Consider the following 57671-nt stretch of genomic DNA (forward strand, 5'->3'; position numbering starts at 1 on the left):
CTGGCGCAGGGCCATCAGCAACTCGCGATGAATAAGGTGGATTACGGCGCGCAACATCAAACTACTCCTGCAGCAAGGGCGTGAGGGAGAGGGTCTTCAACCGCCCTTCCATCAGAGTCATGTCCTGATGGGTGGTGAGGATCACCATGCCACCCCGCTCGGCATGGGCCAGGAACAACCGCTCCAGCACCTTGACGCCCTGCTTGTCGATGGCGGTAAAGGGCTCATCCAGGATCCAGAGTGCCGGCTTGTCGCTGAGCCAGAGCCGGGCCAGTGCGACCCTGCGCTGTTGGCCGGCGGAGAGCTGCCCGGTGGGATAGTCCTCAAACCCGGCCAGGCCGACCTGGGCGAGCACCTGCCACAAATCTACCGTCGCTTGAGCCGGATGATGCAACTTTTGATAGAAGGTGAGATTTTCGAGCGGCGTCAGCGCCGCCTTGACGCCAGGCTGATGGCCCAGATAGAGCAGGTTGGCATGATATTCATCACGACAGCTGCGGATATTCTCGCCATTCCAGCACACCTCACCGGCAAATGGCTGCGACAGGCCGGTCAACAGCCGGAGCAGGCTGGTCTTCCCCACCCCGTTGGGGCCTTCAATTTGCACCAGATCGCCGGGAGCCACCGCAAAGGAGAGATGTTCAAACAGAGTGCGATCTTCACGCACGCAGCTCAGATTGTTAATTTGAAGCAGCATGAGGATGTAATCAGTGAAAAGAAGCGGCCTGCATATTAACACAGTATTGGAGAGCGTCTTTTCAAAGATGCCAACTATCAGCAGGATTTGTGGGGGAGATCCCGCCTTTTTGGCGCGCCGGACGGGTGAAAAAAATCAGGAAGGCGGGCGCCTTCCTGAGGATCTATGAGCGGCCTTTTCGCAATGAAATCAACAGTTCTGCCTCGGCCTTCGGCAATTCACATTCATTCATGACCTCGTCGAGGTCGGCGCCCAGCTCCACCATCTTGGCGGCACGGCTGTAAAGGCGGCGTTCCGGATCCTGCAGGGTCAGCTCCTGCTGGCGATCATTGACCTGCTGCATGGCCCCTTCAACGGACTGCAAACGCTGACCCATGCCGATGGCTCCCGTGTGCAGCTCCATCATCTGCTTGCGCAGACTCTCAAGCTGGCCTTGCAGTGTCTCCACCCTGGCCTCGGACTCTCGCTGGCCACGTCGGCTGCTGATCACCCCGTACAGGGCCAGCACCAACGCCAGCAAGGACACCCCCAAGGCGGCTATTTCAATCATCAACACATCATTTTCCTATCAGAGGGAACCAATATCTTCCCACTCTTCATCGGAGAGCAGCTTGTTCAGATCGACCAGGATCAGCAGCTGACCATCGCGGTTGCTGACGCCCTGAATGAACTTGGCGCTCTCTTCGGTACCCACGGCAGGGGCGGCATCGATCTCGGAGGAGCGCAGATAGACCACCTCGGCCACGCTGTCGACCATGATGCCAATCACCTGCTTCTCCGCCTCGATGATGACGATGCGCGAGTTCTCGCTCACATCGCCGGAAGGCAGGCCGAAACGGGAGCGGGTATCGATGACAGTCACCACGTTGCCACGCAGGTTGATGATGCCCAGCACATACTCGGGCGCACCTGGCACAGGGGCGATTTCGGTGTAGCGCAACACCTCCTGCACCTGCATCACGTTGATGCCATAGGTTTCATTTTCCAGCTGGAAGGTGACCCATTGCAGCACTTCATCTTCGGCCAGATTCTGTGCAATATTGCGCTTTTCTGTCATGTTTTTATTCCTTTTATGAAAACGTCTACTGGTAAAACTAGCAATAAAACAGCACAAGTGCAGAAGTTATCAGCGACCTTCTATGTTGACCCCACGCTCCAGCAACAGGAGCAATTCCTTGACGTGCAGCAGGGCACACATCTTCTCCTTGACCATGCCCGCCAGCCAGGGGCGCTTGCCCTCCTGGTGACGCCATTTGACCTGATCACGATGCAATAACTCTGTGCCCTTCAGATGATGGCAGGCGAGTCCCCAGGGAGATTCGCCCAGCATGATCAGATACTTGTAATCCGCTATGTCCAGATGCTGGCCCGGCATCACCCACTGTGCCGTGTCCACCACGTTCATCTTCTGCTCGCGGGAGGTCATGATGCCACGGTACCAATCCGGCTGACCGAACAGTGACGAGACCTCTCCCAGCTGATGAATACCGCCAAGCTCAGTCAGGGGCACCGCGAAGGTGACGCCGGCGACTTCGAAGAAGAGCGCCTGAAACTCCTTGCCGGTGTCGATATTCTCCCAGGTCGATGGTGCGACTTCCGCCTGAGGGGCCAGTTCCACCGCCGTCTCTGTCATCACCAGCGCCGATGGCTCTGCCACCGCAGGGGCAGGCATCTCCTCCGGCCATACGGGTTCAACCGGCAGCAAGGCATCTTCGGCCTCGATCTGCAGCGGCTCGCTGATCACCTCTTCGTGGCTCAGGGCGTCCATCTCAAACTGCACCTGACCCACCTGGGCGAGCAGCTCGCTCAGTTGTTCGAGCCGCTCATCTGCCTCCAGATAAGGCTGCACCACCACCTCGGGCTGCACCTGAGGCTGACGTAGCAGCCGGACAACGGGCGCAGGTTCCTCTGGCAGATCAGGCAACAGCGCCTCATCCAGCAACAGGGAGTGGAAGTAATCATCCATGGCCCTGACTTGGGTCGTGTCGCTCATGATGCCACCTCATGAGCACGTTGACGCTCCTGGGCATCAAGATAGTTGAGCAAGGTCTCATAGGCATAAGTGCCGCGACTACTCGGCGAATAAATGGAAGGGGGAATGTGGAGCAAGCTGGCATCCCGAAACTTGGTGTCTATGGGGATGACGGCATTCCATACCGCATCGCCATGTTGATCCTTGATGGACTTCAGTGTCATCAGAGAGGCACGGGTACGCTTGTCAAACATGGTGGGGATCACTGTGAAGCGAAACTTCTCCCGCTTGGATCGCTGCATGATCTCGAAGGTCTTCATCATCCGCTCCAGCCCCTTGAGGGCCAGGAACTCGGTCTGAACCGGCACCAGGATCCGATCGCAGGCCGCCAGGGCGTTGACCATCATGACCCCCAGTACTGGCGGACAGTCGATGAGCACGTAGTCATACTGATCCTGAATGCGCAGCAGGGCACGCTTGATCACCAACCCCATGCCTTCACGGTTGCCCATCACCCGATCCAGAGTGGCCAGGGTAATGGAGGCCGGCAGCAGGTGGATGTTCTCAAACTTGGTTCGCAGCGTCAGTTTATTGACCAGCTCGGCCGTCGGTTTGACGGCCTGAAACAGCTCATAGAGGGTACCGTCCAGCCGATCCGAGTCAAAATCGAGATAAGAGGTCAGGGAAGCATGGGGATCGGTGTCAATCAATAGCACCCGCTGGCCGCGCTGAGCCAGGATACCGGCTAACGAGACCACTGTGGTGGTTTTACCGACCCCACCTTTTTGGTTGGCAACCGTCCAAACAATCACTGTATCAATCCTGCCTTGTTGTTATACGTATGCCACCACCTGGCAGAGTGATCACCTTGACCTCGCCTGCCTCTACCGCCTGTTGCACTGCTGGAACCGGCTCCACCATCACAGGCTTGACGGGAGCGGGTGGCACCCAGGCGAACTTGGAAATAGCGACCACCACCTTGCGATTCTGTAAGCGTCCCTGTTCGCTGTCATTCCCGGCAAAGGGAGAAAACTCCCCGTATGCCTCGTAGGCAAGCCGCTGTGGTGCTATGCCCTTGGCGATGAGAGCTGTGAGCACGGCCTCGGCTCTTGCTGCTGACAGCGTCCAGTTGGAGCGAAAAATTTCATTATTTATCTGCTGGTTATCTGTATAGCCCCGCACTCTCACATAGTTATCGACCGGTTTCAGAATACCTGAAAGCGTATTGAGCACAGGGTCGGCATTGGTGCTCATAAAGGCACTACCGCTGCCAAACAAGAGACCTGAGCTCAACTCCACAGTCAACCAGTTATCATCCAGTGTGAGCTTGACCACACCGGCCTCGACCAGAGTGCCCATGTTCTCTTTCAGCTGCGTATCTATCTTCGCAAGCGTCATGCCATCTTGTTTAATGGGCACACCGGAGATGGGAGCGAGGGAGGGAGAAGGCGGCAAAGCACTCTCCAGCACTGAGGGGGCAGCCGATACCTCGTTGTTCAACAGCGACTTCCCCTGCCCTTCCAGCAGGCCATCACTGCGTGGCTGCATGACGTTGAATGCCTGGGTCATGCCGTCGATGACGGCGCGATATTTGTCTTTGTTGACCAACGCCACCGAATAGAGCACCACAAACAGCGCAAAGATCAGCGTCATGTAGTCGGCGTAGGAAACCAGCCAGCGATCGAGATGTTCTCGACCTTGCAGATGCAAACGATAGCGCTTGCGCATGGCTACTCTCCTTTCAGATAAGCCTTCAACCGCCGCTCAACCTGCGGGCCATTCTCACCGTGGGCAATCGCCATCAAGCCTTCCAGCGTCATCTCCTGGAACAGGGCGTAATGATAATGAAAGGCGCGCAGACGGTTGGCTATCGGCAGATAAAAGAGGTTGGCAAAGCCGACCCCGTAAATGGTGGCAACAAACGCAACGGCAATGCCGGCGCCGAGGGCTGCCGGATCCTCCAGATGGAACATGGCCTGGATCAGACCCATTACGGCACCTATGATGCCGATGGTCGGACTGTATCCCCCCATGGCCTCGAAGACCCGGGCCGAGTGCTCGTTACGCTCCTGCTCGATGTCGATGTCCGCTTCCAACAACATGCGAATATCATCTATCGACACCCCATCCACTATCATGGTGAGCCCCTGACGGGTGAACTCGTCACTCTCCTGATCGGCCTGATTTTCCAGCGCCAGCAGACCCTGCTGGCGGGCAAATACCGCCCATGCCTGCAAGCGTTCGGCCTGATTGACCAGATCCCAACCAGGGGGGAGCAACATCCAGCGCAACTGCCTGATCGCCTCTAGCAGATATTTGCGCGGCGTCTGCAAAATGACGGCCCCCCAGGTACCACCAACGACGATGACAAATGCAGGTCCGTCGAGCAGGGTAAGCAGGGTGCCGCCATGCCATAGCTGGGCAATGGCAATGGCTCCCAGAGCCAGGATCAGGCCAAACATGCCCATCTTTAGCGACCCAGCTCAACCAGAATACGTTGTGCTACCCGATCCAGCGGCAGTGACTCAGTGGCGATGCCCGCCTTGGCGACAGCTTGCGGCATACCGTATACGACGCAAGAGGCTTCATCCTGGGCCCAAATGGTGGAGCCCTGCTCCTTGAGCAGACGCGCACCATCCCGACCATCCGCCCCCATGCCGGTCAATACGATGGCAAGCACCTTGTCGGCATAGGTTTTGGCTGCCGATGCGAAGGTGATGTCCACGCACGGCTTGTAATTGACCTTGTCATTGCCATCGACGATCCGGATGCGAGCACCGACTCCGCGTCCTTCCAGCAACATCTGTTTGCCACCTGGCGCCAGATAGGCGTGACCGGGTTTGAGTACATCACCATCCTCCGCTTCCTTGACTCCGATCTGGCACAGACCGTTGAGGCGAGCGGCAAACGCGGCGGTAAAGGTTGCCGGCATGTGCTGGATCAGCAGAATGGGATGAGGGAAATCGCCCGGCAGTTTGGTCAGCACATTTTGCAGGGCCACAGGGCCACCGGTAGAGGTGCCGATAGCCACCAGCTGGTAGGTTTTCCCACTGCGTTTAAACGCGGCAACCGGTACGACCCGTTGTGGCTCGACCTGACGATCGCCTGGGCGTGACAACGAGCCGCCCAGTGGGCTGCGAGCGGCCGGTTCAGGGGCTTTTGGCCTGGCGGGCGCGGCCATCAGGAAACGCTTGCGCGATATCTCCTTGACCCGCTGTTGCAACAAGCGAACGGCTTCGTCCTTGTCACGGGCTATGTCTTCGAACTTCTTGGGCAGGAAGTCGAGAGCGCCCGCATCCAGGGCATCGAGGGTGGCCTTGGCCCCTTCATGGGTCAGGGAGGAGAACATCAGGATCGGAGTGGGACACTTGGCCATGATCTCGCGCACGGCGCTGATGCCATCCATCACGGGCATCTCTATGTCCATGGTGATCACATCCGGCCGCAGAGCCAGCGCTTTGTCTACCGCTTCCCGTCCATTCTGGGCCGTATCGATCACCGTCAGCATAGGATCCTGATTGATGATCTCACTGACCCGGCGGCGGAAGAAGCTCGAGTCGTCGACAACTAATACCTTGACTGCCATTGTTATTTTTCTAACTCCTTGGGCCTGAGCTATCAATGTCTACGCGCATATGCTTTGAGCAGACTCGGCACATCCAGAATGAGTGCAATACCACCATCGCTGGTGATGGTGGCCCCGGCCATGCCAGGGGTTCCTTGCAGCAGGTTGTCCAGCGGCTTGATCACCACCTCTTCCTGGCCAATCAGATTATCCACGACAAACCCTATCTGCTGAGTGCCAATCTGCACTATGACCACATGGCCCGTATCCTGCCGTGACTTCTTGTTTGTCCCTTTCACCAGCCACTTGTGCAGGTAGAAGAGCGGAATGGCCTTGTCGCGCACTATGATGGTGAGCTGACCGTCCACCATGTTGGCCTTCTTGAGGTCCAGATGGAAAATCTCGTTCACACACCCCAGCGGCAAGGCAAATGTCTGCTCGCCCACTTCCACCATCAGCGTTGGCAAGATGGCCAGGGTCAAGGGCACCTTGATCTCGAGGCGAGTGCCTTTACCCCAGGTAGAGTCGATATGCACAGAGCCATTGAGGCTCACTATGCTGGTCTTCACCACATCCATGCCGACACCGCGGCCGGAGATATCGGAAATCTCGGACTTGGTCGAGAAACCGGGAGCAAAAATCAGGTTATAGGCATCGCTGTCGCTCATGCGCGCCGCCGTGTCTGCATCCAGTACGCCACGATTGATGGCGATGGACTTGAGCTTCTCCGGATCCATGCCGGCGCCATCGTCTTCGATACAAAGCAGAATGTGGTCACCCTGCTGGGAAGCGCTCAGGGTAATGGTACCCTGCCGTGGCTTGCCCGCTTTTTCCCGCACATCCGGCATCTCGACCCCATGGTCGCAGGAGTTGCGCACCAGGTGAACCAGCGGATCGGCCAGGGCCTCGACCAGGTTCTTGTCCAGATCTGTCTCTTCCCCGACCATCACCAGCTCAATATCTTTCTTGAGGGTGCGGGCCAGATCGCGCACGACCCGGGGGAAGCGGCCGAATACTTTCTTGATGGGCTGCATGCGCGTCTTCATCACGGCGCCTTGCAGATCTGCGGTCACCACATCCAGATTGGCAACCGCTTTTGACATGTCTTCATCGTTGCTGGCGATCCCGAGGCTCACCAGACGATTCCGTACCAGCACCAATTCCCCCACCATGTTCATGATGACGTCCAGCGTCTTGGTATCCACCCGCACAGTGGTATCGCTTTGCACCGCATTCTCTGCTGGCGCAGCGGCTTGCTTGACGGGGGCCGGTGCCGGTTTGGCGGCAGCAACAGGCGCGGCTACCGGTTTGGGAGCAGGTGCAGGCGTTGGCTTGGCAACGGGGGCAGGCGCCACAGGGGCTGCTGGCACCGGTGCGGCGACTGTTGGTGCAACAGGGGGCGTGATGCTGGTTTTTGGCCCTTGACCACGACCATGCAACTCATCGAGCAGGCGCTCGAACTCATCATCATCGATCAGTTCGTCGACCTCTTTTTGCACCGACTTCAACGGATTGGTCTCAGGCGCGCCGCTATGCTGGCCCTGACCATGCAACTGGTCGAGCAAGGCTTCAAACTCGTCGTCTGTGATATCCCCCGTACCGGTCAGCACTGGGCTCGCAACCGGGGTCGGGGCTCCGCCGACGCCATGCAGTTCATCGAGCAAGCGCTCGAACTCATCGGCAGAGATCTCATCGATGGAGCCGCCACCATTGACGGCGACGGGTGCGGCAACCGCTTCAGGCTCAGGAGCCGCGATCACCTCGTCAGCAGATGCCGCAGTCTCAGCGGGCGCACTATTGCCCGCCGAGGCGGTCAACAACTGCTCCTCGCCTTCTGGTTTGCAGAGCTCATGCAGGTCATGCAGGATTTCAGCTGAGGCAGGGCTAGGCGGTTCGCGATTTTGCACCTGGGCAAACATCACATTGATGGCATCCAGCGCCTGCAAAATGACATCCATCAATTCGGCCGTGACGGTTCGCTTGCCATTGCGCAAGATATCGAACACGTTTTCGGCACCGTGACAAACGTCTACCAACTCACCCAGAGAGAGAAAACCGGCGCCGCCTTTGACGGTATGGAAGCCGCGAAATATGGCATTCAACAGATTCTTGTCATCGGGTCGCTTTTCCAAGTCGACCAGTTGTTCGGACAACTGTTCCAATATTTCGGATGCTTCGACCAAAAAGTCTTGCAGTATGTCTTCATCAACTTCGAAGGCCATGCGTCACTCCATTAAAATCCCAGGCTAGACAGCAGATCGTCCACATCATCCTGACCATTGACCACATCGGAACGAGTCTCAGGGTTCATGATGGGGCCTTCAGCTTCAATCCCGCTTACAGGAAGGCTGCGAGATGAATGCTCAACAGATGCCTCACCAAACATAGTCAGCATTTCTATTAATTTAGTTTCAACTTCCTGAACCAACTTGATGACCTTGCGGATCATCTGGCCGGTCAAATCCTGAAAATCTTGCGCCATCAGGATCTCTGTCAGCAGTTGCCGTAATTTATCGGCATCAGATTCAGAAGCCTTAATAAAATCATCCAGTTGGTGACATAAAGACTTAAATTGCCCGACATTCATCTCCCTGCTCATCAGGGCATTCCAGTTGGGCATAACCAGCTGAATGTTGTCATTGAGCCGGTCGGCAATCGGCAAACTGGCCTCCACCGCATCCATGGTGCGGTTGGCTGCCTTGTCTGTCATGTCGATGACGTAGCTGAGACGTTCCCGGGCATCGGGAATTTCATGGGTTGCCAGGTCGGGGATCCGGGAATCCAGCCGGAAATCTTGTAAGGAGCTGTGCAGTTGTCGGGTCAGCTGACCCACTTTGTCAAACAGAGCAGCCGCATTGGGAGCACATGCATCTGCGATGATAGTATCGGCCTGTTCAAATTCGCCTTGCTCAAGATGGGCAACAAGCATCCTTGCCTGATCGAGCGAAATCATTGCACTCGTTTTGGCCTTCATCCCTGCTGCTCCTTAGCCGATTCGTTCAAAGATTTTGTCGAGTTTCTCTTTGAGCGTTGCAGCGGTGAAAGGCTTGACGATATAGCCATTGACGCCCGCCTGGGCGGCTTCAATGATCTGTTCGCGCTTGGCTTCGGCCGTTACCATCAGTACCGGCAGATGCTTGAGCTTGTCATCGACACGAATAGCCTTGAGCAAGTCAATGCCTTGCATACCGGGCATGTTCCAGTCGGTGACGACAAACTGAAAATCACCATTTTTCAACATTGGCAAGGCCGTGTTGCCATCATCTGCTTCGTGGGTATTGTTAAATCCCAGGTCACGCAGCAAGTTCTTGATAATCCGGCGCATCGTTGAAAAATCGTCAACAATGAGGATTTTCATGTTCTTGTCCAAAATTCCCTCCTAAATAGCCGCCATAGCGGCTCACTTACATGATGCAGATCGCAGGTTTTGTTTTGCGGATTATGCCTTAGAGTTTTGTTTCAGTGTAGCCAGTACAAACACTTATACATGCCAATCTCTTAAACGAGCGCGTAATCTGTGCATGGCCTGACTGTGTATCTGGCTCACGCGAGACTCGCTGACATTCAATACCTCGCCTATTTCACGCAAGTTCAGTTCTTCATCGTAGTAAAGGGAGAGGACCAGCGCTTCCCGTTCCGGCAGACGGCCTATGTGTTCGGCCAGGGCGCCTTGAAAACGCTCGGCCGCCAGCTCGTCAAACCCGCTGTTGCCTGCGGCATCGTCGGGGTGGCCTATCACATCCTCGCTAACCCCCAGATCCTCGATACCGATGATCTTGCCGCAGGAGACATCCTGCAGCATGGCGTGATACTCGCCGAGGCTGACCCCCATCTGGGCGGCTACCTCGGTATCACGGGCATCACGACCGTGCGCTTGTTCAACATTTTCGATGGCTTCGGCGATGGAGCGGCTGTTGCGGTGCACCGAGCGTGGCACCCAGTCCCCCCGCCGTATCTCGTCGAGCATGGAGCCGCGGATGCGGATCCCGGCATAAGTTTCAAAGCTGGCGCCCTTGCTGCCGTCAAAGTTGCGGGAAGCTTCGAGCAGCCCAATCATACCTGCCTGGATCAGGTCATCCAGCAAGACACTGCTTGGCAGGCGAGCCAACAAATGCTGGGCGATCCGTTTCACCAGCGGAGCATGACGCTCGACCAGCACATAGGAATCCTGATGACGCAAGTACGCTTGGGCTTTATTCACGGGAACCTTCCTGTGCTATGACCGGCCTTTGCAGCAAATTTTCCAGGAAAAATTCGAGATGACCGCCGGGTTGGTTAGGAATGGGCCAGCTTGCCGCCTTGTTGGCGAGGGCGCGAAACGCCAGCGCCGCAGGCGACTTGGGGAAGGCTTCGACAATCAGCTTCTGCTTGCGCACGGCGGCGCGCAGGTTGGTGTCGTAAGGTACGCACGCCACCAGCTCCAGCGAGGTATCCAGAAAACGGTCCGTGACCCGGGTCAACTTGGCGTAGAGCTCTTGCCCTTCACGCAGGCTGCGCACCATGTTGGCCACCACCTTGAAGCGAAACACGCCGTGATCCTTGGAGAGGATCTTGATCAGCGCGTAGGCATCCGTGATGGAGGTCGGCTCATCGCACACCACTATCATGATGTCCTGGGCGGCGCGGGTGAAGCTCAGCACCATGTCGGAGATCCCCGCCGCCGTATCCACCAGCAGTATGTCGACCTGGGTCTTCATCTCGCTGAAGGCGCGGATCAGTTCGGCATGCTGCACCGGAGAGAGCTCGACCATGGACTGGGTGCCTGATGTGGCCGGCACTATCATCATGCCATAGGGACCCTCGACTATGATGTCGTCTATGGTGCACTCGCCAGCCAGGACATGGGAGAGGTTGCGGTGTACCCGCAGCCCCAGCATGACGTCAACGTTAGCAAGGCCAAGGTCGGCGTCCAGCACCATCACCCGTTTGCCTTGTGCGGCCATGGCGCCAGCCACGTTCAGGGTCACGTTGGTCTTGCCCACGCCACCCTTGCCACCGGAAACGGCGATCACTTTTACTCGATTGTTTTGACGCATTTTGCGCAGACCACTCGCCTGATCCATATACATGTTACTCATAAAACTCCGAATCTTCGGCCTCGCCAAAGCCTGCACCCCAGAAATAGGGTTCTTCTGTTTCCCGCTCCAGCGAGCCCATGGCAGCTCCGACGAGCTGCGCCGCATTGGCAACTTGAATATCTTCCGGAACCCTTTGTCCATCAGTGATATAGCTGATGGGCAGTGCATTCTGGATACACACGTTAATCACTTCGCCCAGATTCAGACTCTCATCCAATTTGGTAAGTATGCAGCCGCTTAATGGAATACGCCGGAAATGGTCTACCGCCTCCTGCATCACCCGACGCTGGGAAGTGGCGGACATCACCAGGTAGCTGCGGATGCGTACCTTGGCATTCTTGACCAGGGTATCGAGCTGCTCGGTCAGACGGATATCCCGCTGCCCCACCCCGGCGGTATCGATCAGTACCAGCCGACGATGGCGGAACTGATAGAGCGCAGTGGCCAACTCCTCGGCATCCCTCACCTGCCGTACCGGGCAGCCCATGATGCGACCATAGGTCTGCAACTGCTCATGGGCGCCGATCCGGTAGTTGTCCGTGGTGATGAGTGCCACCTGCTCGGCGCCATACTTCATGGCAAACCGCGCCGCCAGCTTGGCGATGGTAGTGGTCTTGCCCACCCCGGTCGGTCCGAGCAGGGCAACCGCCCCACCCTGACGTAAAATATCGTCTTCGCTGATCTTGAGCTGGGCCGTCAGCACCTCGGCCAGCTGAGCCATGGCCTGATGGATGGACATGTCCTCGGGGATGAGGCCCGCCAGCTGATCGGCAAACGCATCGTCAAAGCCTATCTTCTTGAGCTCCTTGATGAGCAGCGCACGCATCGGCTCGCGACGTTCCACCTCCTGCCACATCAACCCGGAGATCTGGTGCTCCAGCAACTTGCGGATGCTGGCCATCTCCTTGCGCATCCCTTCCATCTCGGGATCCCGCTGTGCGGGTTGGGAAGCGCGGCCGGGAGCGGCCGCCCTGGCCTTCGGCTTGGCGGGCTCGGGAGCCGCTCCCCACTGGCCCTGTTCGGCCAGCGTGCGGGGAGCTGAACCGGCGGCGGCAACGGGTGCCGCCCCCTTGAGACCGGCCGGATTGGCCGGGTTCAACTTCTGCTGGCGCGCCAGCAGGGCGGCCAGGGTATCGGCATAGTGTTCGTTCTGTTCCTGGGCCTGGGTGGGCGCAGGACGGGTCATCTGCCGTCCGGCAGACGAGATATTGACGCTCTCATCGTTCAACTGACGGCGAACCGGCGCATCTTTGGGTCCCGGGACCTGGGATTGATAATCGACAGCGGCGACTATCTCCACCCCACCAGTGACCTTCTTGTTGGACATGATGACGGCGTCGGGCCCGAGAGTCTCCTTGACCTCGGCCAGAGCCGTTCGCATGTCCTTGGCAAAAAACCGCTTAATCTTCACCCGTCATCTCCGCTAACTAGTTCTGTCCTACCGCACTGACGATGCGGATTTGCTTGTCATCAGGCACTTCCTGATAAGACAGAACGCGTAATCCAGGAATGGCATTCTTGACAAATTTCGCCAGGGTATTGCGCAGTATCCCTGATGTCAGAAGCACGGCCGGTTGGCCTTCCAGTTCTTGTCGTTGAGTGGCTTCCACCAGCGAGCGTTGCATCCGCTCCGCCAGGCCCGGCTCTATGCCGGCGCCATCACCACCCCCTGCCTGCAGGGATTGATGCAATATACGTTCCAATTCTGGTGCCAAGGTGATCACCGGCAGCTCGGGATCCGGGCCGGCAATCTCCTGCACTATCAGGCGACGCAGGGCGATACGGCAGGCTGCCGTCAGCACTTCCGGATCCGGACTGCGCGGGGCGTATTCCACCAGGGTCTGCAGGATAGTGCGCATATCGCGGATTGGCACGCCTTCATTGAGCAAATTCTGCAATACCTTCACCAGGTTACCCATGCTGATGACTTCAGGAACCAGTCCTTCCACCAGCTTGTTCTGATGCTTCCCTATCATGTCGAGCAGCTGTTGCACCTCGTCATGGCCCAGCAGCAGGGCCGCATGGTTGGAGAGGATCTGGCTCAGATGAGTGGCGACCACTGTGGCGGTATCCACCACCGTATAGCCGAGGGTCTGGGCCTGGGAGACCTGCTCCTTGGCGACCCACACGGCTTCCAGCCCGAAGGCGGGATCCCGGGTGGCGATACCCTGGATCTGGCCGAACACCTGACCCGGATTGATGGCCATTTCCTTATCATGGTAAACATTGGCCTCGCCGGTACTGACTCCCATCAAGGTGATGCGATATTGGTTGGGCGCGAGATCCAGGTTGTCGCGAATGTGCACGGCCGGCACCAGAAAGCCCAGCTCCTGGGAGAGTTTCTTGCGCACCCCCTTGATCCGGTTGAGCAGCTCCCCGCCCTGATTGCGATCCACCAGCGGGATGAGCTGATAGCCCACCTCCAGCCCTATGATGTCCACCGGCATCACGTCGTCCCAGCTCAGCTCTTTCTGCTCATGGGGTTGGTCGGTCGTGGCGGGCATCAGTTCGCCCTTGGCAGCCTTGGCGGCGGCCCGCTTCTCGCGGCGCAGCAGCCACCAGGCACCGGCAGCCGAGAGAATCCCCAGGCTCAGGAAGGCAAAGTGCGGCATGCCGGGTACCAGCCCCATCATCAGCAGTATGCCGGCCGAGATGATCAGCGCCTTGGGGTTGTCAAACAACTGACCCAGCACGGCCGTGCCCATGTCCTGATCCGTGTTCTGCCGGGTCACTATGATGGCCGCGGCAATGGAGAGCAGCAGGGAGGGGATCTGGGCCACCAGACCGTCACCTATGGCCAGCAGGGTATAGATCTGGGCTGACTCACTGAAGGTCAGCTGGTGCTGCATCATGCCGATGATGAAGCCACCTATGATGTTGATGAAGAGGATCATGATGCCGGCGACGGCATCACCCTTCACGAATTTGGAGGCACCGTCCATGGAGCCGTAGAAGTCGGCTTCCTGGGTCACGTCCAGGCGGCGCTTCTTCGCCTCTTCCTGGTTGATAAGCCCGGCGTTCAAATCGGCATCTATGGCCATCTGTTTGCCTGGCATGGCATCCAGGGTAAAGCGGGCGCTCACCTCGGCGATCCGCCCGGCACCCTTGGTGATCACCACGAAGTTGATGATCATCAGGATCGTAAAGACGATGATGCCGACGGCATAGTTGCCGCCGATCACCACGTTGCCGAACGCCTCGATCACATGGCCGGCCGCCGCACTGCCGTTGTGGCCTTCCAGCAAGACCACCCGGGTTGACGCCACGTTGAGCGCCAGACGCAGCAAGGTGGCGAGCAGCAAGACGGTTGGAAAGGCGGCAAATTCCAGCGGCCGTCGGGTATAGACGGCAACCAGCAGCACCACTATGGAGAGCGCGATATTGAAGGAGAAGAGTACATCCAGCATCAGCGGCGGTATGGGCAACACGACCATACCCAGAGACGCCAGCACCAGCAGCGGTGTCCCCACCCCCTTGGTCAGCAATCCCCTGTGCTCTTTCAATCGGCCCAATGATGCCTGGAATTTCATCTTTTTTCTCAATCTCAAACCGCTGGTGCAAGATTAAAGCAAACATCAAGCCAACAATTCAATACATTGATTTTAAATGATTTTATTTTGACTGTGTCAGAAGTTTGTCATTTGCGAAATTCAGGCGGAATGGGCAGATCCTTGGCGAGCGGATTGGGGCGCCGGCCACGGCCACGGCGGAACTTCTTGAGCTGATACACATAGGCCAGCACCTGAGCCACGGCGGCAAACAGCCCTTCCGGTATCTCGTGACCTATCTCGGTGGAGTGAAAGATGGCGCGGGTGAGCCCGGGAGAAGGCATGATGGGGATCTCGTACTCCCTTGCTATCTCCCGGATCTTCATCGCGATCTCATCAGTGCCCTTGGCTACGACCTTGGGCGCGGCCCCCGGCTTGGCGGTATCGTATTTGAGCGCCACCGAGTAGTGGGTCGGGTTGGTGATGACCACGTCCGCCTTGGGCACATCCCCCATCATGCGGCGCATCGCCATCTCCATCTGCAAGCGGCGGATCCGGCCCTTCACCTCGGGCTTGCCCTCGCTGTCCTTGAACTCGTCCTTGACCTCCTGCTTGGTCATCTTGAGCTGACGCATGTGGTTCCACTGCTGGAACGGCACGTCTATGGCCACTATGGGGATGAGGGCGCAACAGAGGATGATCAGCATCCACAGCAGCAGATCCAGCGCATCTATGATGCCGCCAGGGTAGCCCTCCAGGGAGAGGTTGAGCAGGTGGTTGAACTGGCTCGACAGCATCCACCAGGCAAACAGGGTGATGAACACCACCTTGGCGATAGACTTGATCAGCTCGACCAGGGATTGCACCCCGAACATCCTCTTAAGGCCATTCAAGGGGCTCAGCTTGCTCCACTTGGGCAGCATGGCCTCGGAGGAGAAGTTCATGCCCCCCATCAGGGTGTTGCCAACGAAGGCGGCGATAGCCACCAGCATGAACAGCAGGCCGAGCGGATGCAGCAGCTCCCTCAACAGGGCGGGCACCATGGCCCCCATGGCATTGGGATCGAAGGCCTGGTCCCGATCGAGCGTGAAACCCATGGTGAGGATCTTGACCATGGCGCCGGCCAGACTCTCCTTGACCATCAAGAGACCAAAGACGGCCGCCAGCAGGACGCTGGCGGTACCCAGCTCCTTGGAACGTGCAATCTGCCCTTTTGCCCGGGCCTGTTGCAGTCGTTTGCCCGTGGGTTGTTCGGTACGTTCCTGATCGGTATCAGCCATGCTGCCGACCTCCGACACGCGGGAGCTTGCTTAGTTGTGCTCGCCCCCGGAAGGCATCGAGTCGTTCGCTACCCAGTTGCACGCAATCAGCCATTCTGGCCACCGAAGCACTGGACGTTGATGAGCTCGCAACTGGTCTCCTGCACCCGCTCCCACATGGAGTCGAAGTGGCCGAGGAAGCCGCCTATGGTGAGCCAGAGGATGAGCAGACCGGACATCATGCTGACCGCGAAACCTATGCTGAAGATGTTGAGCTGGGGCGCCGCCCGCGTCATGACCCCGAACGCAAAGTTGATGAGCAGCAGCGCGACTATGGCCGACAGCGCCATCACCAGCGAGGCCTGGTACATGACCCCCAGGAATCCGACCAGACTGCGGATGGCGGGCAGGGTGAGCCCGGCATCTGAGACCGGCAAGGTATCAAAGCTCAGCACCACCATGCGCAGCATGATGAGGTGGCCATCCACCGCCAGAAACACCAGGGTCGCCAGCATCAGATAGAACTGGCCCACCACGGGGGCCGACTGGCCGTTCATGGGATCCACCAGGGTGGCAAAGCCCAGACTGGTCTGCATGGCGATGACCTGACCGGCCATCACGAAGCTCTCCATCAGAAACTGGGTCATGAGGCCAAGCGCTATGCCGATGAGCAACTGCTGGGCCAACACCAGAAAACTGCCGACGGAGAACAGCTCTATCTTGGGCATGGGAGGCAACAGGGGGGCGATCATGAAGGTCAGCGCCAGCGCCAACCCGATACGGATACGGGCCGGCGTCAGGCGACTGCCAAACACCGCCATCACCATCAACAGGCCGCTCACCCGCGCCAGCGGCCAGAGGATGGAAGACAACCACTCCATGATGAGAGCGGTCGTGTAGGTCATCTCACCACCCCGGGGGTGGCATGAGATGCCGCCATCAGCGGGCCGTCAGGGGACGTCCCAGAGGCTTGCCGGGCATGGCTCATCCCACCACCTCGGGAATCTGGCTCACCATCAGCAGGAAGAAGTCCATCAGACTCTGCAAGCCCCAGTGCGCGCCCGCCCCCAGCGCAAACAGGGTGACGATGAGACGGGGCAGGAAGCTCAGGGTCTGTTCGTTGATGGAGGTGGCGGCCTGAAAGATGGCCACCAGCAGGCCGACGCACAGGCTCGGCAGGATCACGGCGCACACCATGACGGTCACCAGCCAGAGTGCCTCGCGAAAGACGTCAATAAAGGTTTCCGGACTCATGCCATTCGCTCCTTGCGTTTGTCCGCCTTAACCACCGGCACCCAGCCCGACGCTGTTGGCGAGGGATCCCAAGATCAGGTTCCAGCCGTCCACCATGACGAACAGCATCAATTTAAATGGCAGGGAGACCAGAACGAGATTGAAAGAGAGCATCATCATCCCGTCCCCAGCCCAAAGCTGTTGGCGAGGGATCCCAGGATCAGGTTCCAGCCATCCACCATGACGAACAGCATCAGCTTGAATGGCAGTGATACCAGCATAGGCGACAGCATCATCATCCCCATGGCCATCAGGATACTGGCCACCACCAGGTCTATCACCAGGAAGGGGAGAAACAGCATGAAACCTATCTGGAAGGCAGTCTTCAGCTCGCTGGTGACGAACGCCGGGATCAGTACCCGCAGCGGCACCTCAGAGGGCTTGTCCACCTGTACGTTGGCTATCTCCATGAAGGTGTTGAGATCCTTGATCCGGGTCTGGGCCAGCATGAATTGATGGATGGGCAGCTCGGCCTTCTCCAGCGCCTCCTTGGCCTGGATCGTCTCGGCCAGATAGGGCTGCAGCGCCTCATTGTTGATGCGATCCAGCACGGGCGACATGATGAAGAACGACATGAAGAGCGCAATGCCGATCAACACCTGGTTGGAGGGGCTCTGCTGCAGACCTATGGCCTGGCGCAGTATGCCCAGCACTATGATGATGCGGGTAAACGAGGTCATCATGATGACCATGGCCGGCAAGAAGGAGAGCGCCGTCATCAGCGCCAGCACTTGCAGGGTCAGGCTGTATTCCTGACTGCCGTCCGCCATGGTCTTGATGGTCACAGCCGACATGCCATCCTGGGCCAGTGCCAGCGGTGACAACAGGAGCAGGGATGCCAACAGGCCGACCAGCAGCCCGAGCTGTGACCATAAGCGGTTAGGTTTTTTCATGCTTGCCCATCAATTTGCCAAGCTGCTGGGAAAACGCCTGGGGCTGGCTCTCGTCCAGCGGCTCCTCCAGGCGATAGAGGAAGTTGACCTGCTGTGGCGTCACCCCGATCAACAGTTGCTGCTCGCCCACCTTGACCACCAGCAGCTTCTCCTTGTAGCCCACCGGCAGGCTGGCGATGACCCGCATCTGGCCGCCGCCCATGGCGGTGGCTATCTTGCTCTTCTTGAGCAGAAAGCCCAGCACCAGGATGAGGCCTATGACCATCAGACTGGAGAGCAGCCAGGAGGTGAGGCTGGGGGGATTGGCCCCCGCACCGGGATTGGCCAGTGCAGGGAGGGACAACAGCAGTAACGGGAACGCGCGGATCATGTGATTTTGTTGATCCTTTCGGCCTGATTGATGATGAGACCAGTCAACGCAATGATTCTGGTCATTTGAGTTTCTTGATCCTTTCAATCTGACTGATGACATCGGTCAGACGGATACCGAACTTGTCGTTTACCACCACCACCTCGCCGTGGGCGATCAGGGTGCCGTTGACCAGCACGTCCAGCGGCTCGCCCGCCACCCTATCCAGCTCCACCACCGAACCCTGGTTCAGCTGCAACAGGTTGCGGATGCTGATCTGGCTGCGGCCCACTTCCATGGCGATGGTGACCGGGATGTCGAGTATGGTGTCGAGCTTGCGCCGCTCCTCGGCACTGATGGGGGCGTCATCGGTCAGCTCCTCGAGGGGAGCCGGCTTGGCTTCGGCAATCACCTGCTCTTCCAGGGCGGCTGCCCAGGCGTCCGCCATCAGATCCTCTTCATCAGTTCCGCTCATCTTGCTTCCTTATGCTGCTTCGTGGCCGTCTGTCGTGACAGGCAGTCCATGTTATCGCTGTTGATCTTCGATGCTGCGCTCGAGCTCTTCCAGCTCGGCCTCACCATCGATGCGTATGCCGCCCCGGGTCACCAGATGCATCTCTGTCTTGACCCCTTCCGGGCGTTTGAGTTTGTCGGTAATCTTGAGCGCCACATTCTCCTTGGTCCGCCCCATCTTGGCGTGGAAGGTGGGCAAATCTTCCACATAGACCAGCAGGTTCTCCGGCATCTCCACCGGTATGATGTCACCGGGTCGCAGCTCCATCAGCTCGCGCAGGGTCAGATCCGTCTCCAGCAGCTTGGCTCTGATCTCGACCTTGACGTCCATGATCTCGTCACGCAGCGCCTTGCTCCAGCGCACGTCCGTGTCACCCTTGTCGCTCTGCACACCGGCATCCAGCAGCTCGCGAATGGGCTCCAGCATGGAGTAAGGCATGGCCACGTGGAAATCCCCGCCGCCGCCATCGAGCTCTATGTGGAACGAGCTCACGACGATCACCTCGGTGGGGCTGACGATGTTGGCCATGGCCGGGTTCACCTCGGAGTCGAGGTATTCGAAGCCCACATCCATCACCGGCGCCCAGGCATCCTTGTAATCCTCGAACACCAGCTTGAGCAGCATCTGTATGATGCGCCGCTCGGTGGGGGTGAACTCGCGCCCCTCGATCTTGGCGTGGTAGCGGCCATCGCCGCCGAAGAAGTTCTCCACCAGGATGAACACCAGGCGGGCTTCCATGGTGATGAGAGCCGTGCCCTTGAGCGGGCGGAAGCGCACCATGTTCAGGCTGGTCGGCACGAACAGGGTATGGACGTACTCGCCGAACTTGAGCATCTGCACGCCGTTGATGGAGACCTCGGCGGTGCGGCGCATCATGTTGAACAGGCTGATCCGCATGTGGCGGGCGAAACGCTCGTTCACCAGCTCCAGGGTCGGCATGCGACCACGGACGATGCGGTCCTGGGAGGAGAAGTCAAACTGGGCGACGCCGGGATCTCCCGCCGCGCCTATCTCTTCCTCTTCGACATCATCGACACCGTGCAAGAGGGCATCAATTTCGTCCTGACTTAACAGATCGCTCACGCATCACCCTTATTGCATTACAAAGCCGGTAAACAGCACTTGTTCGATAACGGGGGAAGAGACCAGGTCATTGAGCACCCGACGGCACTCTTCCAGTGAATCCTTGCGCAGCTTCTCCTTGCCTTCGAAGGTCATCAGCTGCTCGCTGGTAGCGGCACTGAAGACCCGCAGCAGGGTACCTTCGATCAGAGGGACATTCTGCTTGGCCAGGGTCTCGTCGGCGGCGCCACGCACCATCAGCTGGATCTTGATCTGCACCAGTCGATCCCGCTGACCACCCGAGACGTTGAACACGAAGGGGCGCGGCATGCCCACGTAGAGCGAGGGCTGGGCCGCCTCCTCCTTGGGCTTGGCATCCTTCCCTTCCGCCGAGGCTTCGGCCGCCGGTTTGTCGCCGCCGGACAGCATCAGCCAGGCACCGGCACCACCGCCACCCAGCACAATCACGGCCAGGGCGACTACCATGATCAGCTTCTTTTTCTTGCCTGCCGCCGGGTCTTTCAGCGTCAGTTCGTTATCATCTGCCATCCCTTGTCCACCCTAGTCTCAAACTTGTTCGATATCATAAACTTACTCAGGCTGGCATCAAGCATAGAAATCAATTCCGCTGTCGTTTGTCGATTCCGTCAGCAAACGACTGCCTGCGGCCGTGACCTCTGCCTCAGTTTGGCCTGTTTCGGCAAAAGTTCCGCTCTCTTTTTGACCTTGCTGGCCCTGTCCGGCAAAGGCCGACTGACCCTGTGACTGTTGCTGCGGCTGCTGTTGCACCAAGGTCTGACCGAGCTGGATGCCCTGCCCGGCCAGCATATCACGCAGCCGTGGCATGGCCTGCTCCAGCATTTCGCGGGTCTGGCCATGTTGTACCACGAAGTGCACGTTGGCCTGGTTGTCGGCGCCAATCTGGATCTGGATCTTCATCTTGCCAAGGCCAAGGGGGTCGAGCTGGATCTCCGCCTGCTGCAACTTGTCCGCCAGCATCAGGTTCACCTTCTGGTGCAGCTGGGCCGGCGCCTCCGGGTTGGCCAGCTTGAGGTGGGGCAGATTCTGGGGATCGCGCCGCGCCGCTATGTCGACCGTGGGTTTGCTGTCGTTGTTGGCCACCTGGGGCTGGCTGTTCTGCTGCACCTGCTGGCTGTGATTACTGTCGTGGGTGCTGGACTCGGTCCCGAGGACGCTGCCTTTGCCAAACTCGGCCACCTTCTGCTTCACGTCCACCTTGACCTCGCTCCTGACCTTGGCAGCCTCGCGGCCTTCGCTGGCCTCCATCTGCTTGATCCCGGCCGACAAGGCGCTCAGCGAGGCCTGTGGCCCCTGGGATTCACTGCTGGCCAGCACCTGTTGCGGGGCCGTCAACACGGGTTCGGCTGGCGGCTGGGCAGCCGGCGCCGTGGCGCTGCTGCCAGCGGTGGCCAGCGGACTCTCTGACTTGGCGGCCGTGGTCGCCCTGGCCTGGGCCTGCTCGCCCCCCTCGGCAGCGACCCTGGTCTGAGCGCTATCCGCCGAGCGGGTCGTATCCGTGTCGGTCCGCTCCTGACCCGCTTCAAACGCCCTGGTGGCGCTCGTCTGGGTGGGCACGGCCTGCTCCATAGCACGCTGGGGATGTGCCTTCTCGGCGCCCTCCTTGTTGCTCATGGAAGGAGTGACGGGTTTGGCGCTGGCATCGATCTCGACGGACTTGTTCCCCTCGCCTTTGGCGGCCTTGTCCACCGCCTCGGTCGGCAACACCTTGCTCAGCAAGGCGGCCCGCTCGGCGCCGGTGAGTTCGGCCTTGCCCGCTTTGTCTGTGCCAGCCGCCCCTTTGTCCTTGCCTGCCTCTTTCGGCTCTTTGCCTGCCTCTTTCAGCTGGGCAGCCATGGCGGCAGCATCGCTCTGCATGGCTTGCGCCTCGCCCTCAGCTGCCGGCACCTCGACCCCTTCCCCCTTGAGCAGGCTGGCGGCCTGTTGTGCCTGCAAGGCTGCGCCGGTTGCGGCTTTTCTGTCATCCAGGCTGAGCGGCTTGTCGCCCGCGCCGACCAGCACATCGGCCGCTTCTGCGTCCTCCCCCGCTTGCGGCAACATATTGCCGTCCGTTTCCACGGCTGGCGCGGTCGCAACCAGGTTGAGCGGAGCGGGGGAGACCAGGCTGGTGTCCTGCTTGAGGGCATCTTGCAGACGCTGCAAGAAATCGATGGGAGAGGCACTGCTCTCGGCCTCCTCCATTTTTTTCTTTTTATCGTCGCTGGCCGCCGAGCCTTCGGTGGCATTCGCCAAAGATTTGGCATCGGCGTGCTTGTCACTGGCACCTTTGTCACCGGCCACCGAGTCAGTGACGACCTGACCACCGGCCTTCGGCTCGCCCGCAGCCGCCTGAGAGGCCTGAGAGGCCTGAGCGGCCTTGGTCATAGGTGCACCCTCAGCCTGGGCCTTGGCCATCGCATCGGAGAAACCGCCTTTCGACTCACCCTGTGGCGTCGGTTCACCGCTGTCGGAGGGGGGAGGGAGCTGAGCACTCTTGTCGGCAGGCGCAGCAGCCTGAACGGGGGGGGTATTGGTTAGCAGTGTCTGCATCATGATAAAAATCCCTGACGACAATCGGGTTCTGGTGCGGCCCTCACGAACGCGATGGCGGTGAGGCGCACACTGGATGGGCAGAATAAAGCAAGTTACAGGCCAGAATGATGGAAGCGGCGCAGCATGGCGTACTCATCCAGCATCTTCTGCTCCTGACGCTGGGCCTTCTGCTGCTCACGCCCGGCCTGCTTGGCCAGCAGCAGCTCCACTGCCTTGCGCCTCTGCTGGGCGGCCAGCCACTCTTCGCGCCGCAACGCCAGTGCCTGGCGCACCTGCAGCACACCTTCGTACTGCTGGGTGGCCGCTTGTTCAAGCTTGTTGATGAAGGCGTGGTACTGGGCATTCTGCTGGGCCGCTATGCCCTGCAGACCGCGATCTGTCCACTGCTGATGGTAGATCTGGCGGTACTGGTTGAGCGCCTCCTGCTGCTCCATGAAGATTTTCAGATCCTGCTGGGCCTTGGCCAACGCCAGCGCCGCCTGCTGTTCGGCCTCCATCAGCCGCTCGGACAACATCACCAAGCCTTTACTCATGACTGCCTTCCCTCTTCATCATATGGTCAACGCATCAGGGGCATGGCCACCAGCTGCAGGGATTGCAGGCCCTCATCGTAGTGAATGACCTCGCGCATTCCCTGCTGCAAGAACTGATCCAGATAGGGTTTTTGTATTATGGCGCGATCGATGCGGGGATCCGAACCCTGGCTGTAGGCACCTATGGTGATGAGATCCCGGTTCTGCTGATAGAGGGAGTAGAACTGCTTGAGAGTCCGCGCCAGCTCCATGTGCTGGGGCGACGTGACCATGGGCATGACCCGGCTGATGGATTTTTCGATGTCGATGGCCGGGTAGTGGCCCGCATCGGCCAGCTCGCGCGACAGCACTATGTGGCCGTCCAGGATGGCCCGCGCCGCATCGGCGATGGGATCCTGCAAGTCATCCCCCTCGGTCAATACGGTGAAGAAGGCGGTGATGGAGCCCTGGCCGTCGCTGCCGTTGCCGGCCCGCTCCACCAGCGCCGGTAATTTGGCAAATACCGAGGGCGGATACCCCTTGGTCGCCGGCGGCTCGCCCACCGCCAGCGCGATTTCACGCTGGGCCTGGGCGTAACGGGTCAGCGAATCCATCAGCAGCAGCACGTTGAGCCCCTGATCGCGGAAATACTCGGCGATGGCGAGCGCCGTCTCGCACCCCTTGAGGCGCATCAGGGGCGAGGCATCGGCCGGAGCCGCCACCACCACGGAGCGGGCACGCCCCTCCTCCCCCAGAATGTCTTCGATAAACTCTTTCACTTCCCGGCCCCGCTCACCGATGAGGCCCACCACCACCACGTCCGCCACCGAGCCGCGGGTCATCATGCCGAGCAGCACGGACTTGCCGACGCCCGAACCTGCGAACAGCCCCATCCGCTGACCCTGCCCCACGGTCAGCACGGCGTTGATGGCGCGCACGCCCACGTCCATCGGTTGATGGATGGGTCGGCGGGAGAGCGGATTGATGCGGTGCTGGGCAAACTGCACCGTCTGGGAGGAGAGAATGGGGCCAAGCCCGTCCAGCGGCTGGCCTATGCCGTCTATGACCCGGCCCAGCAGGTTCATGCCGACCGGAATGCCGTGCTCTTCGGTGATGGGCACCACACGGGCACCCGGGATGACCCCCTTGAGCTGCTCGCTCGGCATCAGGAACAGGCGATCGCCGGAGAAGCCCACTACTTCGGCCTCCAGCATGCCGTCCTGGGTATCGATGCGACAGAGGGCACCGATGGCGGCGCGGCAGCCGATGGCTTCCAGCGTGAGGCCCACCACCCGGGTCAACTTGCCGGCGACGGGCGGCTTGGGGGCGATATCGCGCACCCGATACCCTTGCAACCGAGTGAGTAACGAGCCGCTCATCTGGCCTCCTGAAAGCGATATTGAGATGGGTCATGCCTGCGGCGGGCCGGCTTGCGCCGGCCCGCCGCCGGTTATTCGTGATTGTCTCGCAAGAAGTTGCGCAGCAGCTGGTCGATGCGTCCCGCCAGCGTCAGGTCGATGCTGGAGAGTTCGGTCGCCAGCTGCAAGTCGCCGGGGGAGAGGGTGGGATCGCTTTGCAGCCGCCAGTGACGCTTGGCGCACTCTTCCACCCCGAACGCCTGCTCGACCCGGGTGATGTCATCGGGATGCAGCATCAGGGTGACCCCCTGCTCGGCGGCAGGCAGCAAGGCCAGCCCCTGTTTGAGGGCTTCCAGCAGGATGCGGGGAGACGTCTCTGCCTCGTGCCGTATGAGGGCGCGGGTCAGCTGCAGCACCAGAGCGATGAGTTGCTGCTCCACCGCCTGATCCAGCTCGTTGAGGGGGGTGGCAAGACGATCGACCAGTGACTGCCAGTGGGCCAGTTGCTGATCCACCAGTTCGCGGCCCATGGCCAGTCCCTCCTCCTTGCCCTGCTCCAGCCCGGCGGCATGGCCCTGTTGCAGGCCTTCCAGCTTGCCCTCCTCCAGCCCCTTGGCAAAACCGGCGGCCTGGCCTTCGGCCATGCCCTCGTCCCAGGCGGCCTGACGGATGGCTTCCAGCTCTTCTGCCGTGATGCTGGGGGTCGGCTCCTCTGCCGGCTCCTCGACCGGCGCCTCTTCCTCCTGCCGATACCAGTCCGGCGTCAGTCCGAGGGCATTGGTCTCGACCTCGGATTCGACCTCCATCTCGGGCCAGCCCCAGGCCTCGACCCGGGCATCGTCCCCATCGGGACGCACATAGCCACGCAGCTTGTTGTTCATGCTTTAGAGGCGCTCCTCGCCACCGCCAGCTGCGGCCCGGCGAAACGGTAGAATTGATGGTCCATGGTTTAGAGGAACTCCTCGCCGCCACCGGCACCCAGCATGATCTCGCCGGCATCCGCCAGACGGCGGGCGATGGAGAGGATCTCTTTCTGGGCCGCTTCCACTTCGGAGACCCGGATCGGCCCCATGGCCTCCAGATCGTCCGCCAGCATCTCGGCGGCCCGCTTGGACATGTTCTTGAATACCTTCTCGCGCATCTGATCGTCCGAGCCCTTGAGGGCCCGTTGCAGCAGATCCCCCGGCACTTCCCGCAGCATGGTCTGGATGCCGCGATCGTCCACATCGATGAGGTTTTCGAACACGAACATCAAGTCCTGGATCTGCTGGCTCATCTCTTCGTCCGACTCGCGGATGGAGTCCATCAGCTGGCCTTCTATGTTGGTATCCAGGTAGTTCATGATGTTGGCCGCCGCCTTCAGGCCGCCCATCTTGGCTGCCTGGGCACCCGCCGCACCGGCGAACTGTTTTTCCATGATGTCGTTCAACTCTTGCAACGCCGCCGGTTGCACCTCTTCCAGGTTGGCGATCCGCATCACCAGATCCAGGCGCACCTGCTCCGGGAACTGGCTCAGGATCTCGGCGGACTGCTCCGGCTCCAGATAGGAGAGCACTATGGTCTGGATCTGCGGGTGTTCGTTCTGGATGATGCTGGCCACCTGGCGGGCATCCATCCACTTGAGGGAATCGAGACCACGGGCACCGGAACCCAGGATGATCTGATCCACCAGGTTGCTGGCCTTGTCTTCACCAAGGGCGGCCACCAGCGCCTTGCGCACAAAGTCTTCGCTGCCGATACCGATGTTGGTGTACTTCTGGATATCGTCGATGAATTGACGGTGCACCGCCGCCACCCGGTCGTGACTGAAATCCGACATGGAGGCCATGGACATGCCGAGCCGCTGCACCTGCTTGGGCTCGAGGTGACGGAAGATCTGGGCGGCATCCTCTTCGTTGAGGCTCAGCATCAGCACAGCCGCCATCTCCATCCCGCTCATCTGGTCCAGGATCTGGCGCTGGCTGTCGGTAATGTCATTGCCGGTGACTTGGGTCTTACTTTCTTCAGGCATCTTTGTTCGTTACCCATTCTTTAATGACCTGTGCGGCCAGATCCGGTTCGTTCGCCACCAGCGCACGCACCGCCTTGAGCAAATCCTCGTCACGGTGCAGATCCGGCAGTTTCAGATGGCCGTCACGTACCCCGAACACAGGCTCGGAATCGGCCTGAGCCGCCAGCAGACTGAGCTCGTCATCCCCACCCAGCACTATGCTGTTGTCCATATCCAGATCCCCTTCCGGACGTGCATCCGGGTAGAGCAGGCGTTTGAGCATGGGGCGCACCACTGTCACGATCAACACTATGATGACCAGCACCGAGGCGGCGATGCGCACCGCGCGCCAGAACCAGGGCTGCTCGTAGATGGGCGCTTCGGCCACGTTCTCAAGCTCTGGCCGGTTGAACGGGATGGCGACCACTTCCAGAGTATCACCGCGGGTCACGTCAAAGCCAAGCCCGCCGCTCAGCAAACGGCGCAGGGTATCGAGCTCTGGCTGGGTGCGCGCCTCGCGGGTCACCTTGCCGTCGGCGGCGGTGATTGATTTGTAATCCACCGCGACCGAGACCGTCATGCGGCGAATGCCGCCCATCTGGCGCCGGATATGGCTGACTGTGGTATCCAGTTCGAAGTTGCGGGTCGCCTCCTTGCGGGAGCGGCCGGAGGCAGCGGCGCTGGCCTCGGCATTGGGGCCGGTCGCCTGCTGGGGAATATTGGAGGCTGCTGGCGGCTGGTTGGAGAGGGCGCCGGGTACGCCGCCGCTGCTGCCATTGGCGCTGTTCTCTTCCAGGGTCATCTCGGAGCGCACGGCCGGCAAGTCCGGGTTGTAGGTCTTGCGGGTCTGTTCCTGCTGGGAGAAGTCGAGGGAGAGATCGACCTCCGCCGTATAATTGTCGGCGCCGAGCACGGGGATCAGGATGGCGTCAATTTTTTGTTTGTACTCCACCTCCTGCTTCTGCTGCATCGCAAACTCCTTGCGAGTCTGGGCAGAGACGGGATCCTGGGAACCCGAGTTGAGCAGGCGGCCGTTCTGATCGGTCACAGTGACGCGGGTCGGCTCCAGGCCGTGCACGGCGGAGGCGACCATGTCGACGATGGAGTCCACTTCCCCCTGGCCGAGGGCGTTGCCCTTGAGGTTCAACACCACGGTCGCACTGGGCTTGCGCTCGTTGCGGGCAAACACGTTGTCTTTCGGAATGGCCAGCAGCACCTGGGCCTTGGCCACATTCTGGAACTGCTCGATGGCACTCGCCAGCTGACGCTCGCGGCTCAGCTTGAGGCGCTCCGTCTCCATGCGCTGACTGACGCCGAAGCTGGAATCCTTGAGCAGGATGGACTCGCCATCGTTGCTGGCATCGGTATTGGTGGCGAGACCGGCGCGGGTCAGGCGCAGGCGGATATCGGCATATTTTTCGGCGCTGACCAGCACGCTCTTGCCATCCACCTCATAGGGGATCTTCTGCTGATCCAGATAATCGAGGGTCGACACCAGCTCCTGGGTATTGTAGGTGCCAAGGGGCCGCATGTCCGGCTCCTTGCCCCACAGCAGGATGAAAACAGCGATCGCCAGACAGATGGCCAGCCCCAGGATCAGGGTGATTTGCCGCAACACATCCGTGTTGGACAGGAAGCCGAGTGCGGAGCTCTTCTGCTCATTCTCATCGAGGGCGGCGGAGCCCTCATCGTTCATCAGCAGTTCGCCGTTTTGGTCAGTAGCCACGATTTATGTCCTTATTGCTGACATGTTCATGATGCTCAGTCACCACGATTTACGATCCTTATACCGGCATGTTCATGATGGTCTTGTAGGCATCGACCATCTTGTTACGCACCTGCACAGTCGCCTCGAAGGCGATGGAAGATTTCTGGCCGGCGATCATCACCTCGGACAGGTCGATAGACTTGTCACCCATGTCGAAGCGAGTACGCAGATCGTTGGCGGCCCCTTGCAACTCGTTGACGTTGCCTAGGGCCTGCTGCAGCAACTGACCAAAGTCGGACGTGACCTGACGACCGGGCTGAGCCAGCGGTGTCGCCCCGGATTCCACCTTGAGTGCCTGCATCTCTTGCATCAGGCTGCTTGCACTAATTTCCATATTTCATCCCCAGACAAATCATTGACGCTGACAGCGAATAAGCAATTAGAGTGCCAATGCGCTCGAGGCGGGTGATGAGGGGCATGAAACGAACGCCAGACAGCCGGTGTGAGGGCAAGATTTCAGCAAGGCGGAGCACAACAAACATGGCCCGCATAATGCGGGCCATGTTCGGGGGATGAGCGGCATCCTACTTTTTGGTCAGATCCTCGTCCACCCAGTATTTGGATCCCGAGATGTTGGCATCGAGCAGCAAGCCCTTCTCGCCGATCTGGTAGATGGCCATGCCGCCGTTGTATTTGGCTCTGAGCTCGGCGCTCTCCTTGCCCGCCACGGCTCCCACCTCCGAGGTGGCCTCCCAGCCCTGGGTCACGAAGGCGTCGAACCTGGCCTTGTCTTCAAACAGGATCACCTGCTGGTAGAACTTGCCGCCGAGCCCGGCCGCGAGCCCGGCGCCGAACATCTTCATGTAGGTGTGCTTGCCGCTGGTGCGATTGACCGCCACCCCGGCGCCCTGATTGGTGTGCAGCATCAGGGAAAACTTGCGCGAGTCGAACACCGCATAGCCATAAGCCTTGTCAAACAACAACTTGGCGGAAGGTTGCTGGTTGAACAGTCGCACCAGCGCGGTATCGGCCATGGTATCGAGGGCGAGTCGCGCCTCCTCGGCCGTCTTGGGCTCGAGCATCTCGTCGAGTTTCTTGTCGGCCACCACCAGCCACTCCTTGCCGGTCGCCATGCTCTTGTCGGTCCAGACCCCGGCGGTGTTGAACGCCTCCGAGCCCCACTGTGAGACGGACGCCCAGGTCGCCTTGGAGAAGTCGGTGACGCTCCGCCACGCCTCCTTGCTGGTGTCACTCACAGCAGTCCCCAGGTCGGTCGCGGCCGCCTTCAGCTTCGCCCAATCGGCCAGGCCGGGGGTCGACGCCAGTGCCAGCGTCGTTGCAATCACCAGGAATCGAATCTTCATGCTGTTCTCCACCTTCTGTGATGAGTCGATGGTCACAGTAGCAGATTTGGACGACGCCGGATCGGGCTATGCTCACGGCGCGGTCAAGCAATGACGCAGCCCCTGGCCGCCATCGACACCCGAGCGCCTGTGCACGAGGGCGCCTGGCGCCCTCGTGATCATTGCTCATGTCTGCGCTTATGACTTGAGGCGCTTGCCGCTCGCATCCACCACCTGCTCGCCATCCTCCTTGGCGAAGGCCCCTTTTTGCTGATCGGGCAGAATATCAAGCACCAGCTCAGACGGGCGGCACAGCCTGGTGCCAAGGGGCGTGACGACTATGGGGCGGTTGATAAGGATCGGATGGGCCAGCATGGCATCGATAAGCGCCTCATCGCTGAAGCTATCTTCCGCCAGCCCGAGCGCCTCGTAGGGGGGCACGTTCTTGCGCAGCAGCTCGCGTGCCGGCATCCCCATGGCGGCGATCAGCGCCACCAGCTGGTCGCGGGAAGGCGGCGTCTCCAGATAGTGGATGACGGTGGGCTCGACGCCGCTGTTGCGAATAAGCGCCAGGGTGTTGCGGGAGGTACCACATTCCGGGTTGTGATAGATGGTGATTGCACTCATTTGCGTGTCTCTCATGGCTTAAGTGAATAAAAACATTGGATAAAAAGGGTTAGCGGCGCAGGCCCGCCTCGTACCAGGGTTTGCTGGCGTTGACCACTCGCACCACCAGCAGCATGACAGGCACCTCGATCAGCACACCGACGACAGTAGCCAGCGCCGCGCCGGAGTGAAAGCCGAACAGGCTGATGGCGGCGGCCACCGCCAGCTCGAAGAAATTCGATGCCCCTATCAGCGCAGAGGGGCCTGCCACCGAGTGCTTCTCCCCCACCTTGCGGTTGAGCCAGTAGGCGAGTCCCGAGTTGAACAGCACCTGGATCAGGATCGGCACCGCCAGCAGGGCGATGACCAGCGGCTGCTCCATGATGGCGTTGCCCTGAAAGGCGAACAACAGCACCAGGGTGAGCAACAGGGCCGCCACCGACCAGGGCTGAATGCGGGCCATGACACCATCGAAACTGGCCTGCCCCTTTTTCAGCAGCGCCTTGCGCAGCAACTGGGCGATGACCACAGGGATGACGATATAGAGCACCACAGAGGTGAGCAGGGTATCCCAGGGCACCACTATGCTGGAGACCCCGAGCAGCAGCGCCACCAGCGGGGCGAAGGCAAACACCATGATGAGGTCGTTCACCGCCACCTGCGACAGGGTGAAGTAGGGATCGCCGTTGGTGAGGCGACTCCAGACAAACACCATGGCGGTGCAGGGCGCCGCCGCCAGCAGGATCAGCCCAGCCACGTAGCTGTCGAGTTGATCCGCCGGCAGCCAGTCGGCAAACAGCACGCGGATGAAGAGCCAGCCGAGAAAGGCCATGGAGAAGGGCTTGACCAGCCAGTTGATGAAGAGGGTGACGCCTATCCCCTTCATATGGCCCTTCACCTGATGCAGGGCCCCAAAGTCGATCTTGAGCAGCATGGGGATGATCATCACCCAGATGAGCAGCCCCACCGGCAGGTTGACCTTGGCCACCTCCATGGCGCCGATCGCCTTGAACAGATCCGGCAATCCCTGCCCCAGACCAATGCCCACCAGAATGCAGAGCAGCACCCAGGCGGTGAGATAACGTTCAAAAAAGCCGATGGCAGGGGCTGCCTTGGCATCACAGATTGCAGACATAAAAGCTCCCGATGCGGCACAATCCCGCATCTTTTATTTGTTCAAAAAAGGTTCAAAAAAAGGGTTCATGACAAGTTGACGGCATATTCAAGCCGCCCCGGCAACACACCGGGGCAGCGATTCAATGGTGCTGACAGAGGCGGCGCAGGGCGTCCGGCCCCACCGGCTCTTCGGCCAGCAGCGGTACCACGGCGTAGCGGCTGGCGTGCAGCTGTTCGACCGCCTCGATATGGGGCAACTGGCGCTCGGCCCGCAGTTGCAGCAAAGGCGAGCTGACCGCCTCCTGCTGCAAACTGTGGTTGATGAGCCAGCCCCAGGGCTCGATACCGGCGCGGCGCAAGTCGGCCTGCAGGTTGGCCGCCTCCTGCACCGGCGTGGGCTCGGGCAGGGTGACGATCAGCACCTTGGTCTGTTTGGGGTCCTGCAACTGCATCATGGGGGTGGTGAAGTGCAGCCCCTTGCTGCCCATCTGGCGAGCGATCTCTCTGTGATAGGCGCCGGTGGCATCGAGCAGCAGCAGGGTGTGGCCCGTGGGGGCGGTATCCATCACCACGAAGCGCTTGCCCGCCTCGCGAATGATGCGCGAGAAGGCCTGAAACACGGCGATCTCCTCGGTACAGGGGGAGCGCAGATCCTCCTCCAGCAGCGCCCTCCCCTGCTCGTCCAGCGCAGCCCCCTTGGTGGCCAGTACCTGGGCACGGTAACGTTCGGTCTCGGCGTGGGGGTCGATGCGGCTCACCTCGAGATGGGGCAGGCTGCCTGCCAGCGTCTCGCTCAGGTGAGCGGCAGGATCCGAGGTGGTGAGGTGCACCGGCAGGCCGCGGCTTGCCAGCTCCACCGCTACGGCGGCCGCCAAGGTGGTCTTGCCCACTCCACCCTTGCCCATCAGCATGATGAGGCCGTGGCCATCGGCGGCCAGCTCGTCCACCAGCGTCCCCAGATCGGGTTGGGTCACACTGTCGTGGGGCTGGGCAACGGAGACGTCGCTCCCTTTGGATGCACAGGGTTGCAGCAACTGACGCAGACTCTCAACCCCCACCAGATTGGTGGCAAGCAGCGGGATCGGATCCTGCGCCAGGGCCCTGAGGGCCAGCGGCATGGTAGAAAGGGCCTGCTGCTCACGCTGCCAGAGGGCCTGGGCCAGAGCATCACCGGCGATGGCGCCCTCAGGGAAGAGGCCATTGATGACAAGCTGCTGATTCATGAGCCCGATGGCGGCCAGCTCCTCGTGGGTGCGGGCCACTTCCCGCAGGGTAGAACTTTGGGCGCGAGCCACCAGCACCAGCCGGGTGTGGGCTGCATCAGCCAACGCGGCGACGGCGTCGGCATACTGGCTGCGCTGTTTTTCCAGCCCCGCCAGCGGGCCAAGGCAGGAGGCATCCCCCTTGCCCTGCTCCAGAAATTCGCTCCAGGCCCCCGGCAGTTGCAGCAGGCGTATGGTGTGGCCTGTGGGCGCCGTATCGAACACTATATGGTCATACTCGGCCAGCAGCGCCTGATCGGTCAGCAGGGCGGTGAACTCGTCAAAGGCGGCAATCTCTGTGGTGCAGGCGCCGGAGAGCTGCTCCTCTATGCTGCGCACCACGCTCTCGGGCAACTTGCCGCGCACAGGCCCGACGATCCGCTCCCGATAGGCCCTGGCCGCCGCGGGGGGGTCTATCTCCAGCGCCGACAACCCCGGCACAGCCGCGATGGCGGTGATGTGATTGCCGATGGTGGAGGCAAACACCTGCCCCACGTTGGAGGCGGGATCCGTGCTCACCAGCAGCACCCGCTTGCCGGCATCGCACAGTGCCACGGCACTGGCGCAGGCCAGCGAGGTCTTGCCCACCCCGCCCTTGCCGGTGAAGAAGAGAAAGGGGGGCGGATCGGTCAGAAACTGAAACATGACGAACTCCTGTCGACAGAGTGGCGAGCCCGGCTGGGCAATCTGGGTTGACTCAGGGGATCAGCAGCAACCGCTGCCGGAGCAGCAATCACCCTTGACGATCCCCTTGATGGCCGCTTGCGGCGCGGGCAGACCCGCATAGCGGGCCAGCTCGCTGCGGCTCGGATAGCGGCCGGTCAGCACCACCTGCCCCTCCACCAGCACCAGCGGCAGCCCCTCCTCCCCAGCATGGGTCAGAAAGGCGCTGACGGCCGGTGTCTCGGCAAACTGCATCGGCTGCTGCGCCAGATTGAAGCGCTCGATGGCAACCCCCTGCTCCTTGGCCCAGGCAAGGTCGGCGGCAAAGGTGACCAGCGCCTGCTCGACCTGGGTACCGCAGACACCGCTGGAGCAGCAGAGAGCGGGATCAAAAATCTGAATGGCTGACATGGCATTACTCCTTGTTGCAGCAGGGCTGCGTGGGCAGAACATGGGGAGAGCAGGCGGACTCGGCGCGCATCATGCCGCACGCCTCTGGGTGGCCGGCGCAGCACTCCTCGGTGAGATAACCGATCAGGTCCAGCATCAGGGGAATGTTGGCGCGGTAGCGCAGAAAACGCCCCTCCTGCGCCACCGACAGCAGGCCGGCATTGAGCATGGCCTTGAGGTGAAACGACAGGGTATTGGGGGCGACATCGAGCTCGCTGGCCAGTTCGCCGGCGACCCGCCCATCCAGCCCCGCCTTCACCAGCAGCCGCCACACATCCAGCCGAATGCCGGAGGCGAGCGATTCAAACACCTTGGTGGCCGTCTCTTTATTCATGCTGTTCACCTTTGTTCTCAGACTCATGATTTCAACTATACAAGAACTATTGAAATGATCAAGTCGCAAGCAAGGATCCACGATGAGTCACCCCTTGCCAACCGGCATCGCCAAGCCTCATCACATCAGGGCAATTCGCTGGCGCCGCTCGTGCTACGCGTTCGGATCAGCCGATCATGTACCCGAATCACATCTTCCCTTAACTGGCATATGCCAATTACCATGGAGATATATGGCATATGCCAATCAGGAGCCCCCATGCCCAGACCCAAGATTGCCCGCCAGATCTGTGGCCGCCCCGCCAACAGCTGCTTCAAACCCAATGGCCGCCCCATGCACCAGCTGGAGCAGATCACCCTGGCCGCCGACGAGTTCGAGGCGCTGCGGCTGGTGGATCTGGAAGGCATGCAGCAGCAACAGGCCGCCCTGGTGATGGGCGTCTCCCGTCAGACCCTGGCCAACATACTGAAAAAAGGGCGCTACAAGGTGGTGGACTGCCTGAGCCAGGGCAAGGCCCTGATGATGCAGGCCGGCGACCCCGACCCCCATGGAGAAGAATTTCAATGAATCAAGCAGATAACCAGGCAAGCAACAGCGCCGTCATGCTGAGCCAGGGCCGGCTTGCCGCTCATTTTACCCGCGCCGAACAGCTGCAAATCATGAGCCCGGAGGGCGCCGTGCTCGCCACCCTGCCCAACCCGGCGGCTGGCGAGGGCTGCAGCGGCAAGCAGGCGCTGCTGGCGGCGCTCAAGGCCCATAGGGTTAGCCGGGTGCTGGTGCGCAACCTAGGTGAACGCATGCTGGGACGCCTGCTCGCCAGCGGCCTGCAAGTGATGCAGTGTCGCTCAGCGCGCTTGCCATGGCCGCAACTGCTGGCATCGAGCAACCTGCTGCCACTGACCCAGATCAGTCAGGGCCGCCCATCCCGGCGCCATGCCCGCGCATCCACCATTCACGCCATCAACCCCCTCGGCCACGCCGATGCAGACGAGCCTGGCCACCATGCTTGTCAGGGGGGCTGCTGCCACGGCGAAGGGAAATCCGGGTGTCACCAGGGCAAGGAGGAAGGCGCACGCCACGCCTGCTGCTAGTCCCTGCCCAGACAGGCGAAGAGTGCCGTGACCGGCTTGGCATGCGGATCGGGCGGGAGGCCAGGCGTGAGCAAGGGAGTGCGCGAAGCAGCCCTAGCGGGTGGCGAGATCCCGATACTGCAGATGGATGGCGTGAAACGCCTCCTTGTTGCGAAGCGCGGCCTCCACGCAGACGGGATCAAACTGGCTGCCGGCATGCTCCTCCAGATAGGCAAACGCCCTGTCAAACGGCCAGGCCTGCTTGTAGGGGCGCTCGCTGGTGAGGGCATCGAACACATCCGCCACCGCAACGATGCGAGCCTCCAGCGCTATGGCCTCCCCCGCCAGCCCCTCCGGGTAACCTTGACCGTCGAAGCGTTCATGGTGGTAGGCGATGATGTTCTTCAACATGTCGGTGTGATGGATGCCGTCGAGGCCAAATTCACTGATCATCAGCGCAATCATCTCCCGCCCCTTGCCGGGGTGGATCTTCATGATCTCGAACTCTTCCGGCGTCAGCTTGCCCGGTTTGAGCAAGATGGCGTCCGGCACCGCAATCTTGCCGATGTCGTGCAGCTCGGAGAAGAGGTAGATAAACTCCACCTCCTCGTCGCTCAGCGCATGGCGCGTCGCCACTGAGCTGGCGATCAGCCGGGAGTAAGCCGACATGCGGCGCAGATGGTTGGCTGTCTCCTCATCCCGGTAACGGCTGAACTCCCGCGCCGTGGTGAGGGCGCCACTCAGGGTCTGAATGGAGAAAAATTCCACCGCTATGATGGCCGCCAGCATCTGGGCATAGGCTGCCAATTCGCTGCGAATGGGCTCATTGAAGTAGCCGGGCTCCATCGCATCGCAAAACAGAAAGCCAAACAGCCTGCTGTTGAACAGCAGCGGCTCGGTATAGCTGGAGGCATATCCCGCTTCCAGCAGTTTGCGGCTGTGCTCCGAGCTCGACCCCAGCAGGGAGTCAAGGCTGTCGAGCACGCGGGGCTGTTTATGTTCGGCCAGATAGCGCAGGGAGGGCACCTCGCTCAGCTTGACCTCGTACTGCACCAGGGGGGATTGCCCCTCAGTGCTGTGGGCAAAGGTCTGGAGCCGATCCGTGTGCTGGTCATAGATAGCGATGGCCACCCGGCTCAACTTGTCAAAGCGCTGCCTGAGCGTGGCGTGCACATTCTGCATTTTCTCGCCAAATGAGCTATCCATCCCCTTCTCCCTACTGGTGTGTCTGCAGCTAGTATAGTGACGCCCATTTGCGGGTTTCCGTCTCGTTAACTGAAAGCTCAACAAGATGTGAGCGGGTCGACGGTTCAGCCTGCCCCTGGGAGATACCCCCAAAGGGGCGATGTGACTGGGGTCACACCCGCACAATCTTGCCCCGCCAGAGATATTGTTCGGTTCTGCCATGCTGGCTGTATAGTTTTTGGTTAGCCATTCCGGTAAAATCCGCGCCCTTATAAGAGAGCCACCTAAGAGTGATTGAGCGATGTCCAACACAAAACAGGCCCCCAAAGTAGGATTCGTCTCCTTGGGTTGCCCCAAAAATCTGGTCGATTCTGAGCGCATCCTGACCCAGCTGCGTACCGAAGGGTACGATGTGGTGCCCAGCTATGACGATGCGGAGCTGGTGGTGGTCAACACCTGCGGCTTCATCGACAGCGCGGTACAGGAATCCCTGGAAGCGATCGGCGAAGCCCTGGCCGAGAACGGCAAGGTGATAGTCACCGGCTGCCTTGGCGCCAAAGAGAACCAGATCCGCGAGATCCACCCCAAGGTGCTCGAGATCACAGGCCCCCACGCCTATGAAGAGGTGCTGGGTCACGTCCACAAATACGTGGCCAAGCCGACCCACAACCCCTTCACCAGCCTGGTGCCGGCCCACGGCGTCAAGCTGACCCCGCGCCACTACGCCTATCTCAAGATCTCCGAAGGCTGCAACCACCGCTGCACCTTCTGCATCATCCCCTCCATGCGCGGGGATCTGGTGAGCCGCCCCATAGGTGAAGTGCTGGCCGAAGCCAAGCGCCTGAAAGAGGCCGGCGTCAAAGAGATACTGGTCATCTCCCAGGACACCTCCGCCTACGGCGTGGACGTCAAGCACCGCACCGGTTTCTATGACGGCATGCCGGTCAAGACCAGCATGGTGGCCCTGTGCGAAGAGCTGGCCAAGCTCGACATCTGGGTGCGCCTGCACTACGTCTACCCCTACCCGCACGTGGATGACATCATACCGCTGATGCGCGATGGCAAGGTGCTGCCCTACCTCGACATACCGCTGCAACACGCCAGCCCGCGCATTCTGAAACTGATGAAGCGCCCCGGTACCGTCGAACGCACCCTGGAGCGTATCCTGAAGTGGCGCGAGATCTGCCCCGAGATCACCCTGCGCTCCACCTTCATCGTCGGCTTCCCCGGCGAGACCGAAGAAGAGTTCCAGATGCTGCTGGACTTCATCGACAAGGCGGAGCTGGACCGTGTCGGCTGCTTCAAATACAGCCCGGTCGAGGGTGCCAAGGCCAACGAACTGCCGGATCCTGTGCCGGAAGACATTCAGGAAGAGCGCTTCCAGCGCTTCATGGAGCTGCAACAGCAGGTCTCCATCCGCAAGCTGGCCCGCAAGGTCGGCAAGGAGATGACTGTGCTGATCGATGAGGTGGACGAAGAAGGCGCCACCGGTCGCTCCTTCGCCGATGCCCCCGAGATCGACGGCCTGGTCTATTTGAACGGTGAGACTGGCCTCAAGCCCGGCGATCTGGTCAAGGTACGCATCGATGAAGCGGACGAATACGACCTCTGGGCCAGCCTGATAGGCTAAGTCCGCAGTCCATGACGGCGCCTGCCCGGCAGGCGCCCAAAAAAGCCAGTCAGTGACCCTGACTGGCTTTTTTATTGATCGCACAAGATGGTTATGCGCACTGAAGCGGGGCGCACGCTGCTGCGCCTAGCGTCACCGGGTCAGCGCTTCTGACGAGGGCTAGAGGCCGGTATCCGCCACCATCACCAGGACATGAAGGCCTTTATAATGGACCTCCTCAAGGGCCTTGAAACCATGGCGGCAATAAACGCCACCGGTCAGGTTCTCGGTTTGCAAGTACAGCTTGCTGATCCCCGCACTGCGAGCGCGGCTGAGGATCTCTGTTACCAGCAAGGAGGCGACCCCCTGCCCGCGCGCTTTTTCAACCACATATACCCCACCCAACCAATGTTCGTACTCGGGAAACATCGCCATTTCGCGGATCTTGAGCTCGGCAGCCCCCACCCATTCACCGGCCAGGCGGGCCAGTACCATCAGCGGAGCCCGGTCGACCTGGGTGGCCGCCGTGACCTTGGCCAGTACCTGCTCTTGAGTGCAGCGACCACTGTCGCGGCACCATTCGTCAAAATACCATGAGGCAACCACGCCTGCGGCAGAGGGCGCATCCGCCAGTAACAACAACTCCATAAAGCCTCTTTTGCGTATGACCCCTGACCGGCTGGGGAAAGATGAACACGGCAAGGCGAAACCCAGGGTCGCGCCAGCGGACGGCGGCCTCGGCGGCAGCGAGTCTCCGAGACTCGCCGGCCCCAGACCAGGTTATCGAATGGATATCATAACCAGCCGGGGAGTGGAAGGCGCCTATGCCTGGCAAGGCAGCCGCAGCCCCATCCATTGGCCGAGCCTGTAATGGGCGGCGAGCAGGCTGCGCTAAGGAGTCGGGAGCCAAGGCGCGCTTTCCCGTCGTCACGCACCGGCAAGGAGGCTCACGCCCACCGTTTTCCCATAAAAAAACCTGCTCCGAAGAGCAGGTTTTGCATGTCATTGGGTTGGCGTCAGGTCGCTCAGGCGACCCGGCCCTTGCCCTGGATCACATCACCCCAGGCAGACTGCACCAGGCTGTTGGCCTGGCTGTCGAGGCGATTGAGCAGGCCCATGTCGCCCGCTTCGGGGGCGAAGCTGCTCATGGCCTGGATCAGGCTGTCGACCGCATGGTGAGAGAGCGCCGTGTAGGCGCGCTCGCCTTCTGCCTGCTGCTCGCCAAGGCCTATGACCAGCTGGGCCCGGTTGTCGGCGAAGTAGTTGCTGAAGGTGGCGCTGCCCAGTTGCTCGAACTTGCCCTGCTCGCTCGCCCCGTCGGTGTGACGGTTGACCAGCAGTTGCAAGTCGTAGCCGCTGCGCTTGAACCAGAGATCCCGCCAGCTGACATCGCTGAAGACAATGAAGTCCTCCTTGCCGATGTCCTGCACCAGGTTCTCTATCACGGCGCCACTGAACACGAAGCTGTCGACGCCTGTGCCGCCGCTGAACTGGTTCTGGTAACCGCCCAGCACCAGCAGGTCATCGCCGTCCCCGCCATCGAGCTGGCTGAACTTGGCAACCTGGTCGGCGATCAGCCGATCCCGGCCGTCACCGCCCCGGATGGTGGCGTGATAACCCATCAGCTTGACCTGGTTGTTGCCATGCTCCGCCAGCAGGCGGTTGTGGTTGCCAAACACAATGGCAACGTCATCCCCCTCACCCAGCCGGATCTGGTTGTGATGGCCTATGGTCACCGCAAAGTCCTGATCCGCGCCGGCATCTATCTGGTTGAAGTTGCCGGAGGTGACCAGATAATCCTGGCCTGCGCCCCCTTCCACTATCCCCTCTTCGCCGAAGATGAAGGCCTGATCGTTGCCCTCGCCCATGAAGGCGCGGTTGACACGGCCGGCCAGCACGGCGACATCGTCACCCTGCCCGCCAAACATCATGTTCTCCCGCCCCATCATGATGCCGGTGTCCTGACCGGCACCGCCGGCGAAGATGTTGGAGGTGCCGGTGGCATAGAAGACATCGTCCCCGCGCCCACCCCAGAAGTTGTTGTTGTCGCCGAGGTAGGCCCCCAGATCCTTGCCGTCTCCCCCCCAGTTGAAGTTGTAGTTGCCAAGGGAGACGTGCATGTCGCCATCCCCCTGCAGGTGACCGCTGTTGCGCAGGAAGTCGAAGGTCTGCTCCTGCATGTTGAGCAAGTCCGCCGTCAGGTTCTGCTTGAGGTTGCTGGCCAGCGCCTTGATCTCCGCCTGCTTGTCGCCGTTGAACAGGGTGGCAAACAGATTCGGCAAGCTCAGGGCATTGAAACCAAACGCCTTCTCCTGTGCGGCGGCCGGCTGGGTAGCTGCCCTGGCGGGGCCCTCATCCTGCTGCACAGTCACCTCACCGGGTTTGGCCTCCTCGGGCGCCGCCTCCTGCAGGCCATGGGTGCGGGCAAAATCGCCGAGAGCATCTGTGCCCAGATCCAGCCCGGCCTTGAGGCTGTCGAGCCACTTGGCCGGATCGGTCAGGCTCTTGAGCTGATCGCCACCAAATTCGGCGATGACCCCCAGCATCTCCTGCAACAGCGCAGGTGCATCGATGGCCGCGCCATCGCGTGCCACCAGCTGGCCACGGGCGTTGTAATCCACCCCGAAGATATCCGCCAGCGTGGTATCGGCGCCGACCCCGGCCAGTCGGCCCAGCAGCCGGTTTTGCAACTGGCGCGGCAGATCGGCCGGAGTGAAGGTAAAGGTGGTCTTGGCCTGCCCGGTCGACGTGAACTCCTGGGTCAGGATCCCGAACAGGGAACCCAGGTTGGTGTCCAGCATCGCCTGGATGTTGTCGCCAAACACGAAGTTCCAGTTACCCGTGGTGACCTGGATATCGGCCCCCTGTCCGGCCACCGCGAAGTTGAACGCCAGCTTCTCGTTGGCCTGGCGCAGCTTGTCCGCCCGGCTCAGAGGTCCCTGTTCACCCTGGCCACCGCCAGAGATGCGCTTGTTGAACTCCTTGTTGAGGGTCGCCTCCAGATCGCTCTTGAGGCCGCGACTGCTGCGCTCATGGTCGCTGTCCAGAGCCGTGAGCGAGCCGTACTTGACGCTGCTGGTCTGATCCAGCCCGGCCATGTCCGCCACGAACTTGTTGGCCCCGGCCAGGGTCCACTGCTCCCACTGGCTGGCAACCCAGTTCGGCTGCGAGCCGTCACCGGCAATCTGCTGCAGGGCACCGGCGATGCGGGCCGCCCCACCAAAGGGGTTGACCATGGGCGGCGTGGGGATGGATTTCTCCAGCATCACGATGAGATCGTTGCTGCGCCCCAGGTTGAAGCTGACGTTGCGTTGCCCCACGAACAGCTGGGCCCCCTCCAGCGCCCGGTAACCGGCGATGTCGACGCTGTGTTTGCTGTCGCCATCCCCGATGTGCACCATGACGTTGTTGTCGCCGAAGGCCAGCGACTTCATGCCGCCCGTGCCCACTTTGACACCCAGGTTGCTGGTGCCCCAGTTGAGGGCGGTGAACTCGCCATCCCCCACATTGACCTGAATGTTGCCGGAGTAGCTGACGGCATTGTCGGCCTTTCCAGCGGCAGGCTCGGACTGACGCTGTTTTTCGGGGGCAACGAAGGTCTCGTCGTTGTCGGCGATGGCGCCACGGACGCGACTCTCGCCGTCACCCTGGCCCACTTTGGCCAGATCTATATCCCCTTCGGCCACGCCGCCGCGCACCAATTCGGTGTGCACCACAGGCTCGCCGGCTTCGTTGAGGGTCAGCACCACCTTGTTGCCGGCCACCTTGCGGACCCAGACATCCTCTTCACCACGGGTGTGCTTGCGACCAGCCAGATCGACCGCCACCTCGCTGCTGCGGGCCGATATATGGGCGCTGATCCCCTCATTTTTCAATGCCTTGATGAAACGGCTCGCAAACCCTGTCTGCTGGTCGTCGCTCACCAGGGAACAGCCCACCAGGCTGACGTAGCTCGGCTTGCTCGCCACACCCGCCTCTTGCAGGCGATCGCCCAGGCGACGCAGACGCCCGGCCAGCTCATCGGCGCTGTAGCCACTGAGCCGGCTGTTGTTCTGCTCGTCACCGTCGCGGCCGTGACCCACCACCTGCCAGCGAATATTGCCGGCCAGCTGCGCAGGATCACCATACACCACCCGATAGTTGCCATCCGCATCCAGCTGCACCACCAGGCTCTTATCCGGGTGCTTGCCGGCCAGACTGGCCGCCGCCTTGGCGGCAACCGGATCATCTTCGGTCTGGATGATGATCTGACCATCGAAGCGGGTCTCGCCCCCCTGGCTGCCCGGTGTCACCTCAGGCCGCTGCCACTGGGTGACCTGCTGGTTGCGTACCGGCTGATCCACGCCATCCAGGCCCGCCAGCGGCGTCCATTTCCTGGCGACATCGCCATACTCGACGCGCTGGCTGGTGTCATCCTCCTGCAGGCGGAAGCGGTTGTCCGCATCCACCTTCAGGGCGGGCAGCCCCAGACGGTGGGTAATGCCCGGCACAAAGCCTTCGATCCCCTTGTGGGAGGCCAGGTGCGCGCTGCCGTAGATGGCGACGAACTTCTCGCCAGCCGGCAACTTGCCCAGCACGTCGACGGCGACGTTGTTGGCCGCCCCGGCGCGATACATGAGGCCGTGCTCAGTCCCGGCAATCGCGGGTCTTGCCGTGCTGCCGTCGTCCAGCGCCACAATCCGCAGCCCTTTCTCACGCGCTCGCTCGAACAGGGAGGGATCCAGATGCTTGGTTTTCAGCATGGTTGCCAGCTCGGGGGACATATCTCCCCCCGCCAGATAGCGGTCGATCAGCGGCTGCGCCAGCTCGCCGCGCAGGTGCTCCAGACCTATGACGGTCACCCCCTGCGCCTTGAGGGTATCCATCTGCTCGTTGACGAAGCGCAGACCATTCACGTCGCTGCCATGGGTTTCCCCGATCAGCAGGCCGTTGCGGTTCTCCAGCAGGCGTGCCAGCTGTCCCGCCAGCGTACTCTCCTGCGCCACCTGGTCGTTCAGATCCCGCAGGGCATTGCCGGCATAGCGGGCATCCCAGGCCGCCACATCGGTCTGCTTGCTGCTGTGATAGATGCTCTCAACCTGCTCGAGGCGGCGGGACTCCAGCTCGCCGAGATAGCGGCGGTCGGCAAACTTGTCCAGCATGATCATCTCGGCAGAGAGCTCGGAGCCGGGCGCCGCCTGCTTGGCCGCCTCCTTGATGAAGTAGACAGTCATCTGGGCAGACTGATCCCCCGTCATGTCCTGCAACTCCTGATAGGAGTAGCCCAGGTGCAGCACCTTGCCGGTGTCGTCCAGCACAGCCTTGCTCAGCAGCCCCTTCGACTGGGCGTCTGCCAGCCACCTCTTCAGCTCGCCATACTGCTCGCCGAGTGCGACATGGAAGCTGGCGTCAAAGGGCAGATCCGCAGGCGCCTGGCCCTGGTATCCCCCCTTGGCCGCCAGATAGGGATCTTGTGCCACCCAGCGCAGCAACATCTGGGTGAGACCCGGATGCTGGCCTTTTGCCTCTTCGGCAGCCTTGCCGATGACGAGGGCAGCCAGATCGGGGCGACTCTTGGCCAGTGCCGCGACATCGGCTTGCAGCGAGGCCAGCTCACCGTGATAGAGCCCGCCGTTGAGCTGGCTCTGCAGCTTGCTCAGCGCCGGGTTTCTGCCGGAGCCTTCGTGCCTGGCCTGGTAGTCGTCGATCAGCTTGTTCAGCCGCAATGCGGCCTCCACCTGCACCTGCCCGGTCGCACCGTGCAGCACAGCGAGCTGATCCAGGATCCCCTGATAAGACTCGCCAATGGGCTTGGCAAATACCTGGGCGGCTTTTTTCAGCTCATCCGGGCTGTAGGCGTCGGCAAACAGGCTGCTTGCCCGCTCCTGCGCCACCACCTTGCCCGGCAGCCCCGCCATCGGACTCTCGTCAAACACCGGCAACTGCAGGATCTCCTGCAGCGTGACCTTGTTGGCCAGATCCTTGGACGGCTTGAAGCGGGCGAGCTCGCCCCCGTTCATCTCGGTTACCCGGAAGAACAGCGGCTTGCCATCCGCTCCCGGCGTCAGATGGTAGCCGTTCGCCATGTCGAGCCCCTCCTTGCCAAAGAAGCGGGTCATGTAACGACTGAATTTCTCGGCGGAGGAGAACTCGACTATGCCCACATTGGGATCGTAGAAACCGTAGACTCGGCCCGACTCACCCTGCTTGGACCAGGCGGCCATGGCGTGGCCCGGCGCATCCAGCTCCAGCAGCACGGGGGCTGCGTTCCCCTTGGCGGTCAGCTTGCCGAGCACGCTATCGAGCGAGATGGCGCTCTTGCCCTCCCACTTATCCTTGACGATGTCGTACTTGATGCTGCGCAGGCTGTCGTAGTTGTAGGACGCCGGCGTGTTGTTGTGGATCTCAGCCAGACTGCCCACCAGCTTGCGGGCATTGTCCAGCTCGGCGACCGAGTAACGATCCGGATTGTTGATGACGGCGGCGGCCGAGTAGAGCTTCTCCATCATGCGCCGCGCCAGATCCGGCTGCCCCTCGCTCTCCAGCTGCTTGGCGACCAGCACCAGCTTGGAGAGGGGATCGCAGCGACCACCGAAGCCGTCATCCGCCAGGTTCAGCAACAACAACTGGGGTGCCAGGTGCTCCCTTGCCAGCGGATCTGCGCCCCCTTGCGAGGCTATGTCACGGAACAGGCGATTGAACTGTTCAACCCTGGGCTGGATGGTGCTCTTGAGCGCCCGGTTCTCGATCTCCCAGGCGAGCGCCCCCTGCTGTTGTGGCGTCAGGGTCGGCTGGGTGAACAAGTCGACCAGCTGGGTCATGCTCATGTCGGGCTGGAAGCCGTCAACCACCTTGCCGGCCAGTCCCTGCTGGTAACCCGCGAGGAAGGCCCTGGTGGTACGTATGTCCTTGGCCACGCCGTTGCTGCCCACCTGCGGGGCGAGCGCCTCCTGGTAGCGCTTGAGATCGCGCTTGATGCCCTCGATGCCCTTGAGCGGCGCCTCGGCGTCCGCTGCCGGCGGCGTGCGACTGAACAAGTCACCCACAATCTGCTCGGCATACTGGCCCATCAAGCGGTTGCTGGCCAGATGGCCATAGAAGGTCTGCTCGCCGCTGACCTGATAACCGGCCACGGCCAGCTTGGCCCGCAGTTTTTCCCCCTCGCTGCCGAGCCCTTCGTTGTCGGTCAGCAGCATGATGGGCGTGCTCTTGGGCAGGCCGTCGAGGTTTTTCTCCACCGAGAAACGGCCGTTGACCGCCTTGGCAAGCGCCCCGACCAGGCCGCCCGGGTTGGGCAGCTCGTGAGCCGTGATCGCCTTGCTCATGCTGGGCATGGGGCGATCGAGCAAGAGGGCGCCCACCGGCTTGCCCTGCTCGGCGGCATAACGGGCCAGATCGGCGGCGATGGGGCCGCCCATGGAGTAGCCGTGGATCAGGATCTTGTCCGGTGCCACCCCGCGCTCTTCCACCAGATAGCGGAACATGGTGCGGGCATCCTGATAGACCCCCTGCTCGCTTGGGCCGCCATCGCTGGCACCGTAGCCACGCAGGTTGACCGCCAGCATGTCGATGCCCTGCTTCTGGTAATGACTGCGAACGGCATCGGCCTGCTCCTCGGCGGAAGAGCCCGAGCCATGCAGGAACAGCACCACCTCGGGCTTTCCATCCTGCTGAGTTTCTTGTCGTTCGGCCCCCTTGTGCAGGTAACCGGACAGACGGCCGGCGTCCCCTTGCAGGGTCACCTGTGCGGCCTCTCCCTTGCTCACCGCATGGTCGAGCAACTGCCGGGTGATGTCGCCCACCTGGCGCCGCTCATCACGGGTGCCATAGAGGTTGTCGTTGAGGAAACGGGTCAGGGGGTTGAGCGGCTGCCTGTCCAGCGGTGCCGAGCCGTCGTTCTCCATGGAGACGGGCTTGCCGGATGAGGCGGGTTCAACCACCTCGACAGGGGCACTGACCTTGCGCGGCGACCCGAGTGCGGCCAGCTCAGCCAGCTGCGCCGAGTGGGCGTGTTGCTGATAAAAATCGAGGGTGCGGCCGAAGGCACGATCGAGGGCATCCTGCACCGCCGCCTTGCCGGCATCACCCGCCAGATCCACCAGATCCCGGTAGTTGGCGGTGTAGCTCTCCAGCACCTGCTTGCGCGCATCCCCGCTCGCCTGCAACGCCTGATAGACCGCCAGACTCTCGTTCACCGAGTGGCCGCCATCGAATACCAGGAAGGCAAGGGTGTTGAGGTAGGCCTGACTCGGGGAGTAAGCAGGGTCTTTCGCCGCCAGATAGTTGTTCAGGTGCACCATGATGTTGGTGGAGCCGGAGGCCCCGGTCACCACGGGCAAGCCCTTGTCCAGCGCGTTGCGCTCGAAGGTGGTCTCCTTGCCCGGCGTCAGTATGCGGCCATCGGCCACGCTGCGCCCGCTCAGGAAGTCGTCGTACTTGTCGCCGCCGGGCTGATAGTGCAGACCCGTGCCGTAGTCGCTGGTGGTGCGACCCGGCAAGTCGACTTGCAGCAGACCGTCCTTGGCAGAGGCGATCTCGGTGCTGGTCGAGCGCGCCTTGGTAATGACGCTGCCATAGAAGCGATCCCCCTCTCTCTTCCAGTCGGCCGTGTCCATGCCGAGCTCGGGATGGGTGGCCATCTTCACCGCAAGGAAGGGCACCTTGATGACATCGAAGCCGTTGTCGACCCGGGTCATCATCTGCTTGAAGTTGGCCAGATTCGGCTCGGCCAGGAAATCGGTCAGGCTGGGCACCCGGCTGAACCAGGGACGGGTGTCCTTCTTGATGGCCTCGGCGAATGCCGCCATCTTCTTGTCGATGCGCTGGCTCTGGGTGGCCTCGTCCAGCTGCAGTGTCTGGATCCAGTCGCCAAACTCCTTCACCAGGCTGGCACCCAGTTGCGCCGAGGTATCGATCGCCGCCTGCGACGGTGAGGTCACCAGCGCATGGGCAATCTCGGAGTCGAAACGACGGCCAAACAGGTTGTCTATGTACTGGCCGGTCGCCTTGCTCTTGTGCGCATCGGCAAGCAAGGCTTGCGCCAGCACCTGCAGCTGCGGCTGATCCCCCAGCGTCTTGCTGGCAGTCTCAAACAGGGCGATGGTACGAGGCCCATTCACCTCGCCAGAGAGCCAGAGTGCCTTGACCGCTGCGGCCAGCTGGCGGGTTTGCGGCGTGTCGAACTGACCCAGCTGATGGGCAAACGCGATCAGACTGTCATGCTCGGTACGGGGCGCCTGCCGCTCGGCGTTGGAGTTGGTGTCGGTGAGCGGACGAATGCCGAGCTCGGTCACCCTGGCTATGTCGGAGGCACTCAACTCACCCACCACTCCCGTGATCCGGCCTATGCCGTCGAACACCAGCTGATGTTCGAAGCGGGCTGTCTGTTCAGGCGGCAGGGCCAGACCATGCACACCGGCAGCCTTGGCCCTGAAGGCGAAGGTGTGGCTCAGCAAGGAGGCGGCCTCGAAGCGCAGCGCCTTCACCTGTTCACCACGCTGGGCAAACTCTTTGGGGTCGCGAGCCTGCCACTGGGACAGGCTTTGCTCCAGCAGCCCCAGATTCGCCTCCGATGGCTGTTGCTGCACCCGAACCACGGCCTCGCGTACCGCCTTGAGCCGCTCGCTTGGCAAGTCGGTCGAGAGCTTGCCCAGCTGGCGGCGAGTGGAGTCAATGAAGCCATTGTCTTCGCGCCTGAGCAGCTGGAAGGCAAAACCGGCGGTCTCGGGGACGGCGACGGCCGGGCCTCGCACCGGGCTCCCCAGCCCGGCCAGGGAGACACCGGACAGACCCAGCTCGGCGCTGCGGCGCGAAGACGCATGGCTCGCCGGCACAGCGGCGCCCGACTCGCGCTCACCGACCATACCGGGCAGGGTGATGGCGGGCGTGCCATGAACACGGCTCCCGGCATTGATCTGCAGGCGATTGACCGCAGCCAGGGCGCCATCGAGGGCGGACTGCTCCTGTTCACTCAAGCCATTGGCGGCATCGATGGCCGATGGCTGGGCGCCAGCCGCAGCATAGGTCGACAGACCTGCGGCATCCGCCACAGCCAGCTCACCGGTCTGCGGCAGCCGGGGTGCCGCAACCGGGATCTGGCCGTCATGCGCGTCCTGACGGCTCGGCTTGTCGCCGCTTTGTTTCAGGCTCGCCGCATTCTGTCTGGCCTGTGTTGCCTGCTGGCTGGCCTGGCTGCTGGCCTGCTCGCCTGCTGCCTGGGCCTGGCTGGCACTCGACTCGCCCTCTTGCTGCCGCTGCCGGGCATCGGCCTCGCGGGTCAGGGCATCGAGACGGCGCTGCTCGGCCTGCTCGGTCCGGCTCTGCCCCTGCGCCAGGGCCTCGCCCTGCAACTGTTCGCTGCGCTGCTGACCCGATTTGGACTGGGTCAGGGCGGCATCGACCTGCTGGCTCTGCTGCTCGCGGCGGGTTTTGGCATCCGCAATCGCCTCGCCTGCCGTGCCGCTGGCCTCTTCCAGATCTTCCTGTGTATCGGTCAACAAGCGGTCGGCAAAACCATTGCGCCAGTGCTGGCCGGACGGGATGGTGGCCGCTTCGGGCTGCTTGAGCTGTTCAAACTGGCGGGCCAGGGTGTCGAGCTGAGCCGTCATGTCGCGCGCTTCCGCCTCGATGACGCCGCGCTGATCCTGACCATTCTCGGCCAGCTTGCCCTCGTCGGTGGCTTCCAGCTGGGCCTGAGCGCCCGAGATGGCGGCCAGCTGCTGCGCCTTCTCCTGCTCCAGTCGCTGTTTGTCGGCATCGGCACTGGCCCGATCGGCTTGGGCCTGGGCGGCGTTGCCATCTTGCGCCAGTTGCGCGCTGACCTGGCCAATCTCGGCCTTGCCAGCCGCCGTGGCGACCACGTTGTCGAGCAGATAGCCAAGGCCGTTGCTCTCCCCCGTGCCCCGAAACGCCAGGGTATTGCTCCCCGCGCGAGCGGTCAGGGTCAGCCGTTTGGTCTGCCAGCTGGCGGTGTCGCCCTCGCTGGCAAAGACGCGCTCGCCATTCCACAGCACCTCGATGCCGTGCTGCAGCGAGATGTTGGCCCGACGGGCAAAATCGAAGTCCAGGGTGACAGTCTCGCCTGCCTGGAGGCCGGCAAGATCCTGGGAAATCTGGGTGTTTCTGTCGGTGGAGAGTTCACTGACACGCTGGCCGTGACCTTCGTCAGCCAGCCCGTAGGTGGCGGCAGAAAAGTCTGCCTCGATCCCGTCACCGGCATGCTGCCAACCGTGGGCGCCCCGTTCGAAATCGCCGTTGACGATGAGGTTTTCGCCGCCCCTGGCCAGGCCTTGCTCATCGAGCTGCAACGCCTTGTCCATGGCTTGCTCGTCCCGCTCGCCGGTCTGGCTCACCTGGCCGGTCAGGCCGCTCGCCAGCGAGGATTTCACCTCGCCAATCTCGTCCAGACCGAAGCCGCTCAGGGTCTGTACATCCCCCAGGCTGGCCGCTTGTGGCGCCTTGACCGGGCCCTCTTCATCGCCCTGTACCAGGTAGTTGATGGCCTGGTTGCCTGCCGCACCGAACAGGGTCTGCTTGATGTTGTCAAACAGGGTGCCGAGCTTGTTGCTGCTGGTGTTGCTGCTGGCGATGGCCAGGCTGTAGAAGTCGCCGTTGCCTATCTTGATGGCCACGTTGTGGCGGGCATAGGCCGCCGTCACGTCGAGCCCGTCGCCGATCTGGACATTGGCATTGCCCTTGCCCTTCATGACGGCGACGTTGAGCCCGTCCCCCACCTTGGTGTTGAGGTTGTAATCACCCCAGGCCAGGTTGATGGAGGTACCGTCGCCGACCTTGATGTTGTTGTTGAACTTGCCGTAGGCGGCGGTGACGCTCAGGCCATCCCCCACAGTGGTGGTCTGGTTGACCTCCCCCTTGGCGAGGGTGACCTGGATGCCGTCCCCCACCCGGGTGACGACGTTGGCCTTGCCGAGCAGGGCCTGATAGCTCTCGCCATCCCCCACCTGGGTGACTATGTTCGCATCCCCCTTGGCCAGCACGACCTGACGGCCATCCCCCACCTTGGTGATGATGTTGGCGCGACCCCAGGCACCAGTGTAACTGTCACCGTCGCCCACCTGGGTGACCAGGTTGGCCTCCCCTTGCAGCACCGCCAGCTCGCGGCCATCGCCCACCTTGGTCAGCACGTTGGCACGGCCCTTGGCGAAGCTGTAGCGATCGCCGTTGCCGACCTGGGTCAGCAGGTTGACGTCTCCCCAGGCTCCCTGCACCACCAGGCCGTCACCCACCTTGGTGATCAGGTTGGCGCGGCCCTTGGCCAGGCCTATGGTGCTGCCGGCGCCGACATGGGTCATGACGTTGCCCACCTCGGAGATGAGCAGACCCACGGTCGTGCCGTCACCTATCTTGGTCAGCAGATTGCCCTTGCCCCACAGCACGGCGGCCGTGGTGCCATTGCCCACGTGGGTCAACACGTTGGCATCGGCCTTGGCGATGACGCCGAGGAAGTCATCCCCGACCTTGGTGATGATATTGGCCTTGCCCAGCGCCAGTACCCCGGTCAGACCGCTGCCCACATGGGTCACTATGTTGGCCTTGCCAAACAGGGCCGCCAGTGTGGTGCCATCGCCCACCTTGGTCATCACGTTCAGCTCGCCGGCGAACAGCCCCAGGCTGGTGCCGTTGCCTATGTGGCTGTAGACGTTGGCCTTGCCGATCATCAGCGCGGCGGTCAGGCCATCGCCCACCTTGGTCATCAGGTTCGCCTGCCCCAGCATGGCGGCAAAGGTCTCGCCAAGGCCGACATGGGTGAAGACGTTGGCATTGCCCACCATGGCAGCCAGCGTCATGCCGTTGCCCACCTTGGTCGCCAGGTTGCCCTGGGCCAGCATCAGGGCCACAGTCAGGCCGTCACCGACATGGGTGAAGACGTTGGCCTTGGCCACCATCAGCGCCAGCGCATTGCCATCGCCTACCTTGGTGAATACGTTGGCCACTCCGCCCATCAGGGCCCAGGCATCGCCCTGGCCTATCTGGGTAAACAGGTTGCCCGCGCCTATCATGGCGGCAATGGCCGTGCCGTCACCCACCTTGGTGAACAGGTTGCCGGCGGCCCCCATGACCCCCAGGGTGGCGCCATCGCCGACATGGGTCAGCACGTTGCCCACCCCCAGCATCACCGCCGAGAGATCGCCGTCACCGACCCGGGTCAGCACGTTGGCCGCCCCCAGCAGCAGCGCCTGGGTATCACCCCGGCCAATCTGGGTCAGCACATTCACGCCGCCCCCCAGTATGGCCTGCACCTTGCCGTTGCCCTTCTTGGTGAGCACGTTGGCGCCCCCCAGCAGCACGGCGCGGGTATCGGCAGCCTCGTCCCCCTGACTGATGTGGGTGAGCACGTTGGCGCCCCCCAGCAGTCCGGCGGTCAGCTGGCCGGCACCCAGCTTGGTCAGCACGTTGGCACCGCCCACCGACAGCGCATCGAGCCGGCCATTGCCGGCCTGGGTCAGCAGGTTGAAGCCACCGCCTGCCAGCCAGAGGCCACGACCGTCACCTATCTGGGTGTGGGTGTTGTAACCGCCCAGCATGACCACCTGGCTGTCGCCACGGCCCTGCTGCACCGAGATGTTGCCATAGGCCAGCAGGCGGGCCAGATACTCCCCGTCCCCGCTGCGTACCAGCACGTTGGCCGCACCGACGGCATAAACATCCATCTTCCCCTGCGCGCCCTGATGCACCAGCACGTTGGCCAGGCCGGCACCACGGAACACCAGATCGCCGCGCTGACCGCGCTTGATCAGCACGTTGGCCGCCCCGGCACCGTTGAAGTGGATATTGCCCTCGGTCACGTCGGACTCGATGACGTTGCCGCCACCGGCGCCGTCGAAGAAGATGTCGCCCTTGCTCTTGCCGCCGCCTTGCTGACGGGGAAGCAACAGCTGGGAGTCAAACTCCCGGGTGGCCGGCAGTCGATCCGACACGGCCGTGACGGTATCGAGCTGGTAGTGCACCTCGCTCAGGGAGTAGCCCCCCGTGCCCATGGCACTGAAACCCGTCTGCTCCGAGATGACCTGATCGGCCAGGCCGGCGATGTGATCGCCCTCCTTGTACCAGGCCCTGGCCAGGTACTTGAGCGCACCGGTTTCCCTGTCGTTGGCCAGCTCCACCACCACTATCTTGGTGTAGGGGCCAAGCAGCTTGGCAAACACATAGGTGTTGGCCTGCGCCCGGGATTTCACCGCGCTGACAGCGACCTTGGTACCATCTTGATAGATGGCATGACCACTCATGTTGGCCGTGGAGAGGGTGACATCGGCGGCGGCCACGCTCACGCCACCGCCGTAGTTGATCCAGCTGTTTTCGGTCAGATCCGCTTCCACCGCCTGCAGTGTGATGCGCTGACGCCGTTCAAACACCAGGTCCGTCAGGCGATACGCGCCGTCGGTTCGGGTCGAGGTAAATCCTTGCTGTTCATTGATCTGGCTGCTGGCCAGGCTGGCGAGGTGATCGCCCTCCTTGTACCAGGAGGTTGAGAGATAGCGCAGGGGGCCCTGCTCGCCCTCGTTGGAGAGTTCGACCCGGTTGATCTTGGTGTACATGCCATCGAAGAAGGCAAACAGGTAGGTATTGGGTTGCAGGGTCGACTTGATGGCCGTGACCGCCTGGGACTGGTTGATCCAGCTGCCGCCCATGGTGGCCGTGGTCAGCACTATCTCGTTGGCACTGGCGCCAGCAAAGGGCGAGCTGTCGTTGCCAGACCCCTTGCGGGAGAGGTGGTTGTACCCCCCGGCCCCCTTGAAGTGAATGTTGCCCTCGGCCACATCGGAGAGCAGCCGGTTGTACCCCCCGGCGCCGTTGAAACGGATGTCGCCACGGGTATGCAGATAGGCATCATCCTCATGGCGCAGACGGGAGATCTCGTTCCAGCCGCCGGCGCCGTTGAAGGCGATATCCCCCTCGCGTCCCTTGCGAAACACCTTGTTGTAGGCGCCGGCCCCGTTCAGGGATATGTTGCCGGATTCCACCAGGGAGCTGATGATGTTGGCCGCGCCGGCACCATAGAAGCTGATGTTGCCGTGCGACCCCTGATACTGGCTGTGCCAGGTACGATCTATCTTGTTGGCCGCCCCGGCACCGCTGAAGGTCAGATCGCCCCTGTCAGTCTGGTGCCAGAGTTTGTTGTAACCCCCAGCCCCCTCGAAACTGACATTGCCACTGATCCCCTTGCGGGTCAGGAAGTTGGCAAGAGCCGCCCCCTGATAGCGGATGTCGCCCTCACGCCCCCGGTGATCGATATTGGTGCCGCCGCTGGCGCCGGCAAAGTGGATATTGCCTGACTCGGACTTGCTGATGTCCGCGTAGCCCGCCGCCCCCTTGACGGTCAGGTTGCCGGAGTCGTCGACCACCTTGAGGTAGGCGGCGCCGCCGTACACGCTGTCATTGCCCGTGCCGGTATAGACGGTGGCGCCAATGGAGCCGATCTTGATGGTGTCGTCACCGCCATAGGCACGGATGACGCCGCCGAAGCCAAAGGCATTGATGTCATTATTGCCATCATCTGCCGTGTAATTACCGGTAAAGAAGTACTCAATACTTCTCCATACACTCTTTCCCATGTATTAGCTCATTATGATTAAATGGAAAACCACTGCACCCTGCGCACACAATGGCCAAGTTCGGCATGAACATGACCGCGCACGGTACAGACCCGCTGCCCTTTCCATGGCAGAAATATCCGGCGACGCAGATCGCTCACCACGGCGCGGGCATGTCCGTATGGCGCTATCATCTCCGGAATAAAAATATGGTCGCCAGATTGCCAATCCTCACGGATCAGCTCCCGCTCGGCGGCCAGCAAGGTGTCACGAATGGATAAAGAGACAAACGCCCAGTTGCAAAATGCAACCGGGCGCCCGTGTGAGTCTTCATAATAGCTGAACTGGTTCAATTCGAAGGCAGGCAATATTCGCTGCTGCCACTCGGCGACGGAATAACGCCGGTGCAGGGAGGAGTGCTGACTCAGCAACATGACTCCCCCCAGCATATGTTGATTTTGTTGCCAGTTCGGTTCCGTTGATTGCAATACCAAGCTCATTGGATCCCCAACCGGAACATTATTTTTTCTTGCGCGGCGCGGCCTGTGCTGTGGCAGCCGGTGCGATTTGCTGCTCGTCAGAAGGGGCTGCCGGGATCAGGCCTGCGGCGATCAACTTGTCAAACTCGGCGGCCATGCGCGGATCTTCAAGCATGTTTTTTATCATTGAAACCATATACATAAAGCCAGCGGCAGGCATGTGGACCGTCTGTTTCAGCGCCAACTCGTTGTCACTTTCTGCCATGACCCCTTGCGCCATCTTCAGCGGATCTTGTCCAACGAAATAGAGGGAGAAGATCCCCTTGTTATAGTTGACGCTGGATACTGTCTGTACAAACTGCTCTGTCATATAAATTCCATTATCAATAAATATAAAGACAAACAAAAAAGAAAAGGAATTTCCCAAGTAAAATAACACGGGAGCAACATTTTGCTTTTCACTATATTTACCATATTTGAAATTATTATCCGATTCAATTAAACAATGACCTAAAAATAGAGTAAATACGTCAATATAAATATCAACTCAATCATTAAGGTTAATGCCGCGGCATTATGCAATGCGTTATTAACTGGGCCATCACGGCCATTTTATTATGCAAGCTATCAATCAAGATAATATTTGACAGTGAAATAATGGCTCGTTAATATGCGCGCCCTGCCTGCAACAGGCCACCTTGCCCCATATAAACAGGAGGGGTGTCACAGCGGCAAACGGATATATTATGACGGCGAGTGAAGAGTCTGTTTTAGCGTGTCTCAATATTATTATCGGGATGCAGGGTTGCCCCTCTCAAGATATAGCACACACGCCAGACGACACCTTTGACAATATTGTCGATACGCTGCAGCAACAGACAGGAACCCGCATTCGTCAGCGTCATGTCCCCCCTCGAAAACTCGATAAACTGACTCTGCCTGTAGTACTGCTGAGCCCCTCTGGCGAGGCGTTCGTGCTGGCCCAGCGCCAGGGTGAGCAGGCGCTGATCCTGGATCCGGCTGTGGGCAAGCCGCAGGTCATAACACAAGACGAGCTGCTGGCACGCTGGGGGGGCCGCCTGCTCGAGGTCGGCAAACGGCAGAGTCGCTTCGACATCCGCTGGTTCATCCCCGCCTTCCTGCAGCAAAAACGCCTGCTCGGCGAGATATTGCTGTTCTCGCTGGTGTTGCAGATCCTGGCGCTCATCTCCCCGCTCTTCTTTCAGGTGGTGATGGACAAGGTGCTGGTGCATCAGGCCTGGGCAACCCTGGATGTGCTGGTGTTCGGGCTGCTGATCACGGCCCTGGTGGAGGTCTGCCTGCGCGGGCTGCGGGAATACCAATATGCCCACACCGCCAACCGGATCGATATCCAGCTCGGTCTGCGCATGGTGCAGCACCTGTTCGCCCTGCCCCTGCTCTATTTCAAGAGTCGCCAGGTGGGCGCCATCGTGACCCGGGTGCAGGAGCTCAACACCATACGCGAGTTCCTGACAGGCACCCTGTTCACCCTGACGGTGGACGTGCTGTTCATGTTTGTCTTCCTGGCCGTCATGGCCAGCCTCTCCGGCATGCTGACCCTGGTGATCCTGCTCTCCATTCCCGCCTATGTGCTGATCGCCTGGTGGATCACGCCACGCATGCAGCAGGCGGTCGAGCAGCAGTTCGGCCATGCCGCCACCAATACCGCTTTCCTGAACGAGACGGTCGCCGGGGCCGAGACCCTCAAGAGCCTGGCGCTGGAACCGCGTTTCGTGCGGCGCTGGGATGAGCAGACCCGCCAGATGGTGGAAGCGGGCTACCGGGTGCAGCAACTCAACAATGCCTCCCAGCACGGGGTCATGTGGCTGCAAAAACTGGTGACGGTCGTCGTGCTCTGGCTCGGTGCCAGCGAGGTGATCGCGCTGCAGCTCACCATAGGCCAGCTCATCGCCTTCAACATGATGGCCAGTCACGTGGCTCAACCCCTGTCGCGCCTGGTCGAGTTGTGGGGCCAGTTCATCCAGACCCGGATCGCGGTAGACAAACTCGGCGACATGCTCAACCTCCCCCCGGAACATCAGCGCGATGGGGATGGCCGCATCCACGCCGGCGCCATAGTGCTCGAGCGGGTGCATTTTCGCTATCAAGCGGATGCCCCCCTCATCATCGACGATCTCTCCCTCGCCCTGGCGCCCGGCGAGACGCTGGGGATTGTCGGAGGCTCGGGCTCGGGCAAGAGCACCCTGGCCCGTCTGCTGCTGCGGCTCTATCAGCCGGAGCAGGGGCAGATCCTCATCGATGGCCAGCCCATCCAGCAGATCCCGCTCCACCACCTGCGCCAGCAGATGGGGGTGGTGTTGCAGGAGAACCACCTGTTCAACAAGTCGGTGCGCGACAACCTGGCCCAGTCGGTGCCCCACGCCAGCCTGGACGAGATCATACGGGCCGCCACCCTGGCCGGCGCCCATGAGTTCATTTTGCGACTACCCCTTGGCTACGACACAGTGCTGGCGGAAGGGGGCAGTTCGCTCTCCGGCGGTCAGCGCCAACGGCTGGCCATCGCCCGCACCCTGCTGGCCGACCCCAGGATCCTCATCTTCGACGAGGCCACCAGCGCCCTGGATGACGGATCCCAGGCGCTGATCCAGCACAACATGCGCCAGATCGCCAGCGGCCGCACCGTCATCACCATAGCCCACCGCCTCTCCACAGTGCGCCACTGCGACCGCATCATAGTCCTGCAGCGCGGCAAGATAGTGGAGCAGGGCGACCACGCCAGCCTGCTGGCACTGGGGCAGCACTACGCCCGCCTGTGGCAGCTGCAACAGGACTTGCACGAGGAGACCCCATGAATCTGCGCACCAGGCTGAGCCGCTGGCGCCAACCCGGTCCAGCCCGGCAGCAGGAGGCCCACTACGGCTTCCTGCCCGCCCATCTGGCGCTGGCCGAGACGCCGCCCTCCCCCTTTGCCCGCATCACGGCGCTCACCCTGAGCGCCGGCGTGCTGCTCACCCTGCTCTGGGCCTGCTGGGGCCAGCTCGACATCCAGGCCACCGCCAGCGGGCGCCTGCTGGTCTTTGGCCGCAGCCAGATGATCCAGTCCTACGAGCAGGCCAGGGTGATCGGCATTCACGTGGAAGATGGCCAGGCGGTCGCCGCCAACGCGCCGCTGCTGACCCTCAACACCCTGGGGGTGAGCCAGGATCTGAGCCGGTTGCGCGAGCAACAGGCGTTCCAGTACCAGACCCTGATCCGCTATCAGGCACTCTATGGCAACGAAACCGTCAGCCAGCACCCCGACTACGCCAGGCTCACCCCGGCGCAGCAGCAGGCGCTGGCGGAGAACCACCAGAGCGAGCTGCACGAGTACCGGAGCACCCTCAACAACCTGCAGGCCGAGCTTGGGGTCAATCAGGCCAATCAGGCCGCCAGACGGGGAGACATGGCCTCCCTCACTACCCTGCTGGCCAACATCCGGCCGCGCCTGCAGGCGCGCCAGACCCTGAGCCGGTCCCAGGCCATCTCGCGGGTCGAGTATCTGGAGCAGGAGAAAGAGCTGCTGGAAACCCAGCGCCAGCTCGCCCAGCAGAGAGCCGAGCTCGAGGTGCTGCAATCCCAGCAGCAGAGCCTGCAGGAGCGGCTGGCCGGCTTCAAGGCACAGAAACAGCGGGAGTGGATAGAGAAACGCCAGCAGGCCCAGCTGCAGCTGACCGCCATCGAGCAGGAGCTCGCC

General features: G+C 61.4%; 47 protein-coding genes and 1 pseudogene (2 of these 48 only partly in view). 5 read left to right on the forward strand and 43 right to left on the reverse strand.

All coding sequences use genetic code 11. From position 1 onward, the window contains the following. From ccmB to AACQ95_RS01355, 38 genes and pseudogenes are all read right to left on the reverse strand, one after another. A protein-coding gene (ccmB, locus tag AACQ95_RS01170) for a heme exporter protein CcmB (protein ID WP_042034081.1) crosses the window boundary here: on the reverse strand, nt 1-57 show its 5' portion. Its footprint begins 612 nt before the window's first position; only the first 57 of its 669 coding nucleotides appear in the window; it begins with the start codon at nt 55-57; its stop codon lies beyond the left edge, outside the window. 4 nt (nt 58-61) lie between these two features. Beyond that, nucleotides 62-697: a cytochrome c biogenesis heme-transporting ATPase CcmA gene (gene ccmA / locus AACQ95_RS01175; RefSeq protein ID WP_043134709.1), complete on the reverse strand. Its 636-nt coding sequence runs from the start codon at nt 695-697 to the stop codon at nt 62-64. 163 nt (nt 698-860) lie between these two features. Next, entirely contained in the window at nt 861-1247 is a 387-nt protein-coding gene (locus tag AACQ95_RS01180) for a DUF2802 domain-containing protein (protein ID WP_043134707.1), read from the reverse strand. Nucleotides 1248-1265: 18 nt separating this feature from the next. Then, the gene (locus AACQ95_RS01185) at nt 1266-1754 is read right to left on the reverse strand and encodes a chemotaxis protein CheW (protein WP_005298836.1); all 489 of its coding nucleotides are present in this window, start codon (nt 1752-1754) and stop codon (nt 1266-1268) included. 69 nt (nt 1755-1823) lie between these two features. After that, on the reverse strand, nt 1824-2690 hold the full coding sequence (locus AACQ95_RS01190) for a chemotaxis protein CheW (RefSeq protein WP_241280322.1): 867 nt from the start codon (nt 2688-2690) through the stop codon (nt 1824-1826). Then, complete coding sequence (locus AACQ95_RS01195; RefSeq protein ID WP_043555988.1) at nt 2687-3481, reverse strand: ParA family protein; 795 nt, start codon at nt 3479-3481, stop codon at nt 2687-2689. Before AACQ95_RS01195 ends, AACQ95_RS01190 begins: the two co-directional genes overlap by 4 nt. A 4-nt stretch (nt 3482-3485) precedes the next feature. After that, the gene (locus tag AACQ95_RS01200; protein WP_241280323.1) at nt 3486-4397 is read right to left on the reverse strand and encodes a flagellar motor protein MotB; all 912 of its coding nucleotides are present in this window, start codon (nt 4395-4397) and stop codon (nt 3486-3488) included. A 2-nt stretch (nt 4398-4399) separates the two neighbouring features. After that, on the reverse strand, nt 4400-5137 hold the full coding sequence (locus AACQ95_RS01205; protein WP_043134702.1) for a flagellar motor protein: 738 nt from the start codon (nt 5135-5137) through the stop codon (nt 4400-4402). 2 nt (nt 5138-5139) lie between these two features. Next, entirely contained in the window at nt 5140-6255 is a 1116-nt protein-coding gene (locus tag AACQ95_RS01210; protein ID WP_043555984.1) for a protein-glutamate methylesterase/protein-glutamine glutaminase, read from the reverse strand. A gap of 32 nt (nt 6256-6287) precedes the next feature. Continuing rightward, complete coding sequence (locus AACQ95_RS01215; RefSeq protein ID WP_241280324.1) at nt 6288-8456, reverse strand: chemotaxis protein CheA; 2169 nt, start codon at nt 8454-8456, stop codon at nt 6288-6290. A gap of 11 nt (nt 8457-8467) precedes the next feature. Continuing rightward, on the reverse strand, nt 8468-9208 hold the full coding sequence (locus AACQ95_RS01220) for a protein phosphatase CheZ (protein WP_043134698.1): 741 nt from the start codon (nt 9206-9208) through the stop codon (nt 8468-8470). A 12-nt stretch (nt 9209-9220) separates the two neighbouring features. After that, complete coding sequence (gene cheY, locus AACQ95_RS01225) at nt 9221-9592, reverse strand: chemotaxis response regulator CheY (RefSeq protein WP_005298814.1); 372 nt, start codon at nt 9590-9592, stop codon at nt 9221-9223. A gap of 123 nt (nt 9593-9715) precedes the next feature. Continuing rightward, the gene (locus AACQ95_RS01230) at nt 9716-10435 is read right to left on the reverse strand and encodes an RNA polymerase sigma factor FliA (protein ID WP_043134697.1); all 720 of its coding nucleotides are present in this window, start codon (nt 10433-10435) and stop codon (nt 9716-9718) included. Then, on the reverse strand, nt 10428-11303 hold the full coding sequence (locus AACQ95_RS01235; protein ID WP_042872011.1) for a MinD/ParA family protein: 876 nt from the start codon (nt 11301-11303) through the stop codon (nt 10428-10430). Before AACQ95_RS01235 ends, AACQ95_RS01230 begins: the two co-directional genes overlap by 8 nt. A 1-nt stretch (nt 11304) precedes the next feature. Continuing rightward, nucleotides 11305-12723 (reverse strand): flagellar biosynthesis protein FlhF, encoded by a 1419-nt coding sequence (flhF, locus tag AACQ95_RS01240; protein WP_241280326.1) that lies wholly within the window; start codon nt 12721-12723, stop codon nt 11305-11307. 16 nt (nt 12724-12739) lie between these two features. Next, a complete protein-coding gene (gene flhA, locus AACQ95_RS01245; protein WP_098984605.1) occupies nt 12740-14842 on the reverse strand; it encodes a flagellar biosynthesis protein FlhA in 2103 nt (700 codons plus the stop codon). A gap of 107 nt (nt 14843-14949) precedes the next feature. Further along, a complete protein-coding gene (gene flhB, locus AACQ95_RS01250; protein ID WP_098985195.1) occupies nt 14950-16080 on the reverse strand; it encodes a flagellar biosynthesis protein FlhB in 1131 nt (376 codons plus the stop codon). Nucleotides 16081-16166: 86 nt separating this feature from the next. Then, a complete protein-coding gene (fliR, locus tag AACQ95_RS01255; protein WP_098984606.1) occupies nt 16167-16964 on the reverse strand; it encodes a flagellar biosynthetic protein FliR in 798 nt (265 codons plus the stop codon). A gap of 79 nt (nt 16965-17043) precedes the next feature. After that, nucleotides 17044-17313 carry a flagellar biosynthesis protein FliQ gene (fliQ, locus tag AACQ95_RS01260; protein WP_098984607.1) on the reverse strand — a complete coding sequence of 90 codons (270 nt, stop codon included), beginning with the start codon at nt 17311-17313 and terminating at the stop codon, nt 17044-17046. 27 nt (nt 17314-17340) lie between these two features. Beyond that, nucleotides 17341-17475, reverse strand: a pseudogene (locus AACQ95_RS01265) (flagellar type III secretion system pore protein FliP); the annotation flags it as partial. Continuing rightward, the gene (gene fliP, locus AACQ95_RS01270) at nt 17469-18245 is read right to left on the reverse strand and encodes a flagellar type III secretion system pore protein FliP (protein WP_043555972.1); all 777 of its coding nucleotides are present in this window, start codon (nt 18243-18245) and stop codon (nt 17469-17471) included. The pseudogene AACQ95_RS01265 and the gene fliP, both read right to left, overlap by 7 nt. After that, complete coding sequence (fliO, locus tag AACQ95_RS01275) at nt 18232-18615, reverse strand: flagellar biosynthetic protein FliO (RefSeq protein WP_043134690.1); 384 nt, start codon at nt 18613-18615, stop codon at nt 18232-18234. Before fliO ends, fliP begins: the two co-directional genes overlap by 14 nt. Before the next feature lie 61 nt (nt 18616-18676). Beyond that, nucleotides 18677-19069 (reverse strand): flagellar motor switch protein FliN, encoded by a 393-nt coding sequence (gene fliN, locus AACQ95_RS01280; protein WP_017412373.1) that lies wholly within the window; start codon nt 19067-19069, stop codon nt 18677-18679. 51 nt (nt 19070-19120) lie between these two features. Continuing rightward, nucleotides 19121-20191 carry a flagellar motor switch protein FliM gene (gene fliM / locus AACQ95_RS01285; protein WP_043134689.1) on the reverse strand — a complete coding sequence of 357 codons (1071 nt, stop codon included), beginning with the start codon at nt 20189-20191 and terminating at the stop codon, nt 19121-19123. 9 nt (nt 20192-20200) lie between these two features. Next, nucleotides 20201-20719, reverse strand: coding sequence for a flagellar basal body-associated protein FliL (gene fliL / locus AACQ95_RS01290; protein WP_043134688.1), 519 nt, complete (start codon nt 20717-20719; stop codon nt 20201-20203). 57 nt (nt 20720-20776) lie between these two features. Continuing rightward, a complete protein-coding gene (locus AACQ95_RS01295) occupies nt 20777-22741 on the reverse strand; it encodes a flagellar hook-length control protein FliK (protein WP_241280330.1) in 1965 nt (654 codons plus the stop codon). A 92-nt stretch (nt 22742-22833) separates the two neighbouring features. After that, nucleotides 22834-23274 (reverse strand): flagellar export protein FliJ, encoded by a 441-nt coding sequence (fliJ, locus tag AACQ95_RS01300; protein WP_241280332.1) that lies wholly within the window; start codon nt 23272-23274, stop codon nt 22834-22836. Nucleotides 23275-23300: 26 nt separating this feature from the next. Further along, nucleotides 23301-24632: a flagellar protein export ATPase FliI gene (gene fliI, locus AACQ95_RS01305; protein WP_043134686.1), complete on the reverse strand. Its 1332-nt coding sequence runs from the start codon at nt 24630-24632 to the stop codon at nt 23301-23303. A gap of 71 nt (nt 24633-24703) precedes the next feature. Then, nucleotides 24704-25492 (reverse strand): flagellar assembly protein FliH, encoded by a 789-nt coding sequence (fliH, locus tag AACQ95_RS01310; protein ID WP_043555967.1) that lies wholly within the window; start codon nt 25490-25492, stop codon nt 24704-24706. Nucleotides 25493-25560: 68 nt separating this feature from the next. Next, the gene (fliG, locus tag AACQ95_RS01315) at nt 25561-26622 is read right to left on the reverse strand and encodes a flagellar motor switch protein FliG (RefSeq protein ID WP_098984612.1); all 1062 of its coding nucleotides are present in this window, start codon (nt 26620-26622) and stop codon (nt 25561-25563) included. Then, nucleotides 26615-28327 carry a flagellar basal-body MS-ring/collar protein FliF gene (gene fliF, locus AACQ95_RS01320; protein ID WP_241280335.1) on the reverse strand — a complete coding sequence of 571 codons (1713 nt, stop codon included), beginning with the start codon at nt 28325-28327 and terminating at the stop codon, nt 26615-26617. Before fliF ends, fliG begins: the two co-directional genes overlap by 8 nt. A gap of 58 nt (nt 28328-28385) precedes the next feature. Continuing rightward, nucleotides 28386-28703: a flagellar hook-basal body complex protein FliE gene (fliE, locus tag AACQ95_RS01325; protein ID WP_043134682.1), complete on the reverse strand. Its 318-nt coding sequence runs from the start codon at nt 28701-28703 to the stop codon at nt 28386-28388. A gap of 190 nt (nt 28704-28893) precedes the next feature. Then, nucleotides 28894-29673 carry a beta cell expansion factor BefA gene (gene befA, locus AACQ95_RS01330; RefSeq protein ID WP_103471261.1) on the reverse strand — a complete coding sequence of 260 codons (780 nt, stop codon included), beginning with the start codon at nt 29671-29673 and terminating at the stop codon, nt 28894-28896. 177 nt (nt 29674-29850) lie between these two features. Next, nucleotides 29851-30279 (reverse strand): glutaredoxin-dependent arsenate reductase, encoded by a 429-nt coding sequence (gene arsC, locus AACQ95_RS01335; RefSeq protein ID WP_241280337.1) that lies wholly within the window; start codon nt 30277-30279, stop codon nt 29851-29853. 49 nt (nt 30280-30328) lie between these two features. After that, nucleotides 30329-31393 (reverse strand): ACR3 family arsenite efflux transporter, encoded by a 1065-nt coding sequence (gene arsB, locus AACQ95_RS01340; protein ID WP_043134678.1) that lies wholly within the window; start codon nt 31391-31393, stop codon nt 30329-30331. A 121-nt stretch (nt 31394-31514) separates the two neighbouring features. Beyond that, nucleotides 31515-33281, reverse strand: a complete 1767-nt coding sequence (arsA, locus tag AACQ95_RS01345) for an arsenical pump-driving ATPase (protein WP_241280339.1) — start codon at nt 33279-33281, stop codon at nt 31515-31517. Between the two features lie 60 nt (nt 33282-33341). After that, complete coding sequence (arsD, locus tag AACQ95_RS01350) at nt 33342-33710, reverse strand: arsenite efflux transporter metallochaperone ArsD (protein WP_103471264.1); 369 nt, start codon at nt 33708-33710, stop codon at nt 33342-33344. Nucleotides 33711-33714: 4 nt separating this feature from the next. Next, on the reverse strand, nt 33715-34083 hold the full coding sequence (locus tag AACQ95_RS01355) for an ArsR/SmtB family transcription factor (protein ID WP_043555962.1): 369 nt from the start codon (nt 34081-34083) through the stop codon (nt 33715-33717). Between the two features lie 258 nt (nt 34084-34341). On the opposite strand from AACQ95_RS01355, the gene AACQ95_RS01360 reads away from it, so the two are divergent. Both AACQ95_RS01360 and AACQ95_RS01365 read left to right on the forward strand, forming a co-directional pair. Further along, complete coding sequence (locus AACQ95_RS01360; RefSeq protein ID WP_043134674.1) at nt 34342-34650, forward strand: DUF134 domain-containing protein; 309 nt, start codon at nt 34342-34344, stop codon at nt 34648-34650. After that, the gene (locus tag AACQ95_RS01365) at nt 34647-35174 is read left to right on the forward strand and encodes a NifB/NifX family molybdenum-iron cluster-binding protein (RefSeq protein ID WP_241280340.1); all 528 of its coding nucleotides are present in this window, start codon (nt 34647-34649) and stop codon (nt 35172-35174) included. Before AACQ95_RS01360 ends, AACQ95_RS01365 begins: the two co-directional genes overlap by 4 nt. A 93-nt stretch (nt 35175-35267) precedes the next feature. On the opposite strand, the gene AACQ95_RS01370 is transcribed toward AACQ95_RS01365, so the two are convergent. Continuing rightward, on the reverse strand, nt 35268-36359 hold the full coding sequence (locus tag AACQ95_RS01370; RefSeq protein WP_241280342.1) for an HD-GYP domain-containing protein: 1092 nt from the start codon (nt 36357-36359) through the stop codon (nt 35268-35270). A gap of 280 nt (nt 36360-36639) precedes the next feature. On the opposite strand from AACQ95_RS01370, the gene rimO reads away from it, so the two are divergent. Beyond that, nucleotides 36640-37968, forward strand: a complete 1329-nt coding sequence (gene rimO / locus AACQ95_RS01375; protein ID WP_241280344.1) for a 30S ribosomal protein S12 methylthiotransferase RimO — start codon at nt 36640-36642, stop codon at nt 37966-37968. Nucleotides 37969-38127: 159 nt separating this feature from the next. Here rimO and AACQ95_RS01380 read toward each other — a convergent pair whose 3' ends face one another. The 4 genes from AACQ95_RS01380 to rtxH all read right to left on the reverse strand — a co-directional run bounded on the left by AACQ95_RS01380 (nt 38128) and on the right by rtxH (nt 54395). Beyond that, nucleotides 38128-38595 (reverse strand): GNAT family N-acetyltransferase, encoded by a 468-nt coding sequence (locus tag AACQ95_RS01380; RefSeq protein WP_241280346.1) that lies wholly within the window; start codon nt 38593-38595, stop codon nt 38128-38130. Nucleotides 38596-38972: 377 nt separating this feature from the next. Then, the gene (gene rtxA, locus AACQ95_RS01385) at nt 38973-53498 is read right to left on the reverse strand and encodes an MARTX multifunctional-autoprocessing repeats-in-toxin holotoxin RtxA (RefSeq protein ID WP_241280348.1); all 14526 of its coding nucleotides are present in this window, start codon (nt 53496-53498) and stop codon (nt 38973-38975) included. Between the two features lie 17 nt (nt 53499-53515). Next, entirely contained in the window at nt 53516-53977 is a 462-nt protein-coding gene (gene rtxC, locus AACQ95_RS01390) for an RTX toxin-activating lysine-acyltransferase RtxC (protein WP_043134661.1), read from the reverse strand. 19 nt (nt 53978-53996) lie between these two features. Further along, entirely contained in the window at nt 53997-54395 is a 399-nt protein-coding gene (gene rtxH / locus AACQ95_RS01395) for a protein RtxH (RefSeq protein ID WP_445290526.1), read from the reverse strand. A 358-nt stretch (nt 54396-54753) separates the two neighbouring features. Here rtxH and AACQ95_RS01400 point away from each other — a divergent pair, with 358 nt between their 5' ends. Together AACQ95_RS01400 and AACQ95_RS01405 are read left to right on the forward strand one after the other, a co-directional pair. Continuing rightward, entirely contained in the window at nt 54754-56790 is a 2037-nt protein-coding gene (locus AACQ95_RS01400) for a peptidase domain-containing ABC transporter (RefSeq protein WP_277604500.1), read from the forward strand. Then, a protein-coding gene (locus AACQ95_RS01405; RefSeq protein ID WP_241280352.1) for an HlyD family type I secretion periplasmic adaptor subunit crosses the window boundary here: on the forward strand, nt 56787-57671 show its 5' portion. 480 nt of this gene lie beyond the right edge of the window; 885 of the gene's 1365 nt are visible here — the first part of the coding sequence; the start codon lies at nt 56787-56789; its stop codon lies beyond the right edge, outside the window. Before AACQ95_RS01400 ends, AACQ95_RS01405 begins: the two co-directional genes overlap by 4 nt.

The organism is Aeromonas sp. MR19 (genome assembly GCF_963899305.1).
Taxonomy (GTDB): domain Bacteria; phylum Pseudomonadota; class Gammaproteobacteria; order Enterobacterales; family Aeromonadaceae; genus Aeromonas; species Aeromonas bestiarum.

What these genes read in the sequence shown, in the direction of transcription:
- AACQ95_RS01215 (WP_241280324.1), bottom strand. Translation starts at nt 8,456, where the DNA reads ATGGCCTTCGAAGTTGATGAAGACATACTGCAAGACTTTTTGGTCGAA.
- fliP (WP_043555972.1), bottom strand. Translation starts at nt 18,245, where the DNA reads ATGAAAAAACCTAACCGCTTATGGTCACAGCTCGGGCTGCTGGTCGGC.
- AACQ95_RS01380 (WP_241280346.1), bottom strand. Translation starts at nt 38,595, where the DNA reads ATGGAGTTGTTGTTACTGGCGGATGCGCCCTCTGCCGCAGGCGTGGTT.
- AACQ95_RS01220 (WP_043134698.1), bottom strand. Translation starts at nt 9,208, where the DNA reads ATGAAGGCCAAAACGAGTGCAATGATTTCGCTCGATCAGGCAAGGATG.
- AACQ95_RS01180 (WP_043134707.1), bottom strand. Translation starts at nt 1,247, where the DNA reads ATGATTGAAATAGCCGCCTTGGGGGTGTCCTTGCTGGCGTTGGTGCTG.
- cheY (WP_005298814.1), bottom strand. Translation starts at nt 9,592, where the DNA reads ATGAAAATCCTCATTGTTGACGATTTTTCAACGATGCGCCGGATTATC.
- arsD (WP_103471264.1), bottom strand. Translation starts at nt 33,710, where the DNA reads ATGTCAGCCATTCAGATTTTTGATCCCGCTCTCTGCTGCTCCAGCGGT.
- arsB (WP_043134678.1), bottom strand. Translation starts at nt 31,393, where the DNA reads ATGTCTGCAATCTGTGATGCCAAGGCAGCCCCTGCCATCGGCTTTTTT.
- AACQ95_RS01200 (WP_241280323.1), bottom strand. Translation starts at nt 4,397, where the DNA reads ATGCGCAAGCGCTATCGTTTGCATCTGCAAGGTCGAGAACATCTCGAT.
- AACQ95_RS01185 (WP_005298836.1), bottom strand. Translation starts at nt 1,754, where the DNA reads ATGACAGAAAAGCGCAATATTGCACAGAATCTGGCCGAAGATGAAGTG.
- AACQ95_RS01400 (WP_277604500.1), top strand. Translation starts at nt 54,754, where the DNA reads ATGCAGGGTTGCCCCTCTCAAGATATAGCACACACGCCAGACGACACC.
- flhA (WP_098984605.1), bottom strand. Translation starts at nt 14,842, where the DNA reads ATGAAATTCCAGGCATCATTGGGCCGATTGAAAGAGCACAGGGGATTG.
- AACQ95_RS01355 (WP_043555962.1), bottom strand. Translation starts at nt 34,083, where the DNA reads ATGAATAAAGAGACGGCCACCAAGGTGTTTGAATCGCTCGCCTCCGGC.
- fliR (WP_098984606.1), bottom strand. Translation starts at nt 16,964, where the DNA reads ATGACCTACACGACCGCTCTCATCATGGAGTGGTTGTCTTCCATCCTC.
- fliQ (WP_098984607.1), bottom strand. Translation starts at nt 17,313, where the DNA reads ATGAGTCCGGAAACCTTTATTGACGTCTTTCGCGAGGCACTCTGGCTG.
- rtxC (WP_043134661.1), bottom strand. Translation starts at nt 53,977, where the DNA reads ATGAGCTTGGTATTGCAATCAACGGAACCGAACTGGCAACAAAATCAA.
- AACQ95_RS01235 (WP_042872011.1), bottom strand. Translation starts at nt 11,303, where the DNA reads ATGTATATGGATCAGGCGAGTGGTCTGCGCAAAATGCGTCAAAACAAT.
- ccmA (WP_043134709.1), bottom strand. Translation starts at nt 697, where the DNA reads ATGCTGCTTCAAATTAACAATCTGAGCTGCGTGCGTGAAGATCGCACT.
- befA (WP_103471261.1), bottom strand. Translation starts at nt 29,673, where the DNA reads ATGAAGATTCGATTCCTGGTGATTGCAACGACGCTGGCACTGGCGTCG.
- fliN (WP_017412373.1), bottom strand. Translation starts at nt 19,069, where the DNA reads ATGAGCGGAACTGATGAAGAGGATCTGATGGCGGACGCCTGGGCAGCC.
- fliG (WP_098984612.1), bottom strand. Translation starts at nt 26,622, where the DNA reads ATGCCTGAAGAAAGTAAGACCCAAGTCACCGGCAATGACATTACCGAC.
- fliL (WP_043134688.1), bottom strand. Translation starts at nt 20,719, where the DNA reads ATGGCAGATGATAACGAACTGACGCTGAAAGACCCGGCGGCAGGCAAG.
- AACQ95_RS01190 (WP_241280322.1), bottom strand. Translation starts at nt 2,690, where the DNA reads ATGAGCGACACGACCCAAGTCAGGGCCATGGATGATTACTTCCACTCC.
- fliJ (WP_241280332.1), bottom strand. Translation starts at nt 23,274, where the DNA reads ATGAGTAAAGGCTTGGTGATGTTGTCCGAGCGGCTGATGGAGGCCGAA.
- flhB (WP_098985195.1), bottom strand. Translation starts at nt 16,080, where the DNA reads ATGGCTGATACCGATCAGGAACGTACCGAACAACCCACGGGCAAACGA.
- arsC (WP_241280337.1), bottom strand. Translation starts at nt 30,279, where the DNA reads ATGAGTGCAATCACCATCTATCACAACCCGGAATGTGGTACCTCCCGC.
- AACQ95_RS01360 (WP_043134674.1), top strand. Translation starts at nt 34,342, where the DNA reads ATGCCCAGACCCAAGATTGCCCGCCAGATCTGTGGCCGCCCCGCCAAC.
- fliI (WP_043134686.1), bottom strand. Translation starts at nt 24,632, where the DNA reads ATGAGCGGCTCGTTACTCACTCGGTTGCAAGGGTATCGGGTGCGCGAT.
- AACQ95_RS01210 (WP_043555984.1), bottom strand. Translation starts at nt 6,255, where the DNA reads ATGGCAGTCAAGGTATTAGTTGTCGACGACTCGAGCTTCTTCCGCCGC.
- fliH (WP_043555967.1), bottom strand. Translation starts at nt 25,492, where the DNA reads ATGAACAACAAGCTGCGTGGCTATGTGCGTCCCGATGGGGACGATGCC.
- fliE (WP_043134682.1), bottom strand. Translation starts at nt 28,703, where the DNA reads ATGGAAATTAGTGCAAGCAGCCTGATGCAAGAGATGCAGGCACTCAAG.
- rimO (WP_241280344.1), top strand. Translation starts at nt 36,640, where the DNA reads ATGTCCAACACAAAACAGGCCCCCAAAGTAGGATTCGTCTCCTTGGGT.
- AACQ95_RS01370 (WP_241280342.1), bottom strand. Translation starts at nt 36,359, where the DNA reads ATGGATAGCTCATTTGGCGAGAAAATGCAGAATGTGCACGCCACGCTC.
- fliO (WP_043134690.1), bottom strand. Translation starts at nt 18,615, where the DNA reads ATGATCCGCGCGTTCCCGTTACTGCTGTTGTCCCTCCCTGCACTGGCC.
- AACQ95_RS01365 (WP_241280340.1), top strand. Translation starts at nt 34,647, where the DNA reads ATGAATCAAGCAGATAACCAGGCAAGCAACAGCGCCGTCATGCTGAGC.
- arsA (WP_241280339.1), bottom strand. Translation starts at nt 33,281, where the DNA reads ATGTTTCAGTTTCTGACCGATCCGCCCCCCTTTCTCTTCTTCACCGGC.
- AACQ95_RS01205 (WP_043134702.1), bottom strand. Translation starts at nt 5,137, where the DNA reads ATGGGCATGTTTGGCCTGATCCTGGCTCTGGGAGCCATTGCCATTGCC.
- rtxA (WP_241280348.1), bottom strand. Translation starts at nt 53,498, where the DNA reads ATGGGAAAGAGTGTATGGAGAAGTATTGAGTACTTCTTTACCGGTAAT.
- AACQ95_RS01295 (WP_241280330.1), bottom strand. Translation starts at nt 22,741, where the DNA reads ATGATGCAGACACTGCTAACCAATACCCCCCCCGTTCAGGCTGCTGCG.